Here is a 42,861-nt window from a genome sequence, read left to right on the forward strand (position 1 = left end):
GGTAGCGGCTGCAGGGTGTAGAGCGTGCCCATTGCCGCGTCGGTCGGGTACAGGTTCGGGTTGTTGCGGATCGCCGGGTCGACGCTCTCCGTGGCGTCCTTGTTCGGGTTCGGGTAGCCGACGAAGTCGCTGACCGGCGCGATCACCTGGGGTTGCAGCAAGTAGTTGATAAAGGTGTAGGCGTCTTCCGTGTTCTTTGCGCCTTTGGGAATGGCAAGCATGTCGAACCAGATCGGCGCGCCTTCTTTTGGCAGGCGCATGTCGACGGTCACGCCGTTCTTGGCTTCCTTGGCGCGGTTGGCGGCCTGGGAGAAGCTGCCGGAGTAACCGACGGCGACGCAGATGTCACCGTTGGCGATGTCAGCCATGTACTTGGAGGAGTGAAAGTAAGTGACGTATGGACGAATTTTCATCAGCAAGGCTTCAGCCTTGGCATAGTCCGCCGGCTTCTTGCTGTTGGGGTCCAGGCCGAGGTGTTGGAGGGCGAGCGGCAGGATCTCCGACGGCGAGTCGAGCAGGGCGACGCCGCACTGCTTGAGCTTGCTGATGTTCTCTTCGTTGAAGATCAGGTCCCAACTGTCCACCGGGGCGTTGTCGCCCAAGGCAGCCTTGACCTTGTCCGGGTTGAAGCCAATCAGGATGGTGCCGTACATGTAAGGCACGGCGAATTTATTGCCGGGGTCGTTGGCTTCGATCAGCTTCATCAGCTTGGGATCGAGGTGGTTCCAGTTTGGCAGTTTACTGCGCTCCAGTGGCTGGAAAACGCCGGCTTCGATCTGCTTGGCGAGGAACACGTTGGATGGCACCACCACGTCGTAGCCGGAGTTGCCGGTCAGCAATTTGGCTTCCAACGCTTCGTTGGTGTCGAAGATGTCGTAGACCAGCTTGGTCTGGGTGTTCTGGGCCTTGAAATCTTCCAGCGCCTTGGGCGTGATGTAGTCGAACCAGTTGTAGACGCGCAACGTTCGTTCTTCAGCGTGAACGGCGCCACTGAGCACGGTGGTGCACAGCAGTGTGGGGAAGAGCGCGGGAGCGATAAAACGCTTGAGTCGATTCATTATTCTTGTTTCCTCATTGAGCGCTTTCAAAACCTTCGAGAACATTCACGGCATTGATGCCGATTTCCTCGACCGCATAACCGCCTTCCATCACGAACAACGTCGGCTTGCCGAGGCGTGCGATGCGCTCGCCCATCGCCAGGTAGTCCGGGCTGTCGAGTTTGAACTGGGAAATAGGGTCGTCCTTGAAGGTATCGACGCCCAGGGAAACGACAACGATGTCCGCACTGTAGGTTTCAATCTCTTTGCAGGCTTGTTCCAGCGCAGCGCTCCAGGTATTCCAACCGCTACCGGCTGGCAGAGGGTAGTTGAAGTTGAAACCTTCACCCGCGCCTTCGCCGTGTTCGTCGTCATAGCCGAGGAAGAACGGAAACTCGGCTTCCGGATGACCGTGGATTGAAGTGAAGAGTACATCGCTGCGCGCATAGAAAATCGATTGGGTGCCGTTGCCGTGGTGGTAGTCGACATCGAGGATCGCGACCTTTTTGTGGCCTTGATCGAGGAAGGCCTGAGCGGCGATGGCAGCGTTGTTGAGGTAGCAATAACCGCCCATCAAATCACTGGCAGCATGATGACCGGGTGGCCGGCAAAGGGCGAAGGCACTGCGGGCACCGCGCTGGATTTCAGCCTGGGCAGTGAGGGCCACCTGCGCTGCGCTGTACGCCGCTTGCCAGGTACCGGCAGTGATCGGCGCGCCGCCGTCGAAGCTGTAATAGCCGAGCTGGCCATGCAGGCTGGTGGGGATGATCGGGCGCAGGGTGCGGGCGGGCCAGGTATAGGGCAGCAGGTCGCCATCGGTATTGAACTCGGTCCAGCGCGCCCAGGCACCTTTGAAGAATTCAAGATAGTCGCGGCTGTGGATGCGTGCGATTGGGTCGAGACCAAAATCCTTGGGTGCTTCTACGGCGCCAAGGTTCTGCTTTTGCACCCGTGCCAGCACATGGTCTGCACGCGAGGGCATTTCGAAGCAGGGCTTGAGTTGTCCGTCGATCAATTCACAACGGCCGTGGTGCAGGTGGTGGTCATCCGAGTAGATCGTCAGCATTTTCTTGTTCTCCGCAGGCTGATTCGGTTGAACACAGTCTTGCGGTGCGGGGCGTTTCAGAGAACGGCAGAAAAGGCCAAAAGGGGATCGATATGGCCAAAATAGCTGACCGAAATTCGCCCCTCGAATGATGCGAGGGTTGGCTCAGGTCAGAGGTATTTTTGCCGGCGAAGGCGGCATCCCAGGCAGTGCTGAATTCAAGGCCTGAACTGACTCGGCGCCACGCCACTCCAGCGCACAAACGCATGACGAAAGCTCGCGGTCTCGCTGAAGCCCAGCGCCTCGGCAATCTGGTAGATCGGCATCTGCTCTTCACAGAGCATGAGTTTGGCCTGTTCGAAGCGCAATTCGTCGAGCATTTCCTGATAACTGCACCCAAGGTCCTTCAGATGCCGACGTAACGTGCGCGCCGAACAATTCATCTGCTCGGCCAACCCTTCCAGCCCCGGCGCCGCATTCAATTGCGCGCGGAGTAACTGCCGAATCCGTCCCAGCCAGGCCTGACGCCCAGTGAATTCGGTATTCTGTTTGCGGCAGCGTTCGGCCATGGCTTGATGGGTGATGACATCGGCAAGCGGCAAGGGCTGGTCAAGCCAGCTTTTGTCGAAAGCAAAGGCATTGTCACGGGCCTTGAAGTGCAGCGGGCAATTGAAGTGTTCTGCATAGGTGGCTTCATAGTCGGGCGCGGCATGTTCGAAGCGCGCAGCCAGCAATGGCAACGGATGGCCGAGCAGGTCGTCGCAGATGGTTTTCAACGACACCAGACAGAACTCGGCGTTGAATACGGCCAGCGCCGGATTTTCGCGATAATCGGCGGCTACGAACCAGATACGCTCGCCGTCGTCCTCAAGACCCAGCTCGAAAAGTGTTCCCAGCAGCGCCGGATAACGCATCGCCAGGCGTAACGCGTCACCGAAGGTGGCACTTGTGAGCAGGGCATAGCCGAGCATGCCGTAGGAGGAAACGTGCATCCGCCGGCCCAGTTCCAGGCCGATGTCACGCTTGAGCGCGACGGCGTTGGCGCAGACCTGCATTTCCTGGTTGGTGGTGATGCGCGTGTCTGCGCGGTTCAGGTCAGCGGCGCTGATGCCACTGCCCGCCAGCAGCGCCTCGCTGGACAATCCTTCGGCCTTAAAGGCGTTGAGCACCAGGGAGACGGCGTTGAGGGTGGTGAGGTGGGAGTGGAGCATGGCGGCTTCCAGCCTTGGGATGGCTGAAACGCAGCAAGTTATATGCCCAATAACGATCACCTGTAGGAGCTGGCTTGCCAGCGAAGGCGGTAAAACAGCCAACATGGATGTTGAATGTTATGGCCTCTTCGCTGGCAAGCCAGCTCCTACAGGGGTTTTGTGTTGTATCAGCTGAGTTCGCCACAGAGGTCGAGTTCGACCAGGCGCCGAACTTCAGCAATGTCGAGTCCGGCACCCAGCAATCCGTGCAATTTGCCGTACGCAGCTTCACGGGTCATGCCGCCGCCCGAAAGCACACCAGCACCACGCAAGCGGCTACCCGCCTCATATACATCCAGCTCGACGCCACCTTCATGGCACTGCGTAATCGCAACCACCACCACGCCGTTGTCTCGTGCTCGCGCAAGGGCGGCGAGAAACTCTGGATTGTCGCTCGGCCCCGTGCCGCTGCCATAGCACTCCAGCACCAGGCCTTGAATGCCGCTGTTCAACACACCATCAAGTTGCTCGGCACCGATACCGGGGACCAACGGCAGCACGCCGACTTTCGCCAGTTGTTTGTTCTGACGGTAATTCAGTTCCGTTGGCAGCGAAGCGACGTTCAGACCGCCGCCCTGACGCTCAAGTCGCTTGAAGGGATGACGACCGAAACTGCGAACCTTGGCGCAACGGGTCGGCTCCAGCAGTTCGCCATGGAAGTACAGATGAACGCCCGGCGCCAGGCCCTGGCCCAAAGCAACCAGTGCCCCGCTGAGGTTTTCCCAGGCATCGCTGTCGGTCACGCCGGCCGGCAGCATCGAGCCGGTGAAGACGACGCGGGCGTGCAGTCCGAGCAACTGAAAACTCATGGCCGCAGCGCTGTAGGCCAGCGTGTCGGTGCCATGCAGGATCAGTACGCTGTCGCAGCCTTGTCCATCAACGGCGTCGACCACTGCTTCGCGCAGTTGCTGCCAGTACGCCGGGCTCATGTTGGCGCTGTCGATCAGCGGCGACATCTCGCGAAAGCGCCATTGCGGCACCACCAGCTCAGGCTGGCTGGCGAGGTACTCGTGCATCCGCGCTTCGAAACCGGACGCCGGGGCCAGGCCGTGGACACTGGCTTGCATACCGATGGTGCCGCCGGTGTAGAGCACCATGACGTGCCGGGCTGCAGGATAGGTCGAGGAATTCATGGGGGTTCTCCGAGAACGATGACAGCAGGCGGTCGAGCATGACGCTGACGGCACGTCGTGTCACGTTGGGCGTACGCGGTTAAAATCCAAAAAAAAGGGCCTGGGGATTAATCCCCAAGCCCTCAAAAGGTGAGAGGTGTCTAGTCCCTCGACCTGGTGAGCGTGGCTCTTGATAAGAAGAGCCGGGCGTTCGGTTATGCCTTCAGAGGCACCAGACGCGGAGCGATCATGTTTTCCGGGCGCAGGATGTCGGCGAGCATTTCGTCGTCGAGCAAGCCTTCTTCGCGCACCAGTTCCAGCACGCCGCGGCCGCTTTCGAGGGCGATACGGGCAATGCGGGTGGCGTTTTCATAGCCGATGTACGGGTTCAGTGCGGTGACCAGGCCGATCGAATGTTCGACCAGTTCGCGGCAACGCTCTTCGTTGGCGGTGATGCCGACGATGCAGTGCTCGCGCAGCATGTCCATGGCGCGTTGCAGCAGACGGATCGAGTCGAAGATCTTGAACGCGATCAGCGGCTCCATCACGTTCAGTTGCAGTTGGCCGCCTTCAGCCGCGATGGTCAGCGCCAGGTCGTTGCCGATGATCTGGAACGCTACCTGGTTGACCGCTTCCGGGATAACCGGATTGACCTTGCCGGGCATGATCGAGCTGCCTGGCTGACGTGCCGGCAGGTTGATCTCATTGATGCCGGTGCGCGGGCCGCTGGACAGCAGGCGCAGGTCGTTGCAGATCTTCGACAGCTTGACCGCGGTGCGCTTGAGCATGCCGGAGAACAGCACGAAGGCGCCCATGTCGGAGGTGGCTTCGATCAGGTCGGCCGCCGGCACCAGCGGATGACCACTGATGGTCGCCAGGCGCTGAACGGCCAGGAGCTGGTAACGCGGGTCGGCGTTGATGCCGGTACCGATCGCGGTGCCGCCCAGGTTCACTTCGGTCAGCAGTTCCGGTGCCAGCGTCTTCAGACGCGCCAGGTCTTCGCTCAACGTGGTGGCGAAGGCGCGGAATTCCTGACCCAGGGTCATCGGCACGGCGTCTTGCAGCTGGGTACGGCCCATCTTCAGAACGTGGCTGAATTCCTGGCCCTTGGCGGCGAAGGCCTGGATCAGGCTGTCGAGGCTGGCCAGCAGCGCGTCGTGGCCCAGCAGCAGGCCCAGGCGGATGGCCGTCGGGTAGGCGTCGTTGGTCGACTGCGCCATGTTCACGTCGTTGTTCGGGTGCAGGTACTGGTATTCGCCTTTCTGGTGACCCATGGCCTCCAGTGCGATGTTGGCGATCACTTCGTTGGCATTCATGTTGGTCGAAGTGCCAGCGCCGCCTTGAATCATGTCCACCACGAACTCTTCGTGGAAGTCGCCGCGGATCAAACGGGCACAGGCTTCGCTGATGGCAGCGTGCTTGGCTTCGCTCAGGTGACCCAGCTCGCGGTTGGCGTCAGCGGCGGCCTGTTTGACCATTGCCAGGCCGACAACCAGCTTCGGGTAATGCGAAATCGGAACGCCGGAGAGACGGAAGTTGTTCACCGCTCGCAGGGTCTGGATGCCGTAGTACGCTTGAGCAGGTACTTCGAGTACGCCAAGCAGGTCTTTTTCTGTGCGGAAAGATGCAGCGGAGGACATGATAGAAATCATCTCGATAAGGACCCGGTCTGTGCCGGAACACTGCAAATGCTAGGCTTGTGAACAATTTTGGGCCAATGCTGTTAAACACTGGCCTATGCATATTCGGCATAATGCCGGTGTGACGCCGTGTGTGCGGCGAGCGTGTGATCTATTTTGGTGCGTGTCCGGGAGGGCGTGATGAATCTGGAAAGTAAATGGCTGGAGGACTTCAGTGCCCTGGCCGCCACCCGCAGCTTCTCCCAGGCTGCCGAACGCCGCTTCGTGACCCAGCCGGCTTTCAGTCGGCGAATCCGCAGCCTGGAAGCCGCGCTGGGATTGACATTGGTCAACCGCTCGCGCACGCCGGTCGAGCTGACAGCGGCGGGGCAATTATTTCTGGTGACCGCGCGGACGGTGGTCGAACAGCTCGGCGAAGTGCTACGCCACTTGCATCATCTGGAAGGCGGACAGGGCGAGGTGATGCAGGTTGCGGCCGCTCACTCCCTGGCGCTGGGGTTCTTCCCGCGCTGGATCGCGCAATTGCGTAATGAAGGCCTGAACATCGCGACGCGGCTGGTGGCGACCAACGTTGGCGATGCGGTGCACGCCCTGCGTGAAGGAGGCTGCGACCTGATGTTGGCGTTCTACGATCCGGACGCCGCAATGCAGATGGATCCGGAAATTTTCCCGTCGCTGCATTTGGGTAATACCGAAATGTTGCCGGTTTGCGCGGCCGATGCCGAGGGTAAACCGCTGTTTGATCTGGAAGGCGAAGGCAGTGTGCCGCTGCTCGCCTACAGCGCCGGTGCCTTTCTGGGGCGTTCGGTGAATTTGCTGCTGCGTCAGCGTGCGTTGCGCTTCACCACCATCTACGAGACGGCCATGGCCGATAGCCTGAAAAGCATGGCACTGGAGGGGCTGGGCATCGCCTGGGTGCCACAGCTCAGCGTGCGCGCCGAACTGGCGCGCGGTGAGCTGGTGGTCTGTGGCGGCCCGCAGTGGCATGTGCCGCTGGAGATTCGTTTGTATCGTTGCGCGCTGGTGCGCAAGGCGAATGTGCGGTTGTTGTGGCGCAAACTGGAAGGCGGGGCGGCGAGTGCGGCTTCGTGAGGCTTTTCGGTTAATTTCGCAAAGCAGCCCTGAACTTATGGAAACTGATTGAGATAGTCGCGAATGTGTTGCCTGTTCTTGTCGCTGAAGCGGTAAACGTTTCCACGCGCATGAGATAATTCATCCGCGAGCATGATTGTGTCGCGCCACCAGCCGTCATAGATCACTTCACCGTCTTCGTGGGTCGCTCCGAGCATGTGACCTATTTCATGTGCCGGGGCGCGATAAGAGCTGATCGACGCAATTGCGTAATGGCCTTTTATTGAGGCTATGCCGCCTAACCCGCCGAGAAGTCCGCCTAACTTTTCATTGATGTTGTCTCGCGTCAGCAAGAGAATTTTGGTGAGTTTCGCTTCATCACGATCCCTGGATAAAATACCCGAATACCAGTCGTGGATCAGGTCCCTCCAGCCGACCAGGGCGGCGGAGCCATCCTCGTTCTTGTAGTTGTAGCCTGCCAGTTTCGGCGCTTCATCCTGGCGGTACATTACAATCTTGACTTCACGCTCCGAAATGAATTCGAGTTCGGTTTTCAGCCAGGCAAAATAATCGGCATATAACTTGTCTTTTTGATAGTCCTGAAGATCACTGTGAATAACAACCGGTAGGGTGATATGTTTTTTCATGTGTGTTGAACTCCCTGTTCAATTAAAACTTTCTGTCGCTCAAAAGTTAAATGTTGTTCAGACTCTTTACCAGTTAGAAGTTGTTTTAAGTATTTTCGAAAGGGAAGAGAGCGGGGTTAATGGCTATGAAGATAGCGAAATTTACCAAACTAAAAAATCCAACTCTTCCCGGCATATCGGCATGCAAAATGGCTGACTTCATAGTCAAGAAATGGGTGTTTTCCGACCGCATGACAGATGGTCGCAGCGGGGGCTGTTTATCTGCCTCATTACGGTATACTGCGCGGCCTTCGGCCGGTTCGCCCGGCCTTAATTCGTACACTCAAGCCACGCCGGATCTCCCGCGTGGCTTGTTGTTTTTTGACGCGCCTGCGGGCGCCCAGAGAGAAGAGGCACGACGATGAGCGCACTGGTTGGCGTGATCATGGGCTCCAAGTCCGATTGGTCCACCCTTAGCCACACCGCCGATATGCTGGAAAAGCTCGGCATTCCCTACGAGGTGAAAGTGGTCTCTGCCCACCGCACCCCGGACCTGCTGTTCCAGTATGCCGAAGAGGCCGAGGCGCGGGGCATCGAGGTGATTATCGCCGGTGCCGGTGGCGCGGCGCACTTGCCAGGCATGTGTGCGGCCAAGACCCACCTGCCGGTGCTGGGCGTGCCGGTGCAGTCGTCGATGCTGTCGGGCGTCGATTCGCTGCTGTCTATCGTGCAGATGCCGGCGGGCATTCCGGTCGCGACCCTGGCCATCGGCAAGGCCGGCGCGATCAACGCTGCCCTGCTTTCGGCGAGCATCCTGGGCGCCAAGCATCCGCAGTTCCACGCGGTGCTGAAAACTTTCCGTGCTGAGCAGACAGACAGCGTCCTGGAAAATCCAGACCCACGCATCGCCTGAGGTTGTTGACGATGAAGATCGGTGTAATCGGTGGCGGCCAGTTGGGTCGCATGTTGGCGCTGGCGGGTACCCCGCTGGGCATGAACTTCGCTTTCCTGGACCCGGCGCCGGATGCCTGCGCAGCTGCGCTGGGCGAACACCTGCGGGCCGATTACGGCGATCAGGACCACCTGCGTCAGCTGGCCGATGAAGTCGATCTGGTGACCTTCGAATTTGAAAGCGTCCCGGCCGAGACCGTGGCCTTCCTGTCGCAATTCGTCCCGGTCTACCCGAGCGCCGAAGCCCTGCGCATCGCTCGCGATCGCTGGTTCGAGAAGAGCATGTTCAAGGACCTGGGCATTCCAACCCCGGCGTTCGCCGACATCCAATCCCAAGCCGACCTGGACGCCGCCGTGGCGGCCATCGGTCTGCCGGCGGTGCTGAAAACCCGCACCCTGGGTTACGACGGCAAGGGCCAGAAAGTCCTGCGTAAACCTGACCATGTGGTCGGCACTTTCGCGGAGCTGGGCAGCGTGGCCTGCCTGCTGGAAGGTTTCGTGCCGTTCACCGGTGAAGTCTCGCTGATTGCCGTGCGTGCTCGCGATGGCGAAACCCGGTTCTATCCGCTGGTGCACAACACCCACGACAGCGGGATTCTCAAGCTGTCCGTGGCCAGCACCGATCACCCGTTGCAAGCCCTGGCTGAAGACTACTCCAGCCGAGTGCTCAAGCAACTGAATTACGTCGGCGTGATGGCGTTCGAGTTCTTCGAAGTCGACGGTGGCCTCAAGGCCAACGAAATCGCCCCGCGTGTGCACAACTCCGGGCACTGGACCACCGAAGGCGCCGAGTGCAGCCAGTTCGAAAACCACCTGCGGGCCGTTGCCGGTCTGCCGCTGGGGTCGACGGCCAAGGTCGGCGAGAGCGCGATGCTCAACTTCATCGGCAAAGTACCGGACATCGAGAAAGTAATGGCCATCGCCGATTGCCATCTGCATCACTATGGCAAGGCGTTCAAGGTCGGTCGCAAGGTCGGCCACGCGAACCTGCGTTGCGCGGACCGCGAGACCCTGGCTGCGCAGATCCTCAAGGTCGAAGCGCTCATCGCCGAATAGTTTCGTGTGGCGTCGGCGGAACCATCCAGGGGCCGCCGTTCTCTCATGGCAGGATGCCAAAGTCTGACTAGGCTTTCGCTAGGTGTCCTGTCCCACCAATACTGTTGGTGAGACAGGACACAGCCAATTCAATCAGAGGGAAATGCCATGGGAATTATCGGAACCATCTTTATCGGCTTGATTGTCGGCCTGCTGGCGCGGTTCCTGAAACCGGGCGATGACAGCATGGGCTGGATCATGACCATCCTGCTCGGTATCGGCGGTTCGCTGGCGGCCACTTACGGCGGCCAGGCCCTGGGCTTCTATCAGGCCGGCGAAGGCGCAGGCTTCCTTGGCGCGCTGGTGGGTGCCGTGATATTGCTGGTGATCTACGGCATGATCAAAAAGAACTGATTGAAGCGACAAAGCCCTCTCTGCCAAACGCGCGGGGAGGGCTAGAATGCTCGGCGTTGCACCGTCCACTCCTTTGCCGAGCACCTTCATGCGCCGTCTTCTGCTGACCTTCCTATTACTGGGTGCGGGCCTTGCCCATGCCGGCGAACTGCCGGAAACCGACTGGCTCGACCTGATGCCCAAGTCGGACCAGAAAGCCCTCGAGGCCATGCCCGAAATCGACCACGACTCCCCCGAAGCCAATGGCACCTTCACCGAAAAGGGTGGCATGAAGCAGAGCAAGGGCTTGCCGGCGGTGATGTATTCGACCAAGACCGTACCGTCGATGAACGACAAGAACATCCGCCTCGGCGGTTATCCGGTGCCGCTGGAGTCCGACGCCAAGGGGCGTAGCACGCTGTTCTTCCTGGTGCCCTATCCGGGCGCCTGCATTCACGTGCCGCCACCGCCGCCTAACCAGTTGGTGCTGGTGCGTTATCCGAAAGGGTTGAAGCTGGATGATATCTACACGCCGTTGTGGGTGACCGGCACGTTGAAGATCGAGAAGGTCGACAATGACCTGGCTGACGCGGCGTATGCGCTGGATGCGGCGAAGGTGCGGGTGGTGGAGGAATCAGACTTGTAACGGCCATTCAGGCCAGGCACAAACCAAAAATGTGGGAGCGGGCTTGCTCGCGAAAGCGGTGTAACAGTCAACGATGATGTTGAATGTTATGGCCTCTTCGCGAGCAAGCCCGCTCCCACATTTTTGTTTTGCGGTGTTACAGCGATTTGCTGGCGATGCTCACGCCAAGCGTATGACTCGCACCCGGCGCCAACGTCACCACATCATCCATCACATTCGCCGTTTCAATGCACAGCATGCGCTGCCAGCCATCGTCGGCCATGTCGCTGAACGCCGCGGCGCGATCGATCCACGGGTTCCAGATCACCGCCGAACGCGAACCGCTGCTGGTCAGCTCGATGCGTCGTTCCCAGGCTGGATCGACAATGCTCAGCTTCGCTGGAGTATTCAGATAGATGCGATCGGTCTCGCCTGCAAAGTGCAAATCACCGGTCTGACTCACGGTTTTCCAGTCGTCCAGCGTCTCGATGTAACTCAAGCCATCCAGGCCTTCGACATGCACGTTGCGTACATCGCTGACCGCGAAATAGCTGTGCAGCGCCTGGCTGATGCTGACTTGGCCGAAGCCCTGGTTATGGCTGGTCAAGCTGATGTGCAACTGCTCATCCAGACGAATGCTCAGCTTCAAATCCACCTGATGCGGCCAGCCTGGAAAACCGCCTTCGGGGCAGGGCAGGAGAAATTCCACGTTCAGGCTTTCGCCTTCAGCTTCGATGCCCCCCAGTTCCCAGTCCATCGTCCGGACCAGCCCGTGGGCGGGCGCCGGTTCGCTACTGAAGCGCATCGCCTGGACACTCTGCGGGTTGCGCGAAAGATTACCGAACCACGGCCAGCACACCGGCACGCCGGCGCGGATACTCTTGCCGGTCTTGAAGACGGCCTCGTCGTTGAGCCAGATCAGCGGCGGCTCGCCGGCCACCTGGTAACTGAGGATGTGCGCACCTTGCTGGGCCACCAGCAATTCGGCCTGCCCGTGGCGGATGCGCCAGCAGTTCAGTTCATCCAGTTTCACGGCTTCAACGTTGGGCGTTGTCATGGAACGGCTCTCGATCAGGAACAATGTCTGCTATGGACCGCAAAACGGTCGTCGCGTTTAACGGTTCCTGTTTTACCAGGGCCTTGTTTAACGAGCTCTGGGCGGAACCGAGCGCGTGCGGCCGCTGCCATCGATGGCGACGAACACGAATACCGCTTCAGTCACTTTACGCCATTCGCTGGACAACGGATCGTCGCTCCAGACCTCGACCATCATCTGGATCGAGCTGCGGCCGATTTCCAGCGCCTGGGTGTAGAAGGAGAGCTGGGCGCCCACCGCTACCGGCACCAGAAACGCCATGCGGTCGATCGCAACGGTAGCGACGCGACCGCCTGCGACCTTGCTGGCCATTGCGGTGCCGGCCAAATCCATCTGCGCCACCAGCCAGCCGCCGAAAATATCGCCAAAGCCGTTGGTTTCGCGGGGGAGTGCGGTGATTTGCAGGGCCAGGTCGCCTTGCGGGATTGGATCTTCTTGTTCGAGCTCTATCATGCCGGGGGTGCCTCTGACCCGTAACTCTCATTGGTACTTCAAGGTGAATAGCCGTCTCAGGGAAAAACGATTCAGCCCCGAACATACTACGTTCGTCACGTTTTTCGTAAGGCGCCTAAAGGGAAACTCTGCGAAATCGCCTATGAACCCCGGCAGGCGTTTTCGCACAGCAACCCTTGCAAGTTGTCGCAAGATTGCGAGTATATCGATCGGTAGACTCCGAGACGACCGTCTGGTTCTCGTTTTGACCGTCAAATACGTACATTCCTGTGCTTTTTCGAACAATTTGCTATCGTGCCGGACCTGCCCAAGCCTCCGCCAGCGTTGTGGGGGTTGCAGATCCGACTCTAAGAGAAGCCCTTGCCATGACCACAGCGCCTTCGAACATCGCGCAGCCCACGCCATCCGCACGTCCGTTGACCCGCAGCGACTACAAGACGTTATCGCTGTCTGCCCTGGGCGGCGCGCTGGAGTTCTACGACTTCATCATCTTCGTGTTCTTCGCCACGGTGGTGGGCAAGCTGTTTTTCCCGGCGGACATGCCCGAATGGTTGCGCCTGATGCAGACGTTCGGCATTTTTGCCGCCGGTTACCTGGCGCGGCCGCTGGGCGGCATTGTCATGGCGCACTTCGGTGACCTGCTGGGTCGCAAGAAGATGTTCACGTTGAGTATTTTCATGATGGCGGTGCCGACCCTGATCATGGGTTTGCTGCCGACTTATGCGCAGATCGGCATGTGGGCGCCGATCCTGTTGCTGCTGATGCGGGTGATCCAGGGCGCGGCCATTGGCGGTGAAGTGCCGGGCGCCTGGGTCTTCGTTTCCGAACACGTTCCCCAGCGGCACATCGGTTACGCTTGCGGCACCCTGACCAGCGGTCTGACGGCGGGTATTTTGCTGGGCTCATTGGTCGCCACGGCGATCAACAGCCTCTACACCCCGGTGGAGGTCGCGGATTATGCCTGGCGGATTCCGTTCCTGCTGGGCGGTGTGTTCGGCCTGTTCTCGGTTTATCTGCGCCGCTGGCTGCATGAGACCCCCGTGTTCGCCGAGCTGCAACTGCGCAAGGCGCTGGCCGAAGAAGTGCCACTGCGCGCGGTATTGCGTGACCATCGCGGTGCGATCCTGATTTCCATGCTGCTGACCTGGCTGTTGTCCGCCGCTATCGTGGTGCTGATCCTGATGACGCCGACCGTGCTGCAGACCGTCTACCACTTCGCGCCGACCACGGCGCTGCAAGCCAATAGCCTGGCGATCGTGTTTCTGAGTTTCGGCTGCATCATTGCCGGCGCGCTGTCAGACCGGTTCGGCGCAGGTCGGGTCTTCGTGTTCGGCTGTACGGCGCTATTGCTGGCCTCCTGGACCTTCTACCACAGCCTGGCCGCGCATCCCGACTGGCTGTTTCCGCTGTACTCCCTGACCGGCCTGCTGGTCGGCACCATCGGCGCCGTGCCCTACGTGATGGTCAAGGCCTTCCCGCCCGTGGTGCGTTTCAGTGGCCTGTCGTTTTCCTACAACGTCGCCTACGCCATCTTTGGCGGCCTGACGCCGATGATCGTCAGCCTGCTGCTCAAGGAAAGCCCGATGGGGCCGGCCTATTACGTGGCGGTGCTGTGCGGTGTGGGGATTGTGGTGGGTGGGTATCTCTGGAAAAAGGGGCGCTAAGCCAATGCCAGTCAGCTCAGCGAATGTAGCCTACTGTAGGAGCGAGCTTGCTCGCGATGGACTCAAGAGCGCCGCGGTTACCCAGTAAACCCGCGTTATCGTTAACGACCATCGCGAGCAAGCTCGCTCCTACAGGTTGAACGCTGAGCCGGCTCCGGGCGGCGTTCCGACGAAAAACGATAACGCGGTATCCCTTCAAAAAATCCGAATGCTGGCCTTTCATCCAATTGTCATATTTCAGCCATAGAGTGTTCACACGGCCTGCCGATACTTGGCCCCGACTTAACACACCCTATCTGCTAGGAGTAAGGCATGAAACTGAAGCGTTTGATGGCGGCAATGACTTTTGTCGCTGCTGGCGTTGCGACTGCCAACGCGGTTGCCGCTGTTGACCCTGCGATCCCGAGCTACACCAAGACCACTGGTGTGTCGGGCAACCTGTCCAGCGTCGGCTCCGATACCCTGGCTAACCTCATGACCCTATGGGCTGAGAACTACAAAAAAGAATACCCGAACGTAAACATCCAGATTCAGGCTGCCGGTTCTTCTACCGCGCCACCTGCGCTGACTGAAGGCACCGCTAACCTGGGCCCGATGAGCCGCAAGATGAAGGACAACGAGCTGCAGGCCTTCGAAACCAAATACGGCTACAAGCCAACCGCGATTCCGGTGGCCGTGGACGCCTTGGCGGTGTTCGTGCACAAGGACAACCCGATCCAACACATGACCATGGAACAGGTCGACGCGATTTTCTCCTCGACACGTCTGTGCGGCGCTAAAGCCGACGTGAAAACCTGGGGCGATCTGGGTGTGACCGGCGACCTCGCCAACAAGCCGGTTCAACTGTTCGGTCGTAACTCGGTATCGGGCACGTACGGCTACTTCAAGGAAGAAGCCCTGTGCAAAGGCGACTTCAAGCCAAACGTCAACGAACAGCCTGGCTCGGCTTCGGTTGTGCAGTCGATCAGTTCTTCGCTGAACGGTGTCGGCTACTCGGGCATCGGCTACAAGACGGCCAGCGTGAAGACAGTGGCCCTGGCCAAGAAAGGCAGCACAGAGTTCATTGAAGACACTGAAGAGAACGCCCTGAACGGCAAGTACCCGCTGTCGCGCTTCCTCTACGTCTACGTCAACAAGGCTCCGAACAAACCTCTGGCCCCGCTGGAAGCCGAGTTCGTGAAGCTGATCCTGTCCAAGCAGGGCCAGGAAGTTGTAGTGAAAGACGGCTACATCCCGCTGCCAGCCAAGGTTGCTGCAAAAGCACTGGCTGACCTGGGTCTGCAGGAGGGTAACAACGTAGCAAAAAAGTAAAACCCTAGGTCCGGGGGATAACCCACGGACCTATGTAGGAGCCGGCTTGCCGGCGAAGGGGTCAGCACATTCAACATTGATGTTGAATGATCCGCCGCCTTCGCCAGCAAGCCGGCTCCTACCTCCCCGAATCTTCACTCCGCTGCCGGTTCCCACAGGCGGCGGATTTGTTGCGTCACTGCACTGTCATCTTTCTGTCATACAGGATCGCTAGGGTGTGCGAATGAATGATCTGGCCACTTCCCCCATGACTACAAATCCCCCCAAGCGAATTGACTTCAATACGCCTGAGCTGCAACGCAAGCGCCGTATTCGTGCGCTCAAAGATCGCCTGACCCGCTGGTACGTCCTTGTGGGCGGCCTCGCTGTCCTGGGCGCGATCACACTGATCTTCTTCTTTCTCGGCTATGTCGTCCTGCCCCTGTTTCAGGGCGCGGACCTGACTGCCAAAGACCCCATCACCCCTGCCTGGATGCAAGACGCCGGCAAGCCATTGATGATCTCCCTGGAAGAGCAGAACCAGGTCGCCTTGCGGGTTTCCGACAAGGGGCAGGCACTGTTTTTCGACATCGACAATGGCGCCGAACTCAGGCGCGTCGACCTGCCGGTTCCGGCGGGTGCCAGCGTCACCTCGATCGGTGAAGACCAGCCAGGTCATCCGCTGGTAGCCGTGGGCTTCTCCAACGGCCAGGCCCTGGTGTTCCGTCATACCTATAAAGTCACTTACCCGGACGGCAAGAAGACTATCTCGCCAGCCATCGAGTACCCGTATGGCGAAACTCCGATGACGTTGAACGAGGCGGGCGGTGCGCTGGAGCATGTCAGCCTCAACGCCACCGATACGACCCTGATGCTGGTCGGTTCCACCGGTGCGCAACTCAATGTGTTGTCGCTGACCAGCGAAGAAAACATGATGACCGGGGAAATCACCAACGAGCAGAAACGCATTGATCTGCCGCAGATGACCGAGCCGGTGAAGAACATTTTCGTCGACCCGCGTCAGCAGTGGCTGTACGTGATTAACGGTCGTGCGCAAGCCGATGTGTTCAGCCTGCGCGACAAGAGCCTCAACGGTCGCTACAAGTTGCTCGAAAACGGCGAGGCCGAGATTACTGCCAGCACCCAGTTGGTGGGCGGTATCTCGCTGATCTTCGGCGATTCCAAAGGCGGCCTGGCCCAGTGGTTCATGGCGCGCGACCCTGATGGCGAATCGCGTCTGAAGCAGATCCGTACCTTCCAGATGGGCACTGCGCCGATCGTTGAAATCACCGCCGAAGAACGTCGCAAAGGTTTCATCGCCCTCGACGCCTCCGGCAAGCTCGGCGTGTTCCACAGCACTGCGCACCGCACCTTGCTGGTGGATCAGGTGGTCGAAGGCCAGGGGATCTTTGGTCTGTCGCCACGGGCCAACCGGGTGATCGTGGAAGCAGGCGGCAAGATTCAACCGTTGCTGCTGGAGAATCCGCACCCGGAGGTTTCCTGGAGCGCGCTGTGGAGCAAGGTCTGGTACGAGAACTATGACGAGCCTAAATACGTCTGGCAATCGACCGCCGCAAACACCGATTTCGAACCTAAATTGAGTCTGGCGCCCCTGACCTTCGGTACGTTGAAGGCCGCGTTCTACGCCATGCTGCTGGCCGCGCCACTGGCTGTTGCCGCTGCAATCTACACCGCCTACTTCATGGCCCCGGGCATGCGCCGCAAGGTCAAACCGGTGATCGAGCTGATGGAAGCGATGCCGACGGTGATCCTCGGCTTCTTCGCCGGCCTGTTCCTCGCACCTTATGTAGAGGGGCATTTGCCGGGCATCTTCAGCCTGCTGATGCTGTTGCCGATCGGCATCCTGGTCGCCGGTTTCGTCTTCAGCCGCCTGCCTGACTCCATCCGCCTGAAAGTGCCGGATGGCTGGGAAAGCGCGATTCTGATTCCGGTGATTCTGTTTGTGGGCTGGTTGTCGCTGTACATGAGCCCGTACATGGAAACCTGGTTCTTCGGCGGCGACATGCGCATGTGGATCTCCCACGACTTAGGGATTACCTACGACCAGCGCAACGCACTGGTGGTCGGCCTGGCCATGGGCTTCGCGGTGATCCCGAACATCTACTCCATCGCCGAAGACGCCGTGTTCAGCGTGCCTCGCGGCCTGACCCTCGGTTCCCTGGCCCTTGGTGCCACGCCGTGGCAGACCATGACGCGGGTGGTGATCCTCACCGCCAGCCCGGGCATCTTCTCGGCACTGATGATCGGCATGGGCCGCGCGGTCGGTGAAACCATGATCGTGCTGATGGCCACCGGTAACACCCCGGTCATGGAAATGAACCTGTTCGAAGGCCTGCGCACCCTGGCCGCCAACGTCGCGGTGGAAATGCCGGAGTCGGAAGTCGGCGGCAGCCACTACCGCGTGCTGTTCCTCTCGGCGCTGGTGCTGCTGCTGTTCACCTTCGTCATGAACACCCTCGCGGAGCTGATTCGTCAGCGTCTGCGCAAGAAATACTCGTCGCTTTAAGAAAGGTAGAAGTCTGTGAAACAGAACTCCCTGAACGGATGGTTCAAGAGCGGCGCCCCCGGCGTCTGGATCAGCGGTGGCGCGGTGTCCATCGCGGTCATCATGACCATAGGCCTGCTCGCGGTGATTGCCGTGCGCGGCCTGGGTCACTTCTGGCCCGCGGACCTGATCCACGCCAGCTACGACGTGCCGGGCCAGGCCAATCACCTGGTCATCGGCGAAGTGGTGCAGAAAGAACAAGTGCCCCGCGAGCGCCTGAAAAGCGCTGGCCTGCCGGTGCCCGATCAGGGCCCGGAGTTCATGACCCGCGAGTTGATCAAGGTCGGCAACCGTGACCTGAACGGCAACGACTTCACCTGGATCGTCGGCGAGTGGCTGACCAACCAGAAGACGCCGCCGGAGCTGATGGCCGTCGAGCGTCGCGAGTGGGGCAACTTCTACGGCTACCTGGTCAACGTCAAACAGGACGGCAAGGTCATCGCCGAAGGCGAAGCCGCGTGGCCGGAGTTGCAGGCCCGTGTCGCTCGCGTCAACGAGCTCGCGGCACAACTCAAGACCCTGGAGAAGTCCGATATCGGCGCGATCAACGCCGGCCTCGAACGCATCCGCCTGCACGGTCGCAAGCTGGAACTGGCCGGTAAACTCGACGCCACCGCGCAAGCGGACATGGAGTCCGAGCGCGCCGAGCTGAACGCGCGTTATCAGGACATTGAAGCGCGTCTTGCCGACCTGCACGCCCAGTTCAACCGTGACAGCCTGACAGCTCGCGATGCCAACGGCAAAGAGATCGAAATCGGCATTGGCAAAGTGGTTCACGCCTATCAGCCGAATGCCATGGGCACCTTCACCAAGATCGGCTTCTACTTCAGCAAGGTCTGGGAATTCCTCAGCGACGACCCGCGTGAAGCGAACACCGAAGGCGGGATCTTCCCGGCGATTTTCGGCACCGTGATGATGACCCTGATCATGGCGATGATCGTCACGCCGTTCGGTGTATTGGCGGCGGTTTACTTGCGTGAATATGCCAAGCAGAACACCTTGACCCGGATTATCCGCATCGCGGTGAACAACCTGGCGGGTGTTCCGGCCATCGTTTACGGCGTGTTCGGTCTGGGCTTCTTCGTCTATGTGCTGGGTGGCTCGGTCGACCGGTTGTTCTTCCCTGAAGCATTGCCGGCGCCGACCTTCGGTACGCCGGGTCTGCTCTGGGCGTCCCTGACCCTGGCGCTGCTGGCGGTGCCCGTGGTGATCGTGGCCACCGAAGAAGGCCTGGCGCGGATTCCCCGCACCGTGCGTGAAGGTTCGTTGGCCCTCGGCGCGACCAAGGCCGAAACCTTGTGGAAGATCGTGCTGCCAATGGCCAGCCCGGCGATGATGACCGGCATGATCCTCGCCGTGGCGCGCGCCGCCGGTGAAGTGGCGCCGTTGATGCTGGTGGGCGTGGTGAAACTGGCACCGTCGCTGCCGCTGGACGGCAACTACCCGTACCTGCACCTTGACCAGAAGATCATGCACTTGGGCTTCCATATTTATGACGTCGGCTTCCAGAGCCCGAACGTCGAAGCCGCACGGCCGCTGGTGTACGCCACGGCGCTGTTGCTGGTGCTGGTGATCGCGACATTGAACCTGTCGGCCGTCTACATCCGTAACCACCTGCGCGAGAAATACAAAGCGCTGGACAGCTGATCACCGCCGCTCCCTGTAGGAGCCAGGCTTGCCGGCGAAGGCGGTTTCATGGACGTCTTCGCCGGCAAGCCTGGCTCCTACAGGGGCGGCGATACCGCAGGCCCATTTTTGTGAGGCCGCGGCCAACCAAACCGAATTTGTCAGCACAGGGAGCCTCCCATGCAGCACGAAGCACATACCCACGGCATCAACATGTCCGCCCTGGGCCGCGACAAGCAGAGCCTGAGCCTCGAGCAGGAAACCGTCGCCATCGAAGTGCCGGGCCTGAGCCTGTTCTACGGCGATAAACAAGCGCTGTACGACGTCAGCATGAACATTCCGAAACAGCGCGTGACCGCCTTCATCGGCCCGTCCGGCTGTGGCAAGTCCACGCTGCTGCGCACCTTCAACCGCATGAACGACCTGGTCGACGGCTGTCGGGTAGAAGGTGCGATCAACCTGTACGGCAACAACATCTACCGCAAGGGCGAAGACGTGGCCGAGCTGCGTCGTCGCGTCGGCATGGTGTTCCAGAAGCCGAACCCGTTCCCGAAGACCATCTATGAAAACGTGGTTTACGGTTTGCGCATCCAGGGCATCAACAAGAAGCGCGTGCTCGACGAAGCCGTTGAATGGGCGTTGAAAGGCGCGGCGCTGTGGGACGAGGTCAAAGACCGCCTGCACGAATCGGCACTGGGCCTGTCCGGTGGTCAGCAGCAACGTCTGGTGATCGCGCGCACCATCGCCGTAGAACCGGAAGTGCTGCTGCTCGACGAACCCTGCTCGGCACTCGACCCGATCTCCACGTTGAAAGTCGAAGAGCTGATCTACGAACTGAAATCCAAGTTCACCATTGTCATTGTGACCCACAACATGCAGCAAGCCGCGCGGGTTTCCGACTACACAGCGTTCATGTACATGGGCAAACTGGTGGAATTCGGCGACACCGACACCCTGTTCACCAATCCGGCGAAGAAGCAGACCGAAGACTACATTACCGGTCGCTATGGCTAGCAGGGCAGCCGCAAGCGTCAAGCTGCAAGCGGCAAGAAACACGCGGGCGATACCAGGACTTATACATAACTGCTTGAAGCTTGCAACTTTCGCGGAGCGAAACCGATGATTAGTAAAGAAGGCCTTACCCATCACATCTCTGCGCAGTTCAACGCCGAGCTCGAGGAAGTGCGCAGCCACCTCCTGGCCATGGGCGGGCTGGTGGAAAAGCAGGTCAACGACGCGGTCACCGCGCTGATCGAGGCCGACTCCGGCCTGGCCCAGCAAGTTCGCGAGATCGACGACCAGATCAACCAGATGGAACGCAACATCGACGAAGAATGCCTGCGCATCCTGGCCCGTCGTCAGCCGGCGGCGTCGGATTTGCGCCTGATCATCAGCATCTCCAAGTCGGTGATCGACCTCGAACGCATCGGTGACGAAGCGACCAAGATCGCCCGTCGCGCCATTCAGTTGTGCGAAGAAGGCGAAGCACCCCGCGGTTACGTCGAAGTGCGCCACATCGGCGACCAGGTGCGCAACATGGTTCGCGATGCACTGGACGCCTTTGCCCGTTTCGACGCCGACCTGGCGTTGTCGGTGGCGCAGTACGACAAAATCATCGACCGCGAATACAAGACGGCATTGCGCGAGCTGGCCACCTACATGATGGAAGACCCGCGCTCTATCTCGCGGGTCTTGAGCATTATCTGGGTCCTGCGTTCGCTGGAGCGGATCGGCGACCACGCGCGCAACATTTCGGAATTGGTGATTTACCTGGTGCGCGGCACCGACGTGCGTCACCTGGGCCTCAAGCGCATGAAAGAAGAGGTTGAAGGTACCAGCGGCGAAACCGCTAATGTTCCGGACAAAGCTGACGATAAGTAAGATGACCCGAGAAAAGCGCCCGGCCCTTTGGCCGGGCGTTTTTGTTTGCGGTGTACCTGATTGCAAGCAGCGCCCCGCGAACGAAAAGTCCCGGCGTGACTGCAATGCTGTTCTGTAGGAGCTGGCTTGCCAGCGAAGGGGCCGTCACCTGCAACATTGGTATCGCCTGACACACCGCCTTCGCCAGCAAGCCGGCTCCTACAGTTTTGGCAATGTGCCGTCAGCGAAGGGCAATGCCTGCTGGGATTTTTAAAGGGGGGGTGGATGAGTAAGGTCAGTGTATTGGTCGTGGACGACGCGTCGTTCATTCGTGACCTGGTGAAGAAGTGCCTGCGCCACTACTTCCCGGGCATTCGCATCGAAGAAGCGGTCAACGGCAGGAAAGCTCAGTCCCTGCTGGCACGGGAGACGATCGACCTGGTGCTGTGCGACTGGGAAATGCCGGAAATGTCCGGCCTGGAACTGCTGACCTGGTGCCGCGAGCAGGACAACCTCAAGACCCTGCCATTCGTGATGGTGACCAGTCGCGGCGACAAAGAGAACGTCGTCCAGGCGATCCAGGCCGGTGTTTCCGGTTACGTCAGCAAACCCTTCACCAACGAGCAGTTGGTGACCAAGGTCAAGCAGGCTCTGAACAAGGTCGGCAAGCTCGATACCCTGATCAACAGCGTGCCAAGCAAAGTGAACACAGCCTTCGGTAATGATTCCCTGAATGCATTGACGGGCGGCACCTGCGCTGTGGTCGCGCCATCTACCGTCGCAGCGGCGCCGACCGCAGTGTCTCGCGGTTTGCTCAACAGCCCGCCGGTCAAGGCGCCAGCGTCCTCGGGACTCAGCAGCGGTCGCGGCCAGGGCCAACTGCGTTTACCCAATGGCATTGCGCAGTGCGTGATCAAGGCCTTGAGCCTCAGGGAAGCACTGCTGGTGATCAAGCGCACCGCCAGCCTGCCGCAAATCCTCGACAGTGCCGTGCTCGATCTGGAACAGGGCGACAACGCAGAGACCGCCCGCCTGAACGGCTACCTGCACGCCATCGTTGCCCATGAGCCCAAGCCCGACAGCGAATGGCTGCAACTGACGTTTCGCTTTGTCGATCAGGATGCGCAGAAGCTGGACTACATCTCGCGGTTGATTGCGCGTGGGACGGTGCATAAGCAGTTCATACCAGGCGCGTAATCTTCGTCGTCTGTCAGGCCGCCTTCGCGGGCAAGCCCGCTCCCACATTTGATCGGGTTCGCTCCATATTTAACTGATCGACACATAACCAAGTGTGGGAGCGGGCTTGCTCGCGAAGGGGCCATCAGATGCACCACACATCCGTCGGGCCTGCCCATTTTGAAACATCTGCCCACTACCCGGGTCCATTGCAGCTGCTAGGCTCATCCCCCAGGCCTTATTCGATAGATTCTTGCCCATGCTCGCGCGCCTGCTGTTTTTCTGTGGTCTTTTCCTGGCCTCCACCTCGGCTGTGGCCATGACAATCTACAAGTCCAAAGACGCCAATGGCGTGGTCTCCTACAGCGACCGCCCCACGAAGGGCGCCCAGGTGTTCGTTTTTCGCGATCGCATGGTCGAACACCTCGAGCGTCAGGTGTACCTCGATATCAAGAAGCAGAAGGGTGTGGACAGCGTTTACGTGCGTAATGACTTGTATGCCCCGGTCGAGATCGAACTGAGTTTCACCGGGTTGAAGAACGTCAACGGCGCACCGAGCCGGCCGATCCGCCGGGTAATGCCGGCGCGCAGCAACATTCGTCTGGCGCTGCTCACCGCCACCCAGGCCGGAAAGCCTCTCGTGTATGCCCCCAGGTTCCAGTATTCCCTGGGCGACCCCTCAGACGCCGCCATGGCCTATCGCTATCCGTTGCCCTGGCGTGGCGGGCCGTTTCGCTTGAGTCAGGGGGCCAATGGTCAATACAGCCACTTCGGTGCCAAGAGCCGTTATGCCATGGATATCGCCATGCCCGAAGGCACGCCGATCATCGCGGCCCGGGGCGGGGTGGTGGTGAAAACCGAGAACAGCCAGACCGGGCGCGGCACGGACCCATCGGGTAATTTCGTGCGGGTGCTGCACGATGACGGGACCATGGGCGTGTACCTGCATCTCAAGCAAGGTTCGGTGAGCGTTCGCGAGGGGCAGCGGGTCGGGGTGGGGAGTGCGTTGGCGCTGTCGGGCAACACCGGCAACAGCAGCGGGCCGCATTTGCATTTCGTGGTGCAGCGCAATACCGGGATGGGGCTGGTGTCGATCCCGTACCAGTTCAATCAGCCGGTGGGGGCGTTGCCCAACTTTGCGTTGGGCGGTAGGAGCCGGCTTGCTGGCGATGAACGATAACGCGGTAAAACAAAGACACCGCAGCGCTCCTGATCGCCAGCAAGCCGGCACCTGCAAGGGTATGGCTCAGTCCAGCATCAACACCTTCGCCAGCACGATCTTCGGCCCTTTCATCTTCTTGATGATGATCCGCAAACCTTCGACTTCCAGCACTTCTTCCTCTTCCGGTACCCGTTTCAGGGTTTCGTAGACCAGCCCGGCAAGGGTTTCAGCTTCGATGTGGTCCAGGTCAATGCCCAGCAGGCGCTCGACCTTGAACAGCGGCGTATCGCCCCGCACCAACAGCTTGCCCGGCTGGTACGCGAGGATCCCGCGTTCCGCCTTGCGATGTTCGTCCTGAATGTCGCCCACCAGCACTTCCAGCACGTCTTCCATGGTCAGGTAGCCGATGATGTTGCCATCCGCTTCTTCGACCACGGCGAAGTGCGAGCCACCCTTGCGGAACTGCTCCAGCAACTGCGACAGCGGCATGTGCCGGGACACGCGCTCCAGCGGGCGGGTCAGTTCGGCCAGGTTGAACGATTCGGGAATGTGGTCCAGGGCCGCCAGTTCCAGCAGCAGATCCTTGATGTGCAGCAGGCCGACGAACTCCTGGCGCTCGCTGTCGTACACCGGGTAGCGGCTGAACTTGTGGCGACGGAACATCGCCAGGATTTCCTTGAGCGGCGCGTTGAACTCCAGTGTCACCAGGTCTTCCCGGGAGTTGGCCCAGTCGACCACTTCCAGCTCGCCCATTTCCACCGCCGACGCCAGGACGCGCATGCCTTGATCGCTTGGGTCCTGGCCACGGCTGGAGTGCAGGATCAGTTTCAGTTCTTCACGGCTGTAATGGTGCTCGTGATGCGGGCCGGGTTCACCCTGGCCGGCGATCCGCAGGATCGTGTTGGCGCTGGCGTTGAGCAGGTAAATCGCCGGGTACATGGCCCAGTAGAACAGGTACAGCGGCACCGCGGTCCACAGCGACAGCAACTCGGGTTTGCGGATGGCCCAGGATTTCGGAGCCAGTTCGCCGACCACGATGTGCAGGTACGAAATGATAAAGAACGCGGTGAAGAACGAGACGCCCTTGACCACTTCGGCGGACTCTACGCCAACGGCGCTCAGTACCGGCTCGAGAATGTGGGCGAACGCGGGTTCACCGACCCAGCCAAGACCCAGGGAAGCGAGGGTGATACCCAGTTGGCAAGCCGAGAGGTAAGCATCGAGCTGACTGTGCACGGTGCGCAGGATGTGTCCGCGCCAGCCGTTCTTTTCAGCGATGGCCTCGACCCGGGTCGAGCGCAGTTTGACCATGGCGAATTCCGCCGCAACGAAAAAGCCGTTGAGCAAAACCAGGATCAGAGCAAAAAGAATCATGCCGAAATCGGCGAAGAGTGTCGCGAGGGTCAAGCCAGGGGATGGGTCCATGATGGAGTTTTGCGGGTTCCGTGTATTCGAAAAGGGGATGAAAGCGGAGCCTGAAGGGCAGGCACAAGTCAGCCAATGTAGCGGCTGACTGGTCGATTGCCTAGTGGCGCGTGCTGGCCGGTATCAGTCGGCGGGGCTGATGACCCGGGATTTGCTGACCTGGGCCGGCGCAAAATGGCAGGTAAAAGTGCTGCCGTGGCCCGGCACGCTGCTGATTTCCATCCGCGCGCGATGACGCAACAGCACGTGTTTGACGATGGCCAGCCCGAGCCCGGTGCCGCCGGTGTTGGAGTTGCGGCTGGAGTCGACACGGTAGAAACGTTCGGTCAGGCGCGGTAGGTGTTTGCTGTCGATGCCGATCCCTGAATCCTGCACGCTCAGGTGTGCGCCTTGCTCATCGCCCCACCAGCGAATGCGGATATTGCCTTCGGCCGGCGTGTATTTCACCGCGTTGAACACCAGATTGGAAAACGCACTGCGCAATTCGGCTTCGCTGCCCTTGAGCAGAATGGTCGGGTCGGCTTCCAGGGTGATGCTCTGGTTTTTCTGGCCCGACAGCTGCTGAGCATCGCTCTTGATCGATTGCAGCAAGCCGTCGATGGCCACCGGCTGGTTATCCGACGGATAGTCAGTGGCTTCCAGCTTGGCCAGCAGCAGCAAGTCGTTGAGCAAGGTTTGCATGCGCCCGCCTTGCTGCTGCATTTGCTGCAAGGCGCGGGTCCAGCGCGGGTTCACTTCCTCGACATTGTCGAGCAGGGTTTCCAGGTAACCGCAGATTACAGTCAGCGGCGTGCGCAGCTCGTGGGAGACGTTGGCGATGAAGTCTTTGCGCATTTGCTCAAGCTGATGAATGCGCGTGACGTCGCGCACCAGCATCAGGTGTTCGTTGTTGCCGTAGCGGGTGATGTACAGCTGAATGCGCAGGCGATCGTTGATCGGTGAAGGGATTTCCAGCGGCTCGGCGTAGCTGTCCTGCTCGAAGTATTCCTTGAAGCGTGGATGGCGCACCAGGTTCGTCACCGGCTGCCCGCTGTCTTGTGGCGTCTTGAGGCCGAGCAGGGTTTCGGCGGCGCGGTTCCACCATTCGAGATTGCCGTCGCTGTCGAGCATGATCACCGCGTCTTTCAACGCGGCGGTGGACTCCTGCACCCGGTCGATCACCGCTTGCAGGCGCCCGCGCACCCGTTGGTCGCGGCGTTGCAGGTGGTAGATGCTGTCGAACACTTCACCCCACAGGCCATAGCCGTCGGGGGGTGCTTCGTCGGGTTTGTGCAGGCGCAGCCATTCGTGCAGGCGCAGCAGTTGCTTGAGGGTCCACGCCAGGTACAGGCCCAGGCCCGCGGCGAGGCTCCAGCCGTAGTAGCCGGAAATCAGGCCGATCACCAGGCAGGCGGTAACCAGCAGCAGCATGTGGCGGATCAGGGTGCCATGCCAGTTTTGGTTCACTTAAAGCGCGTCCTTGTCAGCTTGTCGGGCGGGAACAGTCCGTATCAGGCTTTGGTAGAAAACCGGTAGCCGGTGCCGCGCACGGTTTGTACCAGATTTTCATAGGCATCACCGAGGGCTTTGCGCAGGCGGCGGATATGTACGTCGACGGTGCGCTCTTCAACATAGACGTTGCCGCCCCAGACCTGGTCCAGCAACTGACCGCGGGTGTAGGCGCGCTCCTGGTGAGTCATGAAAAACTGCAGCAGACGGTATTCGGTCGGGCCCATCTCGGCAGGTTTGCCGTCGATGGTCACGCGATGGCTGATCGGGTCCAGCAGCAGGCCGCCGATTTCGATCGGCGCTTCACCGTCGGTAGGCCCGGCACGGCGCAGCACGGCCTTCAGGCGCGCCACCAGCTCGCGCGGGGAAAAAGGTTTGGTGATGTAGTCATCGGCGCCGACTTCCAGGCCCTGGATCTTGTTGTCCTCTTCGCCCTTGGCAGTGAGCATGATGATCGGGATGTCCCCGGTCAGCTCATCGCGCTTGAGGCGTCGGGCCAGTTCGATACCGGATGTGCCCGGCAGCATCCAGTCCAACAGAATCAGATCCGGCTTGCGGTCGACGATGATGGCGTGGGCCTGCTGCGAATTCTCCGCCTCCATGCAATCGTAGCCGGCCATTTCCAACGCAACGGCGATCATCTCGCGAATGGGCGCTTCGTCGTCGACGATCAGAATGCTCCTGCCAACCATGCGTTAATCCTCTTGTCATTTAACTGTCTTGCGCCGCATTAGATAACGGAATTATTGCAGTCGTGTGACAGCATTTTAGTCGCCCGGCGATTGTCGTGATCCTGAACTAAGCTTTAAGTCCGAATCCTGACAACCACAAGAGGAAGGTTTTCATGAAGCACATTGCGCAATCCTGGAAGGCTCTGCTGGTTACCGCTGCGCTGGCACTGCCGACCATGGCCTTCGCTGAAGACCCGGGCATGGTTAAAGACGGCATGTTGGTCGACCACAAGGGTATGACGTTGTACACCTTCGACAACGACACTGGCGGCAAGTCGGCTTGCACCGGCAAGTGCGCAGAAAACTGGCCCCCGCTGAAAGCCACCGCGGCCGACAAAGGCGACGGCAAAAAGTGGACCATCATCACGCGTGACGATGGCACGATGCAGTGGGCGTTCGATGGCAAGCCTTTGTACTACTTCGTTCAAGACAAGAAGCCAGGAGACATGACAGGCGACAAGAAAATGGACAAGTGGCACATCCTCCAAGGGCCGAAGATGTAACGAGTTCAGTATCCGCAGCCTCGCTCCCCCGTGTAGGGGCGAGGCTTGCCCGCGAAGGCGTCAGCCGCCTCAACGCAAACCGTAATCCAGCACAATCCCCACAAAAATCGCCAACCCGGCCCAGTGGTTGTGCAAGAACGCCTTGAAGCAACGCATCCGGTCCTTGCCGCGGGTGTACCAGAACTCCCACGCAAAACAGCCCGCCGCCGCCAGCAATCCCAGGTGGAACCAGCCACCCAGCTCGAATTTCGAGCCGGCCAGCAGCAGGCAGCCCAGCGCCAACCCTTGCAGGGTCAGGATGATCACCCGGTCTGCCTCGCCAAACAGAATCGCCGTGGATTTCACCCCGATCTTCAAATCGTCATCGCGATCGGTCATGGCGTAATAAGTGTCGTAGCCCACTGTCCACAGCAGGTTGGCGATCCACAGCAACCACGCGGCGGCGGGCAGTTCGCCGGTTTCGGCGGTGAACGCCATCGGCATCCCCCAGGAGAACGCCGCACCCAGCACTACCTGCGGGTAATAGGTGTAGCGCTTCATGAACGGATAACTGAACGCCAGCGCCAGGCCGCCGAACGATAGCCAGACGGTCGCCGCGTTGGTACACAGCACCAGCAGGAAACTGAGGCCCATCAGCAGCGCAAAAAATATCAACGCTTCTTTCGAGCTGATCTTGCCGCTCACCAACGGTCGCTGTTCGGTGCGTTTCACATGGCCGTCGACCTTGCGATCGGCCCAATCGTTGATCACGCAACCGCCTGCGCGCGTCAGCACCACGCCGAGGACGAAAATCACCACATTGGCCAGGGACGGCGAACCTTTCCCTGCAATCCACAGCGCCCACAGCGTCGGCCATAACAGCAGGTAAATGCCGATCGGCTTGTCCATGCGCGTCAGTTGAATGAAGTCCCAGGCCCGAGGATTCACGCGATTCAGGGACTTGAGCAGGCTCTGGTACATCAGCAATTCTCCGGATGGGCAAGGGCGGCGCGCCACAAGGTCGGCAGGAAAATCTCGGCCACCAGCACGCTCAGGGCGCCCCGGTCGAAGCGCGAACGGCGGCCCCACAACCCGGGCGCTCGGGCATCTGCCGGCAGCCATTCCTGAGGATAGTGGCAAACCTCGATGGCCCGGCGCTGGAACGCCTGATCGCAGAACAGCAATTCACCCAGAGAACGGCTGCCCAATTCGTCCATGTGCAAACCGTCGCCCTGCAACGCACTGCGCGACGCCACGCTGCGGGCAAACACCCAGGCTTCGCCATGCCCGCGCAGATACACCTCGCGCACCCAGCCCTCGCTGCCTTCGGCCAGGTCCAGCGCGGCACACTCGTCGGCGCGCAGTGGCTGCCAGCCTTCGAATAGCGGCGTGACACTGAAGCCGTCATTCGACAGACGAGTCAGCCGCCGGGTCAGCGAACCTTCATCGAACAGCCAGTCGAGGGTAGACGTATCGGGGAGGGGCGCCAATTGGCTTTCGCAGAGCCAGAGCGACGTCGCGCAGGGGGATTTTGAGTGTTGCACAGTGAGTCATTATTGGCAGCAAATGAGGCGGCGAGCTTACCATGTCAGTCGGCGATTTTGATTGATCGGCCCTTCGTTGCGCCGACAGGCTTGCATCTGCCGGCCCCGATCAGTACAAAACGCCCCTGAGCCGGACGGCAGCGCTCCAACCATCGACCGTTCGCGCCGGCAAAAGCCTGAATGTGAGGATGTACCTGAATGAAAAAGTGGCAATGTGTGGTCTGCGGCCTGATCTATAACGAAGCCGACGGCTGGCCGGATGACGGGATTGCGCCGGGCACCCTGTGGCAGGACGTGCCGGAAGACTGGCTGTGCCCGGATTGCGGCGTGGGCAAGATGGATTTCGAAATGATCGAAATCAACTAAGACTTCAGAGGAGTAAGGAATGAACGCACCTGTCGTGATCGTCGGCACCGGGCTGGCTGGCTACAACCTGGCTCGGGAGTTTCGCAAACTCGATGGCGAAACTCCGCTGCTGTTGATTACCGCCGATGACGGGCGCTCCTACTCCAAGCCGATGCTCTCCACCGGCTTCGGCAAGAACAAGGACGCCGATGGCCTGAGCATGGCCGAACCGGGCACCATGGCCGAGCAGCTGAAGGCCGAAGTGCGTACCCACACCCGTATCAGCGGCATCGACCCGGGCCACAAGCGCCTGTGGATCGGCGAAGAGTCGGTGATCTACCGCGACCTGGTGCTGGCTTGGGGGGCGGAAACCGTTCGCGTGCCCATTGAAGGTGACGCGGCGGATTGCGTGTTCCCGATCAACGACCTGGAAGACTGCGCCCGCTTTCGCGCGGCAGCGGCCGGCAAACGTCGGGTGTTGTTGCTCGGCGCCGGCCTGATCGGTTGTGAATTCGCCAATGACCTGATTCTTGGCGGTTACGAGGTGCAACTGGTTGCACCCTGCGAGCAGGTGATGCCGACCCTGCTGCACCCGGCAGCCGCCGCGGCGGTCCAGGCCGGGCTGGAAAGCCTGGGCGCACGCTTCCACCTCGGGCCTGTGCTCAATCGCCTGCAGCGAGTCGCCGACGGGCTGGAGGCGCATCTGTCCGATGGCCAGGTCATTCCTTGCGATGTGGTGGTGTCGGCCATCGGCCTGCGCCCGCGCATCGACCTGGCAGCGGCTGCCGGCGTGCAGGTCAATCGCGGGGTCGTGGTCGACCGTCACCTGCAAACCTCCCACGCCAATATCTACGCGCTGGGGGATTGCGCCGAGGTCGATGGGCTGAATCTGCTGTACGTCATGCCCCTGATGAGCTGTGCGAGAGCGCTGGCACAAACCCTCGCCGGAAAGCCTGTCGCCGTAAGCTACGGCCCGATGCCGATCACCGTGAAAACCCCGGTCTGCCCCTTGGTGGTATCGCCGCCGCCACGGGGTACGGAGGGTGTCTGGACGGTCGAAGGGCAGGGGACCGACCTGAAGGTTTTGTGCCGCGATGCCAACGGAAAGTTGCTGGGTTATGCCCTGACAGGCGCGGCGGTGATGGAAAAACTGGCACTGAACAAAGAGCTTCCGCCACTGCTGGCGTAAATACCGGTCGTTCTGTCGGAATCACCCCGCTTTTGCCCCTACAAAGGTCGCGCCGAGACTGGCGCGGCTCTGCCGTGCGTGCCATCCTCATTCCCGTCTGCCGCAGAGTAGAGCATCTGCGGCGCCTTGGGCGCTGTTCCAACGAGAGCAGCACGGACATAACAACAAAAACCGTCAAAGGGGCTTCACTAATGCGCAAACCAGAACTCGCCGCTGCAATTGCGGAAAAAGCAGACCTCACCAAAGAACAGGCCAGTCGCGTCCTCAACGCCGTTCTCGAAGAAATCACCGCCGCTCTGCACCGTAAGGACAGCGTCACGCTGGTGGGCTTCGGGACCTTCCTGCAACGCCATCGCGGAGCACGCACGGGCAAGAACCCGCAAACCGGTGAGCCAGTGAAAATCAAGGCCAGTAATACCGTTGCGTTCAAGCCGGGCAAGTTTTTGAAAGATAGTGTTAATCCGTAATACGTCCCCCCACCCGCATTGCGGGGGAGTGGAAAAAAAATGGGCACGCCAACCAGGTTGGGTGCCCATTTTTTATGCGGCACGACGCTGGTCTTTGTAGGAGCTGGCTTGCCAGCGAAAGCGGAGTGTCAGGCGACATCAATATTGAGCGATGCGCCGCCATCGCCATTTCGGGCTCATCCGGATGTTCCAGCACTCGCTCCACCAACAAATGTACCCCGTCGGCCAAGTGACGGAGCACCAGGCTACAGAGCTGTGTGAGCTGTCCTTATTGTCGGCGATGGCGCTGATGGACAGTAGATCTTCTAAGCTGCCCCCTGATAACTGTCTTAAAGGTCTGAAAAACTATAGGGCTGCAGCTCGGTGATCTGAGACAGCAATATGAGATGCTCCACCGCCTTCACTTTCTCCAGATGCGCGAGAGTGTCCGGACCGCCGAACATCAGCGCTGGAACAAAACCGTACATCTCGTCGTGACGAAGAGTGCCGAGCTTTTTCTTTGCCGGTTTGAACAGGTCGTCATAATTGTTGTAACTAACTTCCGTGGAAAGCAAGAAATTTTGCAGCTCTTTATTAAATTGCTCTCCTGCAAATATCGAGGTGTGGGTAGTATATCGTGAAAGACAACTCGTAATAGTAAGTGAAGCACCCGTTTTTTCGCCCCAAAGGTGCAGGTGGCCAAAGGCACTGCGAGCAATTAGATGATAGTTATCAGCCGCTTCAAATTTTGTCCCTTCAATCCAGGACGCCACCACCCCATCATATTCCTGAGGATTCACGATCCAGAAAATGCCGTCGCCGTATCCGCACCAGCCGTGCTCGGCCCAGTAATCCAATAAAATATTTGGTAGCTTGCCTCTGTAACGTTCGATACTTGACATCGGTGCTTCCTACCGGTCAACAGGCGCACCAAATTTTTCTATAAACCTAGCGAATACTTTGTCCATGCAATGCCCTTGCTCGAAACACTCTGTCGCCATAAACCCGCGCCATGGAGGGCGCTAAGTTTTCACGCGGAGCGAGATGAAATGCATTCCAAACGGGGCGTAGAAATGATCACTTCTAAAAATCCGAAAAACTGTAGGGCTGAAGCTCGGTGATCTGAGACAGCAGTGTCAGATGCTCCACTGCCTTTACTTTCTCCAGATGATCCAGAGTGTCCGGGCCGCCGAACATCAGCGCGGGGACAAAGCCGTACATCTCGTCATGATCCAGGGGGCCGAGCTTTTTCTTTGCCGGTTTGAACATATCATCAAAATCGTTGTATTCCACCTCCGTGGACAATAAGAAATTTTGAAATCTCTTATCCATGTGCTCTTCGGGAAGCATGGACGTGTATGTCGTATAGCGAGAAACGATACTGGTTATATTAAGCGAGGCTCCCGTTTTTTCTCCCCAAAAGTACAAATTGCCAAAGGCACTTCGAGCTATTAGGTGATAAGTGTCGCGTCCTTCAAGACTTGTCCCTTCAATCCAAGACGCCACGACCCCGTCATATTCTTGCGGATTCACCATCCAGAAAATCCCGTCGCCGTACCCGCACCAACCATGTTCAGCCCAGTATTCCAGCAACAGATTGGGTAGCTTGCCCCTGTATCGTTCAATACTTGATGGCGGTACTTCCTGCCGATCAACGGGCCTACCAAATTTCTCTATAAACCTGGCAAATACTTTGTCCATCCAATGCCCATTAGTTAGTAGCACTTATGCAGCCTTGCATTGAGAAAAGTTGAATTTTGCATTGGAAAACTCTGTCGCCATAAGCCCGCACATGAAGGGCGCTGAATTTATGACGCGGAGCGACATAGGGTGCATTCCCACACGGGGGCGTGGAAATGATCACTTTTAAAGGTCCGAAAAACTGTAGGGCTGAAGCTCGGTGATCTGAGACAGCAGTGTCAGATGCTCTACTGCCTTTACTTTCTCTAGATGATCGAGGGTGTCAGGGCCTCCAAACATCAGCGCTGGCACAAAGCCGTACATTTCGTCGTGACGTAAGCTGCCCAACTTTTTAATTGCTGGCCTGAACAGATCGCCATAATCGTTGGATTCAATATCAGTGGATAGCAAAAAATCTTGAAGTTCCCGATCCATTTCTTCAATAGTAAGTTCGGAGTTATGAATAACACATCGAGAAAGAACACTGGTTATCTTAAGCGAAAATCCCGTTTTTTCACCCCAGAGGTACAGGTCACCAAATGCGCTACGGGCAATTAGGTGATAGTTATCTCGTTTCTCTAGTTTCGTCCCTTCAATCCAAGATTCTATCACTTCCGCGTATTCCTGGGGATTTACGATCCAAAAAATCCCGTCACCGTAACCGCACCAACCGTGTTCGCCCCAGTATTCCAGTAGCTGATTTGGTAGCTTACCTCTATAACGCTCGATACTTGACAGGGGTGCCTCTCGCCTATCAACAGGTCTGCCAAATTTCTCTATAAATCTAGCAAATACTTTGTCCACGTGATGCCTCCTTTTTAATTAGCACTTATGTAGTCTTACATTGAGAAAAATTGACTCTCGCATTGATTGGGGTACGTTTTCAGCAGCAGCCTTCAACTGTGCGATTTTCGGCCTCCACTGAGGGCCAATACTGGAATTCACTTGTCTATCGCCAAAGTCCGCAATGACGTCCTTACCACCAGCGCTCAGATCAGGATTATGCAGCCCTGCAAGGTTTGCCATCGTTTCCTTGGCTTTTTTGATTGCAACGGCTTCCGCTTCGAGCGGGTCCAGGTTTCGATAGTCCTTTTGAAATCGCTTTCTTAACGTATTCTCTAAATCCTTCCGGGCCCTTTTCGCCGCCGCCCGGCTACGCTTTACTGGATTAGCAATATTCTCCAGATACTCATCAACCGTCAGTCGATTCAACCCGTCCTCTTGCCCCTTCAACTGTCGCTCGAACTCTCCGATTTTAGACGCTGGCAGCTTGTCCGCTTTAAAACATTCGACTTTATGAAGCGGCATCGCGTTCGGTTTGTCACGGGGGGCGTCTTTTTCTTTTCCTGATGGACGGTGTGCGGGTGGCCCAGGCTCCTGCGAGCCAAGTGCACCTTTGCGCGGTGCCGAGGTTTGCAGGTCGGGTCGTTTTTTCAGTGCGTCTTCATGTTTGAGCATCCATCCGCCCAGCCGCGCACCTTTGGGGCTTGCTCGCATTTCCTGGGCAAGGACGTGGGCATTGCCTCGTCCACGGGTGATATAAGCAACGATGGCGCCCAGCAGCAGGGCTACGACCTCCACATGCCCTAGCGCGATGTCATTTACGGCGCTTCTATGGGCGAACGGATCGTCCCGGCTGAACGGGTTTAACCCTTCCTCACCCCGTTGGCCTTTCCACGCGGTGCTGATGCCAGTCAGGTAATACTCGCCAATGCGCGGCAAGCCTTCGACGAAAAACTCGGCGATGGACGTCAGGCCGAGTATGCCCAATATCCAGGTGCTGGCTTGCAACCCCATCGCGGCACCGGCGGCACCCATGGGAATGGCGCCAGCCCCTCCGAGAAACGCGCCTGTACCCGCACCGATGGCTCCTCCGATCAGCACACTGCCGGCAACGATCATTGCCATTTGACTGACGACGTCGATCAACTCGTTGAGGATGCTGGAGATGTCGAGGTCAGAGAAGCGTTGCCTCAATAAGCGACCGGCTTCCCACTCGGCTTGAATGAATGCAGATCTGACACTGTTGATACGACGGATGTTGAGGGAAAGGGAGGGGGCACGCTCATTGAACTGTCTGCGATAGGTGGCTCCTCCTTGATAGCCCATTTGATGAGTTATACGGTTTTCAATCTCGCGCCACGTGGGCACGATGTGCAATAAAAACATTCGAGAGTCTTCCTGACAATTCGCTCGTTAGTGCGTTGATAATCCCGGTGTCCATTACCGAATTACGCTAACAAGTTATTGAAAGGGGTGATGTAGGAAGGGTCTTTTGCTGTTGTCGGAAACTTCTCTTATTTCGGGATGTTGCATTGGTTACAGGTAATGGCACGCTTCAAGTTGCAATGTGATGAGGTAGCGCTCCGCTGTGGGGCGCCTGTCGTCTCTGGAGCAATTGACCAACAGTCTGTAGGAGCGAGCTTGCTCCGGGCGGCGTTCCGACGATGAACGAGTAGGCATCGCACTTTTATAGGCAGCACGCGTAATCGTTCACGTCCATTGTTGAAAGTGATCCGATTGGATTGCGAGGTGGGCTCAATACGTATGGTTATGCAGAGGGCAACCCTGTAACCAATATAGATTTTTATGGGCTAAGTAGCACATCCATAATGCCGGGTGTATGTCGGGGCTGGGCCTGTACAATCGCCACTGTCACTCAGGTATGCGCAAGCCTCAATCCTTCTGACGTAGCCGCTGCTTGGGTCAATCTACAATTACAACAGACGGCGTTACTCGTATCGATGGGCAACGGTGTATTTGCGAAACCGCCGGACAATGCATATGACTCCAATGGTCCAAAATCTCCTGGTAAACCTGGTCTTGGAGATGGTTTCCAAGACCCTAAAGGGGGAGAAAACTGGGTTCCTAACCCAAACCCTGGGAAAGGTGCCGGTAGTCATGGTTGGCAGGACTCAAAGGGTAACGTCTGGATCCCAACTGGTAGGGGGGGTAGAGCACATGGGGGGCCGCATTGGGACGTACAGACGCCGGGTGGTGGAAATAGAAATGTTCGGCCACTTCAACATCAGTAGGTGATGACATGAAAAATATACAAATAATAGATGGTGCTATGAATTGCGTCTATGACATATTTTCCGCGACCGAGGAGGAATTTGAAACAATATTCCCTTTTGATACAAATATTGCTTTCATTGATGAAGTTTATTTGAGCGACGACGAAGCGAAGTTAGATGAATTATTCAATAATATATGGCGACGTCCTGTGCCGAAATCACAGGCCCAAGGAATCCATGGAATACTATTCTACGAGTTGGAAGAAAAGAAAATCTACTATCCAAATCGTAGAGATGAAGATGCTGTAAATCCTGATGGCACGCCTTTGAGGTAAGCATACCTACCTAGTCTCAACGTAAGGACGATGGTGTCCGGCTATTTAGCGGACGCCGTTTTAACCCGTACAAGCGGCTTTCAAAGCGCCAACGAAGCTCTTGTCCTAAACCGTTCATATCCATGGTCGTTAAGGAATGACTGCAACCTTGGTCCTCCATGCAAGAAGGGATGCTCAGCCACTTAGCCAAATTTTCAGCAAAGGGTCAATTGAGTATTAGTTTTATGACGCCATATTTTTTTTCAGCGCTCGGTCTAGCTTACTTGGCACTAATGATATTTGCATACCCACATGCCAAAAAAGGGCAGGGTATTGTGGCGATGGGACCGTGGTGGTGCCTGTATAAAAAGAGCTATGAAGTGAGAGCAAATAAGATTTGCACTTGGGGCAGGTTTATTTTGTTGCTTGATCTGATTCTTCTTGTGTGCATTTTTCTAATGTAGAGCAAAAACTAATTTTTCGTTCATGGCAACGGTCTCCGATGAGCCCCCTGAGAAAGCTTAGTAGGCGATCAAAGGGGCGGCGGGGTAGCCGTTTCATTAGTGGATATCCCTGATATCTCTTTACGTCTTGAGCGGAGGCTTCGCCGTATTCGGTGAATCGATGTGATCCAGTGCTCGTTCCACCAGTAGATACACGCCGTCGGCCATTCTGCTGATTGCCAAGACAACGGAACGGCTTCGGCCTTCTACGTCGTCGGCCAGGTCTGCGGCGATGGCGCTGATGGACAGCAGGTCTTCGGAGGCGTTGGCCAAGAGGGCTTCGGTGTGGATGTCGGGGGAAACGGTGAAGAGGTGGCCGTTTCGGATTTTGGGTCTGGATGGATTGAGTTTGTCAGGATAGGAGCTGGGGTTTTTCACAGTGATGAACCTCATGGATTAACAAGTTCTCTCCCGAGTTACGGACTTGCACATCCGTGTCACCGAATTTGCGATGACGGCCAGAGGTTAACGGCAAAGGGCGAGGCGCGGATAGTTCATGGCGGGCGCCGCGTTTTGCAGGAAATTTCCGAAAAGATTGAGGAATCAAGATCAAAAGATCGCAGCCTGCGGCAGCTTCTACAGAAGGTCGCGGTCGTCGCTACTTCGGTGCGTTTTGTCAGTGACTTGGTAGTCATCGGCGTCAAAAAATACGACATCTTCTTCTATCGCAAACGATGGTGGCGTTCTGTCTTGAAGCCGCTACACTGCGCCGGCCGTTCATTATCCGTTGAGGCTGTGCGTATGAAGTTTCGTTTTCTTCTGTGGGTTTTGGGTCTGTTGATGGGTAAGGCCAGCCGGACTAATCCTGCATTCCAGCAGCAGTTGGGTGACAAGGATCTGGTATTCCAGCTGCAGACTCTTGATGGGATGGTGGCGCGGCATTTCCGGGTGAAGGATCAGCGCATTACCAGCAAGTCCGGCTTGCATGCGGAGCCGGCGTTTGCGATTGCCTTTAAAGACGCTGCCTATGGCTTCGCCACGATGCAGGCGAAAAACAAGCAGTTGGCATTCATGACGGGGATTCAGGACAAGTCGATTCAGATCAAGGGCAACCCGGCGCTGGTGATCTGGTTTCAGGGGTTGACCAAGTATTTGAAGCCGGGGAAGGCGAAGGTCAAAGCCAAGGTTTGAGGTGGTCAGCTAGACCGAGGTGGATTCATCGCGGGCAAGCCCGCTCCCACAGGATTTGCGTCGTTACCAAATGGGTTGAACGACGCGATCCTGTGGGAGTGGTGCTTGGTCCGGGCGGCGATCCGACGAAGCTTTTCAGGCTGGGCCGAATTGCGAAGCCAGTTCGCGCAGCAGCAGTTCAGCCTCAAGCACTTTACTGACGACCTCGTCGGTTTTGGTGCGGCTGATGCCCAGGCGTTCCAGCAGGGCGTCGGGGATGTCTTCGACCGGGCCTGCGCCGACGCCGCGGCTGCGCAGCAGGCGTACGGCCAGGCAGACGAGGTTCGGGTATTCGGCGTAGTCGCCATCGTAGTTCGGGTCGTGCTGGAAGCGCAGGGCGGTGGACAGTTCATCCGGCATGTCCCAGTAGCGCATCAGCCACGCGCCGATCTGTTCGCGGCTGATGCCCAGCAGGTGTTGCTCCACAAAACTGTGGCTCAGGTGCGGATTGACCTCCAGGTGACGGCAGATCAGCGAGAAGTGCGGCGGGAACACGTGGGCCAGCAGCAGGTAGCCGAAGTTGTGCAGCAGGCCGGCGAGGTAGGTCAGGCCGGCTTCGGGTCGCTGGGCGCGCGGCATGGCGCGAGTCAGGCCGTCAATGACGGCGGCGGTGTAGATCGACTGCTGCCAGTACGGCGTGGTCTGTTGCGGGTGATCCTTGGGCAGGCTCAGGGTTTTGCCCAAAGCCAGGCCCAGCGCCAGATTGATCACCAGGTCGAAACCCAGCACTCGGACGATGGCGTCTTCCACTGAGCGGATCTTGCTCGGCGAGGCGTAGTAGGGTGACGCCGCCCAGCTGATGACTTGTGCGGCCAGGGCCGGATCGGTTTCGACGACGCCGGTGATGTCGTCGATGGTGGCGTTGGGATCGACCCGCAGCTTGATGATTTTCTGCGCGGTCGTGGCCAGGGGTGGAATTTCGATGGTCTCTTCCAGGCGTTGCTGGATGCGTCGCGCCGTGAACGCCTGGACGGCCCGGGTGATTTCCTGGCGGTCATCGTCGGGCCGATCGATGTTCGGGCGGATGCTGGTCAGGGTTTCGCCGAAGTTTGCGGCGCTGGCCTTGGTCAGCAGGGTTTTGAAGTCTTCGCGGGTGACTTCCAGCCATACGCCCGGCTCCCCCGAGTCGATCAACAAGGTCGATTCGCGCAGCAGGCTTTCTTCGTACAGGCACGGCGAACTGGTCAGCGCCGGCAGGCCGGGCAGCAGGCTGAGGTTGTGTTTGCCGAGTATTTTTCCCCGACGTTCGGTGGACACGGCGGTCAGCCGGCGACCTGTAAGTTCGATGAGGCGGTTGAGGTCCAGCAATTGGCTTTGAGGAAACAGCACCATGAGCGTGCCGACCGTATCGTCGAGCAGAACCGCCTGCACTTTGCGCGCGGCGTTCAGGTCGGGGTGGTCGAAGACTTCATCAAAGGCAATGCCCTGCTTGCCCAGCAGCAGCCGAATTGCAGACGGCGTATGCGGGATTTCGGGGGCGAGGGCAGCGTCAGTCATGGTGTGGATCCGTTCTCGAACAGTTGCAGGAGTATAACCATCATGTTTAACACGCCGGTCCGGAAACTGCGACGCTGCTCACACTTGGCCGTATTGCTGCCCGTGACGTAGCCAGCGGTCGAGCAGCGGGCTGACGTGATCGGGCCAGCGCTCCAGCAGCGCCTGCGCAGCGTCGCGCACGGCAGGCAGCAAATCGGCGTCGCGCATCAGGTCGGCGACCTTGAACTGCAGCAGGCCGGTCTGGCGTGTGCCGAGCATTTCGCCGGGGCCGCGCAGTTCGAGGTCTTTTTCGGCGATGACAAAACCGTCGTTGGTTTCGCGCATGATGCCCAGCCGCTGACGACCGATCTGTGACAGCGGAGGATGGTAGAGCAATACGCAATGGCTGGCGGCACTGCCCCGACCGACGCGACCGCGCAATTGGTGCAGCTGCGCGAGACCGAGGCGTTCGGGGTTTTCGATGATCATCAGGCTGGCATTGGGCACGTCGACGCCGACTTCGATCACGGTGGTCGCGACCAGCAGTTGCAGGTTTGCTGCCTTGAACTCAGCCATCACGGCGGCTTTCTCGGCGGGCTTCATGCGGCCGTGGATCAGCCCGACCTTCAACTCGCCAAGGGCCGCGGTGAGGTCTTCATAAGTGGTTTCGGCGGCCTGGCAGGTCAGCTCTTCCGACTCTTCGATCAGTGTGCACACCCAATAGGCCTGACGCCCTTCGGCACAGGCGCCGCGCACCCGTTCGATGACTTCGACCCGCCGGGTATCGGTGACCAGCACCGTGTTGACCGGCGTGCGACCGGGCGGCAATTCGTCGAGGATCGAAGTGTCGAGGTCGGCGTAGGCGCTCATGGCCAGCGTTCGCGGAATCGGGGTGGCGGTCATGATCAGCTGATGCGGACACATCCGTCCGCCGACGCCTTTCTGTCGCAACGCCAGGCGCTGTTGCACGCCGAAGCGGTGCTGTTCGTCGATGATCGCCAGCGCGAGATTCTTGAACTGCACTTCTTCCTGGAACAGCGCGTGGGTACCGACCACCATGGGGACGCCACTGGCGATCTGTTCCAGGGCAGTTGCGCGGTTCTTGCCCTTGAGTTTGCCCGCCAGCCAGGCCACTTCGATGCCCAGCGGTTCGAGCCAGCGCTTGAAGGTGATGAAGTGCTGCTCGGCGAGGATTTCGGTGGGCGCCATCAGCGCCACTTGATAACCCGCTTCCAGCGCCTGCAAGGCGGCGAGGGCGGCGACCACGGTTTTGCCCGCGCCGACGTCGCCCTGAATCAGGCGCAGCATCGGTTCGTGCTGACTGAGGTCGTAGGCAATCTCGTTGCCGACCCGTTGTTGGGCGCCGGTCGGGGTGAAGCCCAGGTTGGCCAGATACCTGGCCGGCAGTTTCGTCGCTTTCGGCATCGCCGGCGCACGCAAGGAGCGCATGCTCTCGCGCAAACGCTGCTGGGACAGTTGATGCGTCAGCAGTTCTTCGAAGGCCAGACGGTGCTGCGCCCAGTGATGGCCGAGGGCGAGTTCGTCGACATCGGCATCGGCCGGCGGGTGATGCAGGTAGCGAATCGCATCGGCCAGCGGCGCCAATTGATAGTCCCGCGCCAGTTCGGTCGGTAGCCAGTCGGGCAGGCTGGTCGGGCCGAGCATCGTCAGGGTCTGCATGCACAGTTGGCGCAGGCGTTGCTGCGTCAGGCCTTCGGTGAGCGGGTAGACCGGGGTCAGGGTTTCATCCACCGGCGGCGGCTCGTCGCCGGTGATGGCGCGGTATTCCGGGTGGTAGATCTCCAGCCCCGACGCCCCGGGCCGTGCTTCGCCGTAGCAGCGAATGCGGGTGCCGCGCTTGAGGCCTTCTTTCTGGGCGTTGCTGAAATGGTAAAAGCGCAGGCTGAGCCCGCCGGTGCCATCCTGCAAGCGCACCACCAGGCTGCGACGTCGGCCCATGACCACGTCCGCGCCGCTGACGGTGCCTTCGATCACCGCGTCTTGTCCGGGCCGCAAATGGCCGATCGGCACCACGCGGGTACGGTCCTGATAACGCAGCGGCAGGTGAAACAGCACGTCCTGGAGATTCTCCAGGCCGACCTTGGCCAACTTCTCGGCCATGGCTTCGCCGACACCCTTGAGTGCCGTTACCGATACTTGTGACAACTCGGTCATGGCTGCGGCTTAACCGGCAACTACCGGCGCTGGCGGCTTGGCCACCGAGCACAGGCGAATGGAGTCGGCGAGGATCTCGATGGCTTTGGGCCGCGGGAAGCTCGCGCGCCAGGCGATGGCCACGGTGCGGAACGGCACCGGGGGCGACAAGGGGCGCACTTCGATCACGCCGGGGGCGTAGTGATGGCTGTCCACCGCCGAGAGTGGAAGGATCGAGATGCCCAGGCCGGAAGCGACCATGTGGCGAATGGTTTCCAGGGAGCTGGATTCCACTGTGGTGTGCTTGGCGCCGTCGTTGCCTTTGGCCAGCGTCGGGCAGGCTTCCAGCACCTGGTCGCGGAAGCAGTGGCCTTCGCCGAGCAGCAGCAGGCTCTTGTCGTTGAGCAGGGCGGCGTCGATGGATTGCTTTTGCGTCCATGGGTGCTGGGCCGGCATCAGGACGTAGAACGGCTCGTCGTAGAGCTGCAAGGTCAGCACGTCGGCTTCGTTGAACGGCAGGGCGATGATGATCGCGTCGAGCTCGCCGTTGCGCAGTTTGTCGCGCAGCACGTGGGTGAAGTTTTCTTCGATGTACAACGGCATCTGCGGGGCGACCCGGTGCAGTTGCGGAATCAGGTGCGGAAACAGGTACGGGCCGACCGTGTAGATGGCGCCGACTTTCAGCGGTGCGGTCAGCTGGTTCTTGCCGGCCTGGGCCAGTTCGCGGATGCCTTGGGCCTGTTCCAGGACTTTCTGCGCCTGGGCCACAATGCCTTCGCCGACCGGGGTCAGCCGCACGGCGCTCTTGCTGCGCTCGAAAATCAGCACACCGAGTTCATCCTCGAGCTTTTTCACACCCACCGACAGCGTCGGCTGGCTGACATGGCAACGCTCGGCCGCGTGGCCGAAGTGCTGCTCTTGGGCGAGGGTAACGATGTAGCGTAATTCTGTGAGGGTCATAGCAAGCGTCCATGAAGTTGCGGGCCAAGCATACCGGCTGCAATCGATAGACGCACGTTATCAGACTGAATGTGTTGCGTGACACTGGGCAATGCGGGTTTGCCGCTGGCAGGTATGTAAAAGGCACCTTTCCAGACTGTGTGAAAACCTAGCAATCTGCGCGGCACTCAAAGAAAATGCTCCGTATCGAAAGATACGGAGCATTTTTCGTCATGGCCTACATCCAAGGACAGTCCCGCAGCCAGACCAGCCTGTTCCC

Annotated in this window: 41 protein-coding genes and 1 pseudogene (1 of these 42 only partly in view); 21 read left to right on the plus strand and 21 right to left on the minus strand. The window is 59.0% G+C overall.

Annotated features, from left to right (window positions below):
* The 5 genes from F8N96_RS24530 to aspA all read right to left on the minus strand — a co-directional run.
* Nucleotides 1-1,058, minus strand: the 5' portion of a protein-coding gene (locus F8N96_RS24530) for a polyamine ABC transporter substrate-binding protein (RefSeq protein ID WP_150800001.1). It extends 58 nt beyond the left edge of the window; the window shows 1,058 of its 1,116 coding nt (coding positions 1-1,058); it begins with the start codon at nt 1,056-1,058; its stop codon lies beyond the left edge, outside the window.
* 13 nt (nt 1,059-1,071) lie between these two features.
* Nucleotides 1,072-2,103 (minus strand): histone deacetylase family protein, encoded by a 1,032-nt coding sequence (locus tag F8N96_RS24535; RefSeq protein ID WP_150800002.1) that lies wholly within the window; start codon nt 2,101-2,103, stop codon nt 1,072-1,074.
* A 197-nt stretch (nt 2,104-2,300) separates the two neighbouring features.
* On the minus strand, nt 2,301-3,293 hold the full coding sequence (locus F8N96_RS24540) for an AraC family transcriptional regulator (RefSeq protein ID WP_150800003.1): 993 nt from the start codon (nt 3,291-3,293) through the stop codon (nt 2,301-2,303).
* 167 nt (nt 3,294-3,460) lie between these two features.
* Nucleotides 3,461-4,465 (minus strand): asparaginase, encoded by a 1,005-nt coding sequence (locus F8N96_RS24545; RefSeq protein WP_150800004.1) that lies wholly within the window; start codon nt 4,463-4,465, stop codon nt 3,461-3,463.
* 194 nt (nt 4,466-4,659) lie between these two features.
* A complete protein-coding gene (aspA, locus tag F8N96_RS24550) occupies nt 4,660-6,084 on the minus strand; it encodes an aspartate ammonia-lyase (protein ID WP_150800005.1) in 1,425 nt (474 codons plus the stop codon).
* 180 nt (nt 6,085-6,264) lie between these two features.
* On the opposite strand from aspA, the gene F8N96_RS24555 reads away from it, so the two are divergent.
* On the plus strand, nt 6,265-7,176 hold the full coding sequence (locus tag F8N96_RS24555) for a LysR substrate-binding domain-containing protein (RefSeq protein WP_150800006.1): 912 nt from the start codon (nt 6,265-6,267) through the stop codon (nt 7,174-7,176).
* Nucleotides 7,177-7,211: 35 nt separating this feature from the next.
* Here F8N96_RS24555 and F8N96_RS24560 read toward each other — a convergent pair whose 3' ends face one another.
* The gene (locus tag F8N96_RS24560; protein ID WP_150800007.1) at nt 7,212-7,802 is read right to left on the minus strand and encodes a reprolysin-like metallopeptidase; all 591 of its coding nucleotides are present in this window, start codon (nt 7,800-7,802) and stop codon (nt 7,212-7,214) included.
* Here F8N96_RS24560 and F8N96_RS24565 point away from each other — a divergent pair.
* The 5 genes from F8N96_RS24565 to F8N96_RS24585 all read left to right on the plus strand — a co-directional run bounded on the left by F8N96_RS24565 (nt 7,801) and on the right by F8N96_RS24585 (nt 10,806).
* On the plus strand, nt 7,801-7,998 hold the full coding sequence (locus F8N96_RS24565; protein ID WP_150800008.1) for a hypothetical protein: 198 nt from the start codon (nt 7,801-7,803) through the stop codon (nt 7,996-7,998). The genes F8N96_RS24560 and F8N96_RS24565 overlap by 2 nt on opposite strands.
* 204 nt (nt 7,999-8,202) lie before the next feature.
* Nucleotides 8,203-8,694, plus strand: a complete 492-nt coding sequence (gene purE, locus F8N96_RS24570) for a 5-(carboxyamino)imidazole ribonucleotide mutase (protein WP_017341565.1) — start codon at nt 8,203-8,205, stop codon at nt 8,692-8,694.
* 11 nt (nt 8,695-8,705) lie between these two features.
* Nucleotides 8,706-9,788, plus strand: coding sequence for a 5-(carboxyamino)imidazole ribonucleotide synthase (locus F8N96_RS24575; RefSeq protein WP_150800009.1), 1,083 nt, complete (start codon nt 8,706-8,708; stop codon nt 9,786-9,788).
* A 147-nt stretch (nt 9,789-9,935) separates the two neighbouring features.
* Nucleotides 9,936-10,181, plus strand: coding sequence for a GlsB/YeaQ/YmgE family stress response membrane protein (locus F8N96_RS24580; RefSeq protein ID WP_150800010.1), 246 nt, complete (start codon nt 9,936-9,938; stop codon nt 10,179-10,181).
* Nucleotides 10,182-10,269: 88 nt separating this feature from the next.
* Nucleotides 10,270-10,806, plus strand: a complete 537-nt coding sequence (locus F8N96_RS24585; RefSeq protein ID WP_150800011.1) for a DUF3299 domain-containing protein — start codon at nt 10,270-10,272, stop codon at nt 10,804-10,806.
* 136 nt (nt 10,807-10,942) lie between these two features.
* Here the strand turns inward: F8N96_RS24585 and F8N96_RS24590 are convergent, their stop codons facing one another.
* The gene (locus F8N96_RS24590; protein ID WP_150800012.1) at nt 10,943-11,842 is read right to left on the minus strand and encodes a D-hexose-6-phosphate mutarotase; all 900 of its coding nucleotides are present in this window, start codon (nt 11,840-11,842) and stop codon (nt 10,943-10,945) included.
* Between the two features lie 87 nt (nt 11,843-11,929).
* Nucleotides 11,930-12,334, minus strand: coding sequence for an acyl-CoA thioesterase (locus F8N96_RS24595; protein WP_007896491.1), 405 nt, complete (start codon nt 12,332-12,334; stop codon nt 11,930-11,932).
* A 365-nt stretch (nt 12,335-12,699) separates the two neighbouring features.
* Between F8N96_RS24595 and F8N96_RS24600 the strand changes: the two genes are divergently transcribed.
* The 8 genes from F8N96_RS24600 (at nt 12,700) to F8N96_RS24645 (ending at nt 23,696) form a co-directional block, all read left to right on the plus strand.
* Nucleotides 12,700-13,998, plus strand: coding sequence for an MFS transporter (locus F8N96_RS24600; protein WP_150800013.1), 1,299 nt, complete (start codon nt 12,700-12,702; stop codon nt 13,996-13,998).
* Nucleotides 13,999-14,310: 312 nt separating this feature from the next.
* The gene (locus F8N96_RS24610; RefSeq protein WP_150786427.1) at nt 14,311-15,309 is read left to right on the plus strand and encodes a phosphate ABC transporter substrate-binding protein PstS; all 999 of its coding nucleotides are present in this window, start codon (nt 14,311-14,313) and stop codon (nt 15,307-15,309) included.
* 223 nt (nt 15,310-15,532) lie between these two features.
* Complete coding sequence (locus F8N96_RS24620; protein ID WP_150800016.1) at nt 15,533-17,815, plus strand: ABC transporter permease subunit; 2,283 nt, start codon at nt 15,533-15,535, stop codon at nt 17,813-17,815.
* A gap of 15 nt (nt 17,816-17,830) precedes the next feature.
* Nucleotides 17,831-19,501, plus strand: a complete 1,671-nt coding sequence (gene pstA, locus F8N96_RS24625) for a phosphate ABC transporter permease PstA (protein ID WP_150800017.1) — start codon at nt 17,831-17,833, stop codon at nt 19,499-19,501.
* 159 nt (nt 19,502-19,660) lie between these two features.
* Entirely contained in the window at nt 19,661-20,494 is an 834-nt protein-coding gene (gene pstB / locus F8N96_RS24630; RefSeq protein ID WP_008064516.1) for a phosphate ABC transporter ATP-binding protein PstB, read from the plus strand.
* A gap of 105 nt (nt 20,495-20,599) precedes the next feature.
* Nucleotides 20,600-21,361 (plus strand): phosphate signaling complex protein PhoU, encoded by a 762-nt coding sequence (gene phoU, locus F8N96_RS24635; RefSeq protein ID WP_150765515.1) that lies wholly within the window; start codon nt 20,600-20,602, stop codon nt 21,359-21,361.
* 264 nt (nt 21,362-21,625) lie between these two features.
* Nucleotides 21,626-22,537, plus strand: coding sequence for a response regulator (locus F8N96_RS24640; protein WP_150800018.1), 912 nt, complete (start codon nt 21,626-21,628; stop codon nt 22,535-22,537).
* 238 nt (nt 22,538-22,775) lie between these two features.
* Nucleotides 22,776-23,696 carry a peptidoglycan DD-metalloendopeptidase family protein gene (locus tag F8N96_RS24645; protein WP_150800019.1) on the plus strand — a complete coding sequence of 307 codons (921 nt, stop codon included), beginning with the start codon at nt 22,776-22,778 and terminating at the stop codon, nt 23,694-23,696.
* 66 nt (nt 23,697-23,762) lie between these two features.
* On the opposite strand, the gene F8N96_RS24650 is transcribed toward F8N96_RS24645, so the two are convergent.
* The 3 genes from F8N96_RS24650 to phoB form a co-directional block, all read right to left on the minus strand.
* The gene (locus F8N96_RS24650; RefSeq protein ID WP_150800020.1) at nt 23,763-25,103 is read right to left on the minus strand and encodes a hemolysin family protein; all 1,341 of its coding nucleotides are present in this window, start codon (nt 25,101-25,103) and stop codon (nt 23,763-23,765) included.
* 123 nt (nt 25,104-25,226) lie between these two features.
* A complete protein-coding gene (gene phoR / locus F8N96_RS24655) occupies nt 25,227-26,549 on the minus strand; it encodes a phosphate regulon sensor histidine kinase PhoR (protein WP_150800021.1) in 1,323 nt (440 codons plus the stop codon).
* Between the two features lie 44 nt (nt 26,550-26,593).
* The gene (gene phoB, locus F8N96_RS24660) at nt 26,594-27,283 is read right to left on the minus strand and encodes a phosphate regulon transcriptional regulator PhoB (protein WP_128874514.1); all 690 of its coding nucleotides are present in this window, start codon (nt 27,281-27,283) and stop codon (nt 26,594-26,596) included.
* Nucleotides 27,284-27,435: 152 nt separating this feature from the next.
* Between phoB and F8N96_RS24665 the strand changes: the two genes are divergently transcribed.
* Complete coding sequence (locus F8N96_RS24665; RefSeq protein WP_150800022.1) at nt 27,436-27,825, plus strand: hypothetical protein; 390 nt, start codon at nt 27,436-27,438, stop codon at nt 27,823-27,825.
* A 69-nt stretch (nt 27,826-27,894) separates the two neighbouring features.
* Here the strand turns inward: F8N96_RS24665 and ubiA are convergent, their stop codons facing one another.
* Nucleotides 27,895-28,785, minus strand: coding sequence for a 4-hydroxybenzoate octaprenyltransferase (gene ubiA, locus F8N96_RS24670; RefSeq protein WP_150800023.1), 891 nt, complete (start codon nt 28,783-28,785; stop codon nt 27,895-27,897).
* The gene (locus F8N96_RS24675) at nt 28,785-29,348 is read right to left on the minus strand and encodes a chorismate--pyruvate lyase family protein (protein WP_150800024.1); all 564 of its coding nucleotides are present in this window, start codon (nt 29,346-29,348) and stop codon (nt 28,785-28,787) included. The genes ubiA and F8N96_RS24675 overlap by 1 nt, the downstream gene beginning before the upstream one ends.
* Before the next feature lie 198 nt (nt 29,349-29,546).
* Between F8N96_RS24675 and F8N96_RS24680 the strand changes: the two genes are divergently transcribed.
* The 3 genes from F8N96_RS24680 to F8N96_RS24690 all read left to right on the plus strand — a co-directional run bounded on the left by F8N96_RS24680 (nt 29,547) and on the right by F8N96_RS24690 (nt 31,349).
* Nucleotides 29,547-29,714, plus strand: coding sequence for a rubredoxin (locus tag F8N96_RS24680; protein ID WP_007954349.1), 168 nt, complete (start codon nt 29,547-29,549; stop codon nt 29,712-29,714).
* 19 nt (nt 29,715-29,733) lie between these two features.
* On the plus strand, nt 29,734-30,882 hold the full coding sequence (locus tag F8N96_RS24685; RefSeq protein ID WP_150800025.1) for an NAD(P)/FAD-dependent oxidoreductase: 1,149 nt from the start codon (nt 29,734-29,736) through the stop codon (nt 30,880-30,882).
* 191 nt (nt 30,883-31,073) lie between these two features.
* Complete coding sequence (locus tag F8N96_RS24690; RefSeq protein ID WP_150800026.1) at nt 31,074-31,349, plus strand: HU family DNA-binding protein; 276 nt, start codon at nt 31,074-31,076, stop codon at nt 31,347-31,349.
* Nucleotides 31,350-31,678: 329 nt separating this feature from the next.
* Here the strand turns inward: F8N96_RS24690 and F8N96_RS24695 are convergent.
* The 4 genes and pseudogenes from F8N96_RS24695 to F8N96_RS24710 form a co-directional block, all read right to left on the minus strand.
* Nucleotides 31,679-32,296 (minus strand): annotated as a pseudogene (locus F8N96_RS24695) (GAD-like domain-containing protein).
* A 115-nt stretch (nt 32,297-32,411) separates the two neighbouring features.
* On the minus strand, nt 32,412-33,029 hold the full coding sequence (locus F8N96_RS24700; protein ID WP_150800027.1) for a GAD-like domain-containing protein: 618 nt from the start codon (nt 33,027-33,029) through the stop codon (nt 32,412-32,414).
* Nucleotides 33,030-33,194: 165 nt separating this feature from the next.
* A complete protein-coding gene (locus F8N96_RS24705) occupies nt 33,195-33,812 on the minus strand; it encodes a GAD-like domain-containing protein (protein ID WP_150800028.1) in 618 nt (205 codons plus the stop codon).
* 18 nt (nt 33,813-33,830) lie between these two features.
* Nucleotides 33,831-35,177, minus strand: coding sequence for a DUF6861 domain-containing protein (locus F8N96_RS24710; protein WP_150800029.1), 1,347 nt, complete (start codon nt 35,175-35,177; stop codon nt 33,831-33,833).
* A gap of 575 nt (nt 35,178-35,752) precedes the next feature.
* Here F8N96_RS24710 and F8N96_RS35505 point away from each other — a divergent pair.
* Nucleotides 35,753-36,043, plus strand: a complete 291-nt coding sequence (locus tag F8N96_RS35505; protein WP_224794124.1) for a polymorphic toxin type 37 domain-containing protein — start codon at nt 35,753-35,755, stop codon at nt 36,041-36,043.
* A gap of 8 nt (nt 36,044-36,051) precedes the next feature.
* Nucleotides 36,052-36,360: a hypothetical protein gene (locus tag F8N96_RS24720; protein WP_150800030.1), complete on the plus strand. Its 309-nt coding sequence runs from the start codon at nt 36,052-36,054 to the stop codon at nt 36,358-36,360.
* Nucleotides 36,361-36,923: 563 nt separating this feature from the next.
* Here F8N96_RS24720 and F8N96_RS24725 read toward each other — a convergent pair.
* Complete coding sequence (locus F8N96_RS24725) at nt 36,924-37,235, minus strand: DUF6124 family protein (RefSeq protein ID WP_150800031.1); 312 nt, start codon at nt 37,233-37,235, stop codon at nt 36,924-36,926.
* A 348-nt stretch (nt 37,236-37,583) separates the two neighbouring features.
* Between F8N96_RS24725 and F8N96_RS24730 the strand changes: the two genes are divergently transcribed.
* Nucleotides 37,584-37,973 carry a helicase gene (locus F8N96_RS24730; protein ID WP_150800036.1) on the plus strand — a complete coding sequence of 130 codons (390 nt, stop codon included), beginning with the start codon at nt 37,584-37,586 and terminating at the stop codon, nt 37,971-37,973.
* A 135-nt stretch (nt 37,974-38,108) separates the two neighbouring features.
* Here the strand turns inward: F8N96_RS24730 and F8N96_RS24735 are convergent, their stop codons facing one another.
* The 3 genes from F8N96_RS24735 to F8N96_RS24745 form a co-directional block, all read right to left on the minus strand.
* Complete coding sequence (locus F8N96_RS24735; RefSeq protein ID WP_150800032.1) at nt 38,109-39,509, minus strand: aminoacyl-tRNA deacylase and HDOD domain-containing protein; 1,401 nt, start codon at nt 39,507-39,509, stop codon at nt 38,109-38,111.
* 78 nt (nt 39,510-39,587) lie between these two features.
* Complete coding sequence (gene recG, locus F8N96_RS24740; RefSeq protein WP_150800033.1) at nt 39,588-41,663, minus strand: ATP-dependent DNA helicase RecG; 2,076 nt, start codon at nt 41,661-41,663, stop codon at nt 39,588-39,590.
* Nucleotides 41,664-41,672: 9 nt separating this feature from the next.
* The gene (locus F8N96_RS24745) at nt 41,673-42,602 is read right to left on the minus strand and encodes a hydrogen peroxide-inducible genes activator (RefSeq protein WP_064680448.1); all 930 of its coding nucleotides are present in this window, start codon (nt 42,600-42,602) and stop codon (nt 41,673-41,675) included.
* Between the last annotated feature and the right edge of the window lie 259 nt (nt 42,603-42,861).

Origin of the sequence: Pseudomonas fluorescens (genome assembly GCF_902497855.1) — a bacterium.
In the GTDB taxonomy this organism is placed as follows: Bacteria; Pseudomonadota; Gammaproteobacteria; order Pseudomonadales; family Pseudomonadaceae; genus Aquipseudomonas; species Aquipseudomonas fluorescens_BI.

Excerpts from the sequence above, each read along its gene's own strand:
- F8N96_RS24585 (WP_150800011.1), top strand. The coding sequence starts at position 10,270 with ATGCGCCGTCTTCTGCTGACCTTCCTATTACTGGGTGCGGGCCTTGCC.
- F8N96_RS24535 (WP_150800002.1), bottom strand. The coding sequence starts at position 2,103 with ATGCTGACGATCTACTCGGATGACCACCACCTGCACCACGGCCGTTGT.
- aspA (WP_150800005.1), bottom strand. The coding sequence starts at position 6,084 with ATGTCCTCCGCTGCATCTTTCCGCACAGAAAAAGACCTGCTTGGCGTA.
- F8N96_RS24700 (WP_150800027.1), bottom strand. The coding sequence starts at position 33,029 with ATGGACAAAGTATTTGCCAGGTTTATAGAGAAATTTGGTAGGCCCGTT.
- F8N96_RS35505 (WP_224794124.1), top strand. The coding sequence starts at position 35,753 with ATGGGCAACGGTGTATTTGCGAAACCGCCGGACAATGCATATGACTCC.
- F8N96_RS24595 (WP_007896491.1), bottom strand. The coding sequence starts at position 12,334 with ATGATAGAGCTCGAACAAGAAGATCCAATCCCGCAAGGCGACCTGGCC.
- F8N96_RS24565 (WP_150800008.1), top strand. The coding sequence starts at position 7,801 with ATGTGTGTTGAACTCCCTGTTCAATTAAAACTTTCTGTCGCTCAAAAG.
- F8N96_RS24560 (WP_150800007.1), bottom strand. The coding sequence starts at position 7,802 with ATGAAAAAACATATCACCCTACCGGTTGTTATTCACAGTGATCTTCAG.
- F8N96_RS24720 (WP_150800030.1), top strand. The coding sequence starts at position 36,052 with ATGAAAAATATACAAATAATAGATGGTGCTATGAATTGCGTCTATGAC.
- F8N96_RS24685 (WP_150800025.1), top strand. The coding sequence starts at position 29,734 with ATGAACGCACCTGTCGTGATCGTCGGCACCGGGCTGGCTGGCTACAAC.
- F8N96_RS24640 (WP_150800018.1), top strand. The coding sequence starts at position 21,626 with ATGAGTAAGGTCAGTGTATTGGTCGTGGACGACGCGTCGTTCATTCGT.
- purE (WP_017341565.1), top strand. The coding sequence starts at position 8,203 with ATGAGCGCACTGGTTGGCGTGATCATGGGCTCCAAGTCCGATTGGTCC.
- F8N96_RS24580 (WP_150800010.1), top strand. The coding sequence starts at position 9,936 with ATGGGAATTATCGGAACCATCTTTATCGGCTTGATTGTCGGCCTGCTG.
- F8N96_RS24540 (WP_150800003.1), bottom strand. The coding sequence starts at position 3,293 with ATGCTCCACTCCCACCTCACCACCCTCAACGCCGTCTCCCTGGTGCTC.
- F8N96_RS24620 (WP_150800016.1), top strand. The coding sequence starts at position 15,533 with ATGAATGATCTGGCCACTTCCCCCATGACTACAAATCCCCCCAAGCGA.
- F8N96_RS24610 (WP_150786427.1), top strand. The coding sequence starts at position 14,311 with ATGAAACTGAAGCGTTTGATGGCGGCAATGACTTTTGTCGCTGCTGGC.
- F8N96_RS24590 (WP_150800012.1), bottom strand. The coding sequence starts at position 11,842 with ATGACAACGCCCAACGTTGAAGCCGTGAAACTGGATGAACTGAACTGC.
- F8N96_RS24725 (WP_150800031.1), bottom strand. The coding sequence starts at position 37,235 with ATGAGGTTCATCACTGTGAAAAACCCCAGCTCCTATCCTGACAAACTC.
- phoU (WP_150765515.1), top strand. The coding sequence starts at position 20,600 with ATGATTAGTAAAGAAGGCCTTACCCATCACATCTCTGCGCAGTTCAAC.
- pstB (WP_008064516.1), top strand. The coding sequence starts at position 19,661 with ATGCAGCACGAAGCACATACCCACGGCATCAACATGTCCGCCCTGGGC.
- F8N96_RS24680 (WP_007954349.1), top strand. The coding sequence starts at position 29,547 with ATGAAAAAGTGGCAATGTGTGGTCTGCGGCCTGATCTATAACGAAGCC.
- ubiA (WP_150800023.1), bottom strand. The coding sequence starts at position 28,785 with ATGTACCAGAGCCTGCTCAAGTCCCTGAATCGCGTGAATCCTCGGGCC.
- F8N96_RS24555 (WP_150800006.1), top strand. The coding sequence starts at position 6,265 with ATGAATCTGGAAAGTAAATGGCTGGAGGACTTCAGTGCCCTGGCCGCC.
- F8N96_RS24575 (WP_150800009.1), top strand. The coding sequence starts at position 8,706 with ATGAAGATCGGTGTAATCGGTGGCGGCCAGTTGGGTCGCATGTTGGCG.
- recG (WP_150800033.1), bottom strand. The coding sequence starts at position 41,663 with ATGACCGAGTTGTCACAAGTATCGGTAACGGCACTCAAGGGTGTCGGC.
- F8N96_RS24730 (WP_150800036.1), top strand. The coding sequence starts at position 37,584 with ATGAAGTTTCGTTTTCTTCTGTGGGTTTTGGGTCTGTTGATGGGTAAG.
- F8N96_RS24745 (WP_064680448.1), bottom strand. The coding sequence starts at position 42,602 with ATGACCCTCACAGAATTACGCTACATCGTTACCCTCGCCCAAGAGCAG.
- F8N96_RS24665 (WP_150800022.1), top strand. The coding sequence starts at position 27,436 with ATGAAGCACATTGCGCAATCCTGGAAGGCTCTGCTGGTTACCGCTGCG.
- F8N96_RS24645 (WP_150800019.1), top strand. The coding sequence starts at position 22,776 with ATGCTCGCGCGCCTGCTGTTTTTCTGTGGTCTTTTCCTGGCCTCCACC.
- phoB (WP_128874514.1), bottom strand. The coding sequence starts at position 27,283 with ATGGTTGGCAGGAGCATTCTGATCGTCGACGACGAAGCGCCCATTCGC.
- F8N96_RS24545 (WP_150800004.1), bottom strand. The coding sequence starts at position 4,465 with ATGAATTCCTCGACCTATCCTGCAGCCCGGCACGTCATGGTGCTCTAC.
- F8N96_RS24710 (WP_150800029.1), bottom strand. The coding sequence starts at position 35,177 with ATGTTTTTATTGCACATCGTGCCCACGTGGCGCGAGATTGAAAACCGT.
- F8N96_RS24690 (WP_150800026.1), top strand. The coding sequence starts at position 31,074 with ATGCGCAAACCAGAACTCGCCGCTGCAATTGCGGAAAAAGCAGACCTC.
- F8N96_RS24600 (WP_150800013.1), top strand. The coding sequence starts at position 12,700 with ATGACCACAGCGCCTTCGAACATCGCGCAGCCCACGCCATCCGCACGT.
- F8N96_RS24735 (WP_150800032.1), bottom strand. The coding sequence starts at position 39,509 with ATGACTGACGCTGCCCTCGCCCCCGAAATCCCGCATACGCCGTCTGCA.
- F8N96_RS24650 (WP_150800020.1), bottom strand. The coding sequence starts at position 25,103 with ATGGACCCATCCCCTGGCTTGACCCTCGCGACACTCTTCGCCGATTTC.